This window comes from Streptomyces sp. NPDC006487 (assembly GCF_042870555.1).
GTDB lineage: Bacteria > Actinomycetota > Actinomycetes > Streptomycetales > Streptomycetaceae > Streptomyces.
Window position 1 is genome coordinate 115344 of the sequence record NZ_JBIAHN010000016.1, and the last position, 55743, is coordinate 171086.

Annotated in this window: 53 protein-coding genes (2 of these 53 running past the window's edge); 8 read left to right on the forward strand and 45 right to left on the reverse strand. The window is 72.6% G+C overall.

Features of this window, described 5'->3' with window-relative positions; translation table 11 throughout:
• The 4 genes from ACFYM0_RS27580 to eboE all read right to left on the reverse strand — a co-directional run.
• Positions 1-170, reverse strand: partial view of an FAD/NAD(P)-binding protein gene (locus ACFYM0_RS27580; protein WP_388506010.1) — the 5' portion only. The gene continues 1858 nt to the left of window position 1, outside the view; 170 of the gene's 2028 nt are visible here — the first part of the coding sequence; it begins with the start codon at positions 168-170; its stop codon lies beyond the left edge, outside the window.
• Positions 171-495: 325 nt separating this feature from the next.
• Positions 496-1968: an FAD-dependent monooxygenase gene (locus ACFYM0_RS27585; RefSeq protein ID WP_388506012.1), complete on the reverse strand. Its 1473-nt coding sequence runs from the start codon at positions 1966-1968 to the stop codon at positions 496-498.
• 65 nt (positions 1969-2033) lie between these two features.
• Positions 2034-3512, reverse strand: coding sequence for an FAD-dependent monooxygenase (locus ACFYM0_RS27590; RefSeq protein WP_388506014.1), 1479 nt, complete (start codon positions 3510-3512; stop codon positions 2034-2036).
• 123 nt (positions 3513-3635) lie between these two features.
• Positions 3636-4814, reverse strand: a complete 1179-nt coding sequence (eboE, locus tag ACFYM0_RS27595; RefSeq protein ID WP_388506016.1) for a metabolite traffic protein EboE — start codon at positions 4812-4814, stop codon at positions 3636-3638.
• 470 nt (positions 4815-5284) lie between these two features.
• On the opposite strand from eboE, the gene ACFYM0_RS27600 reads away from it, so the two are divergent.
• Positions 5285-6370, forward strand: a complete 1086-nt coding sequence (locus ACFYM0_RS27600) for a methyltransferase (RefSeq protein ID WP_388506018.1) — start codon at positions 5285-5287, stop codon at positions 6368-6370.
• A gap of 205 nt (positions 6371-6575) precedes the next feature.
• Here ACFYM0_RS27600 and ACFYM0_RS27605 read toward each other — a convergent pair whose 3' ends face one another.
• The 10 genes from ACFYM0_RS27605 to ACFYM0_RS27650 form a co-directional block, all read right to left on the reverse strand.
• Complete coding sequence (locus ACFYM0_RS27605; protein ID WP_388506020.1) at positions 6576-8096, reverse strand: FAD-dependent monooxygenase; 1521 nt, start codon at positions 8094-8096, stop codon at positions 6576-6578.
• Positions 8097-8217: 121 nt separating this feature from the next.
• Complete coding sequence (locus tag ACFYM0_RS27610) at positions 8218-9750, reverse strand: FAD-dependent oxidoreductase (RefSeq protein WP_388506022.1); 1533 nt, start codon at positions 9748-9750, stop codon at positions 8218-8220.
• Between the two features lie 2 nt (positions 9751-9752).
• Positions 9753-10697 carry an aromatase/cyclase gene (locus ACFYM0_RS27615; protein WP_388506024.1) on the reverse strand — a complete coding sequence of 315 codons (945 nt, stop codon included), beginning with the start codon at positions 10695-10697 and terminating at the stop codon, positions 9753-9755.
• Between the two features lie 50 nt (positions 10698-10747).
• Entirely contained in the window at positions 10748-11536 is a 789-nt protein-coding gene (gene fabG / locus ACFYM0_RS27620) for a 3-oxoacyl-ACP reductase FabG (RefSeq protein ID WP_388506026.1), read from the reverse strand.
• A 12-nt stretch (positions 11537-11548) separates the two neighbouring features.
• On the reverse strand, positions 11549-11818 hold the full coding sequence (locus tag ACFYM0_RS27625) for an acyl carrier protein (RefSeq protein WP_326783021.1): 270 nt from the start codon (positions 11816-11818) through the stop codon (positions 11549-11551).
• 62 nt (positions 11819-11880) lie between these two features.
• Positions 11881-13092, reverse strand: coding sequence for a ketosynthase chain-length factor (locus ACFYM0_RS27630; protein WP_388506029.1), 1212 nt, complete (start codon positions 13090-13092; stop codon positions 11881-11883).
• Complete coding sequence (locus ACFYM0_RS27635) at positions 13089-14360, reverse strand: beta-ketoacyl-[acyl-carrier-protein] synthase family protein (protein WP_388506031.1); 1272 nt, start codon at positions 14358-14360, stop codon at positions 13089-13091. The genes ACFYM0_RS27630 and ACFYM0_RS27635 overlap by 4 nt, the downstream gene beginning before the upstream one ends.
• Positions 14357-14686, reverse strand: a complete 330-nt coding sequence (locus tag ACFYM0_RS27640) for a TcmI family type II polyketide cyclase (protein ID WP_327257938.1) — start codon at positions 14684-14686, stop codon at positions 14357-14359. Before ACFYM0_RS27640 ends, ACFYM0_RS27635 begins: the two co-directional genes overlap by 4 nt.
• A gap of 254 nt (positions 14687-14940) precedes the next feature.
• The gene (locus tag ACFYM0_RS27645; protein ID WP_388506033.1) at positions 14941-15639 is read right to left on the reverse strand and encodes an antibiotic biosynthesis monooxygenase family protein; all 699 of its coding nucleotides are present in this window, start codon (positions 15637-15639) and stop codon (positions 14941-14943) included.
• Positions 15640-15689: 50 nt separating this feature from the next.
• Positions 15690-17162, reverse strand: coding sequence for an FAD-dependent monooxygenase (locus ACFYM0_RS27650; protein ID WP_388506035.1), 1473 nt, complete (start codon positions 17160-17162; stop codon positions 15690-15692).
• Positions 17163-17328: 166 nt separating this feature from the next.
• On the opposite strand from ACFYM0_RS27650, the gene ACFYM0_RS27655 reads away from it, so the two are divergent.
• Positions 17329-17799 (forward strand): nuclear transport factor 2 family protein, encoded by a 471-nt coding sequence (locus ACFYM0_RS27655; RefSeq protein WP_388506037.1) that lies wholly within the window; start codon positions 17329-17331, stop codon positions 17797-17799.
• A gap of 91 nt (positions 17800-17890) precedes the next feature.
• Here ACFYM0_RS27655 and ACFYM0_RS27660 read toward each other — a convergent pair whose 3' ends face one another.
• The 6 genes from ACFYM0_RS27660 to ACFYM0_RS27685 form a co-directional block, all read right to left on the reverse strand.
• Positions 17891-18310, reverse strand: a complete 420-nt coding sequence (locus tag ACFYM0_RS27660) for a pyridoxamine 5'-phosphate oxidase family protein (protein ID WP_388506039.1) — start codon at positions 18308-18310, stop codon at positions 17891-17893.
• A 298-nt stretch (positions 18311-18608) separates the two neighbouring features.
• Positions 18609-18767 (reverse strand): hypothetical protein, encoded by a 159-nt coding sequence (locus tag ACFYM0_RS27665; protein ID WP_388506041.1) that lies wholly within the window; start codon positions 18765-18767, stop codon positions 18609-18611.
• 34 nt (positions 18768-18801) lie between these two features.
• Positions 18802-20289, reverse strand: a complete 1488-nt coding sequence (locus ACFYM0_RS27670) for a condensation domain-containing protein (RefSeq protein ID WP_388506043.1) — start codon at positions 20287-20289, stop codon at positions 18802-18804.
• Between the two features lie 192 nt (positions 20290-20481).
• Complete coding sequence (locus ACFYM0_RS27675) at positions 20482-21303, reverse strand: 4'-phosphopantetheinyl transferase family protein (protein WP_388506045.1); 822 nt, start codon at positions 21301-21303, stop codon at positions 20482-20484.
• Between the two features lie 207 nt (positions 21304-21510).
• Complete coding sequence (locus ACFYM0_RS27680) at positions 21511-23298, reverse strand: acyl-CoA dehydrogenase (protein ID WP_388506047.1); 1788 nt, start codon at positions 23296-23298, stop codon at positions 21511-21513.
• Positions 23295-24251 (reverse strand): aromatase/cyclase, encoded by a 957-nt coding sequence (locus ACFYM0_RS27685; protein WP_388506049.1) that lies wholly within the window; start codon positions 24249-24251, stop codon positions 23295-23297. Before ACFYM0_RS27685 ends, ACFYM0_RS27680 begins: the two co-directional genes overlap by 4 nt.
• Positions 24252-24847: 596 nt before the next feature.
• On the opposite strand from ACFYM0_RS27685, the gene ACFYM0_RS27690 reads away from it, so the two are divergent.
• Positions 24848-25087, forward strand: a complete 240-nt coding sequence (locus ACFYM0_RS27690) for a DUF6059 family protein (protein ID WP_388506051.1) — start codon at positions 24848-24850, stop codon at positions 25085-25087.
• A gap of 122 nt (positions 25088-25209) precedes the next feature.
• Here the strand turns inward: ACFYM0_RS27690 and ACFYM0_RS27695 are convergent, their stop codons facing one another.
• From ACFYM0_RS27695 to ACFYM0_RS27710, 4 genes are all read right to left on the reverse strand, one after another.
• Positions 25210-26466, reverse strand: a complete 1257-nt coding sequence (locus ACFYM0_RS27695; RefSeq protein WP_388506053.1) for a ketosynthase chain-length factor — start codon at positions 26464-26466, stop codon at positions 25210-25212.
• Positions 26463-27737, reverse strand: coding sequence for a beta-ketoacyl-[acyl-carrier-protein] synthase family protein (locus ACFYM0_RS27700; protein ID WP_388506055.1), 1275 nt, complete (start codon positions 27735-27737; stop codon positions 26463-26465). The genes ACFYM0_RS27695 and ACFYM0_RS27700 overlap by 4 nt, the downstream gene beginning before the upstream one ends.
• Positions 27734-28534: a thioesterase II family protein gene (locus tag ACFYM0_RS27705; protein WP_388506057.1), complete on the reverse strand. Its 801-nt coding sequence runs from the start codon at positions 28532-28534 to the stop codon at positions 27734-27736. The genes ACFYM0_RS27700 and ACFYM0_RS27705 overlap by 4 nt, the downstream gene beginning before the upstream one ends.
• A gap of 95 nt (positions 28535-28629) precedes the next feature.
• Positions 28630-29451 carry an AfsR/SARP family transcriptional regulator gene (locus ACFYM0_RS27710; RefSeq protein WP_327257925.1) on the reverse strand — a complete coding sequence of 274 codons (822 nt, stop codon included), beginning with the start codon at positions 29449-29451 and terminating at the stop codon, positions 28630-28632.
• A 320-nt stretch (positions 29452-29771) separates the two neighbouring features.
• Here ACFYM0_RS27710 and ACFYM0_RS27715 point away from each other — a divergent pair, with 320 nt between their 5' ends.
• Both ACFYM0_RS27715 and ACFYM0_RS27720 read left to right on the forward strand, forming a co-directional pair.
• On the forward strand, positions 29772-29969 hold the full coding sequence (locus tag ACFYM0_RS27715; RefSeq protein ID WP_388506059.1) for a hypothetical protein: 198 nt from the start codon (positions 29772-29774) through the stop codon (positions 29967-29969).
• Between the two features lie 242 nt (positions 29970-30211).
• Complete coding sequence (locus ACFYM0_RS27720) at positions 30212-31093, forward strand: BTAD domain-containing putative transcriptional regulator (protein WP_388506060.1); 882 nt, start codon at positions 30212-30214, stop codon at positions 31091-31093.
• A 114-nt stretch (positions 31094-31207) separates the two neighbouring features.
• Here the strand turns inward: ACFYM0_RS27720 and ACFYM0_RS27725 are convergent, their stop codons facing one another.
• The 9 genes from ACFYM0_RS27725 to ACFYM0_RS27765 all read right to left on the reverse strand — a co-directional run bounded on the left by ACFYM0_RS27725 (position 31208) and on the right by ACFYM0_RS27765 (position 41089).
• Complete coding sequence (locus ACFYM0_RS27725; protein WP_388506062.1) at positions 31208-32062, reverse strand: BTAD domain-containing putative transcriptional regulator; 855 nt, start codon at positions 32060-32062, stop codon at positions 31208-31210.
• Between the two features lie 470 nt (positions 32063-32532).
• A complete protein-coding gene (locus tag ACFYM0_RS27730) occupies positions 32533-33153 on the reverse strand; it encodes a ScbR family autoregulator-binding transcription factor (RefSeq protein WP_388506063.1) in 621 nt (206 codons plus the stop codon).
• 11 nt (positions 33154-33164) lie between these two features.
• A complete protein-coding gene (locus tag ACFYM0_RS27735) occupies positions 33165-34757 on the reverse strand; it encodes an acyl-CoA carboxylase subunit beta (protein WP_388506064.1) in 1593 nt (530 codons plus the stop codon).
• A 125-nt stretch (positions 34758-34882) separates the two neighbouring features.
• Entirely contained in the window at positions 34883-35086 is a 204-nt protein-coding gene (locus tag ACFYM0_RS27740) for an acyl-CoA carboxylase subunit epsilon (RefSeq protein ID WP_388506065.1), read from the reverse strand.
• Between the two features lie 552 nt (positions 35087-35638).
• Positions 35639-36427 (reverse strand): MBL fold metallo-hydrolase, encoded by a 789-nt coding sequence (locus ACFYM0_RS27745; RefSeq protein ID WP_388506066.1) that lies wholly within the window; start codon positions 36425-36427, stop codon positions 35639-35641.
• A gap of 207 nt (positions 36428-36634) precedes the next feature.
• On the reverse strand, positions 36635-37027 hold the full coding sequence (locus ACFYM0_RS27750; protein ID WP_388506067.1) for a DUF6009 family protein: 393 nt from the start codon (positions 37025-37027) through the stop codon (positions 36635-36637).
• Positions 37024-38586 (reverse strand): phage/plasmid primase, P4 family, encoded by a 1563-nt coding sequence (locus ACFYM0_RS27755; protein ID WP_388506068.1) that lies wholly within the window; start codon positions 38584-38586, stop codon positions 37024-37026. The genes ACFYM0_RS27750 and ACFYM0_RS27755 overlap by 4 nt, the downstream gene beginning before the upstream one ends.
• On the reverse strand, positions 38583-39686 hold the full coding sequence (locus ACFYM0_RS27760) for a bifunctional DNA primase/polymerase (RefSeq protein WP_388506070.1): 1104 nt from the start codon (positions 39684-39686) through the stop codon (positions 38583-38585). The genes ACFYM0_RS27755 and ACFYM0_RS27760 overlap by 4 nt, the downstream gene beginning before the upstream one ends.
• A gap of 728 nt (positions 39687-40414) precedes the next feature.
• On the reverse strand, positions 40415-41089 hold the full coding sequence (locus ACFYM0_RS27765; RefSeq protein ID WP_388506072.1) for a ScbR family autoregulator-binding transcription factor: 675 nt from the start codon (positions 41087-41089) through the stop codon (positions 40415-40417).
• 267 nt (positions 41090-41356) lie between these two features.
• Here ACFYM0_RS27765 and ACFYM0_RS27770 point away from each other — a divergent pair, with 267 nt between their 5' ends.
• Together ACFYM0_RS27770 and ACFYM0_RS27775 are read left to right on the forward strand one after the other, a co-directional pair.
• A complete protein-coding gene (locus ACFYM0_RS27770; RefSeq protein ID WP_388506074.1) occupies positions 41357-43282 on the forward strand; it encodes an acyl-CoA dehydrogenase in 1926 nt (641 codons plus the stop codon).
• A gap of 99 nt (positions 43283-43381) precedes the next feature.
• Positions 43382-44053 (forward strand): GNAT family N-acetyltransferase, encoded by a 672-nt coding sequence (locus ACFYM0_RS27775; RefSeq protein ID WP_388506076.1) that lies wholly within the window; start codon positions 43382-43384, stop codon positions 44051-44053.
• Positions 44054-44055: 2 nt separating this feature from the next.
• Here the strand turns inward: ACFYM0_RS27775 and ACFYM0_RS27780 are convergent, their stop codons facing one another.
• Together ACFYM0_RS27780 and ACFYM0_RS27785 are read right to left on the reverse strand one after the other, a co-directional pair.
• A complete protein-coding gene (locus ACFYM0_RS27780; RefSeq protein ID WP_388506078.1) occupies positions 44056-44859 on the reverse strand; it encodes an aminoglycoside N(3)-acetyltransferase in 804 nt (267 codons plus the stop codon).
• A gap of 73 nt (positions 44860-44932) precedes the next feature.
• A complete protein-coding gene (locus ACFYM0_RS27785) occupies positions 44933-45799 on the reverse strand; it encodes a hypothetical protein (protein ID WP_388506080.1) in 867 nt (288 codons plus the stop codon).
• Positions 45800-45899: 100 nt separating this feature from the next.
• On the opposite strand from ACFYM0_RS27785, the gene ACFYM0_RS27790 reads away from it, so the two are divergent.
• Complete coding sequence (locus ACFYM0_RS27790; protein WP_388506081.1) at positions 45900-47849, forward strand: trypsin-like serine protease; 1950 nt, start codon at positions 45900-45902, stop codon at positions 47847-47849.
• Positions 47850-47929: 80 nt separating this feature from the next.
• Here ACFYM0_RS27790 and ACFYM0_RS27795 read toward each other — a convergent pair whose 3' ends face one another.
• From ACFYM0_RS27795 to mpaC, 10 genes are all read right to left on the reverse strand, one after another.
• On the reverse strand, positions 47930-48178 hold the full coding sequence (locus ACFYM0_RS27795) for a hypothetical protein (protein ID WP_388506083.1): 249 nt from the start codon (positions 48176-48178) through the stop codon (positions 47930-47932).
• 31 nt (positions 48179-48209) lie between these two features.
• On the reverse strand, positions 48210-50690 hold the full coding sequence (gene lanKC, locus ACFYM0_RS27800; protein WP_388506084.1) for a class III lanthionine synthetase LanKC: 2481 nt from the start codon (positions 50688-50690) through the stop codon (positions 48210-48212).
• Positions 50691-50722: 32 nt separating this feature from the next.
• Positions 50723-52366 carry a daptide biosynthesis intramembrane metalloprotease gene (mpaP, locus tag ACFYM0_RS27805; RefSeq protein ID WP_388506086.1) on the reverse strand — a complete coding sequence of 548 codons (1644 nt, stop codon included), beginning with the start codon at positions 52364-52366 and terminating at the stop codon, positions 50723-50725.
• A 93-nt stretch (positions 52367-52459) separates the two neighbouring features.
• Positions 52460-53200 carry an ABC transporter permease gene (locus ACFYM0_RS27810; protein WP_388506087.1) on the reverse strand — a complete coding sequence of 247 codons (741 nt, stop codon included), beginning with the start codon at positions 53198-53200 and terminating at the stop codon, positions 52460-52462.
• Entirely contained in the window at positions 53193-53987 is a 795-nt protein-coding gene (locus ACFYM0_RS27815) for an ABC transporter ATP-binding protein (RefSeq protein ID WP_388506089.1), read from the reverse strand. The genes ACFYM0_RS27810 and ACFYM0_RS27815 overlap by 8 nt, the downstream gene beginning before the upstream one ends.
• A gap of 184 nt (positions 53988-54171) precedes the next feature.
• On the reverse strand, positions 54172-54321 hold the full coding sequence (locus ACFYM0_RS27820; protein WP_327257905.1) for a daptide-type RiPP: 150 nt from the start codon (positions 54319-54321) through the stop codon (positions 54172-54174).
• Between the two features lie 55 nt (positions 54322-54376).
• Positions 54377-54526 (reverse strand): daptide-type RiPP, encoded by a 150-nt coding sequence (locus ACFYM0_RS27825; protein WP_250744242.1) that lies wholly within the window; start codon positions 54524-54526, stop codon positions 54377-54379.
• 59 nt (positions 54527-54585) lie between these two features.
• On the reverse strand, positions 54586-54732 hold the full coding sequence (locus ACFYM0_RS27830) for a daptide-type RiPP (RefSeq protein ID WP_243336478.1): 147 nt from the start codon (positions 54730-54732) through the stop codon (positions 54586-54588).
• A gap of 67 nt (positions 54733-54799) precedes the next feature.
• Positions 54800-54949, reverse strand: coding sequence for a daptide-type RiPP (locus ACFYM0_RS27835; RefSeq protein WP_250744243.1), 150 nt, complete (start codon positions 54947-54949; stop codon positions 54800-54802).
• An 82-nt stretch (positions 54950-55031) separates the two neighbouring features.
• Positions 55032-55743 carry the 3' portion of a daptide-type RiPP biosynthesis dehydogenase gene (gene mpaC / locus ACFYM0_RS27840; RefSeq protein ID WP_388506092.1) on the reverse strand. It continues 494 nt past the right edge of the window, so the window shows 712 of its 1206 coding nt (coding positions 495-1206); the start codon falls outside the window, past its right edge; its stop codon occupies positions 55032-55034.

A 55743-nucleotide genomic window follows, 5' to 3' on the forward strand; every position in this document is an offset into this window, starting at 1 on the left:
TGGGAGGACCGCCAGACCCGGCCGGAGCCGGGCGGGTCTGGTTCCACGATGTGCACGGTCAGCTGGTCCCAGCGCGGGGACTTCCGCTCCTGTGCACAGAGTCGTTCCAGTACGGACAGCCCGCGGGGTCCGGCGCCGACAAGGCACACTTCCATACGTCCGCTACTCACGAAGCACTCCGCTCAGGAGACGGGGGACGGCTGGACCGCGGCGCCGCAGCGTCGGCCCCGCCGGTGTGCCGGCCCGGCCTGCTCCCCGGGGGTCAGGGTGGTGTCCGCCAACCGTCGGTCCCGCCGCTCAACCAGGGCTCGGATACGAGTGGAAGACCGGTCCTGGACCGGTTTCGGACGCCTTCCGGGCCGGTCAAAAAGACGTCTGCGGGCGCCGTGACGCGCGAGAGCACCCCCCGCGCGGGGCGGGGGGTGCTCTCGGGCCGTGCCGGACCCGGCGGACGCCGGGACCCCGCGCGCCGCGGACGCGGCGGCGGGGAACTCCTCAGGCGGCGCCGAACCAGCGCTCCAGTGCCTCCTGGAGGTCCGCCTCGTCCGGGGCGGCCCAGGCGATGTAGCCGTCGGGACGGACCAGCAGCGCGTGCGGGGCGTCCGAGGCGTACCCCTCGCCCTCGGCCCAGTCGCCGGTGACCGTGTCCACCCGGTCGCCCCAGCGCGCCGCGGTGGCGCGCAGCGCGTCGGAACCGGCCGCCGCGGGGGTCACGAAGAGCACGCCGCGGGCCGGCTTGAGCAAGTCCCGGACGGTGGCGGGGCTGCCGTCGGTGAGCTTGAGCGGGGTGTCGGGGCGCAGCCGCAGACCGAGCCGCGGGTGGCTGCCGGAGCCCATGTCGTAGCGCACGTCGAGGCCGGAGACCTGGCCGGCCAGGTGGCGGGCCACCGCGACGTCCTGGACGAGTTCCTGCATGACCGCGCGCAGCGGCTCCATCTCCTCGCCGGAGAGGTAGAGCTTGGTCTGGGCGCGGGTGTTGCGCATCAGCAGCTCCCCGACCGGGTGCCGCTCGGACTGGAAGGTGTCGAGCAGGCCTTCGGGAGCCCAGCCCTTGAGGGTGGCCGCGAGCTTCCAGCCGAGGTTGACCGCGTCCTGCACGCCCACGCTCATGCCCTGCGCGCCGGCCGGCATGTGGATGTGGGTGGCGTCGCCGGCCAGGAGGATCCGGCCCTTGCGGTACTGGGCGGCCTGGCGGGTGGTGTCGGTGAAGGAGCTGACCCAGCGGACCTCGGCGTCGTGCAGGTGCTCGCCGGTCATCTCCTGCCAGGCGTCGGCGATGGTCTCGAAGGTGAGGCCGCTCTTGTCCTCCGGCGGGCGCAGCGACTCGTTGTGGATGACGATCCGGTGGACGCCGTTCTCCAGGTTGAAGGCCATGACCATGCCGCCGGGCACGCGCTCGCCGATGGGGCGCTGGCGTACGTCCGCCCCGACGATGTCGGCCATGTACATCCCGCGGGTGGGCTCCCAGCCGGGGAATTCGATGCCGGCGAGCCGGCGGACGATGCTGCGCGCCCCGTCGCAGCCGACCAGGTAGTCGGCGGTCTCCTCGCCGCGGCCGTCAGGGCCCTCGTACTCGACGACGACGCCGTCCCCGGTCTCGCGGAAGCCGATCACCTCGTGCCGGCGGCGCACCTCGACGCCCAGCTCCTTCAGCCAGCCCTCGAGGATCTCCTCGGTGCGGAACTGCGGGATGCCGCGGACGCTGAAGTGGTTGTCGTCCAGCTTGGAGAAGTCGATGTGGACCCCGCCGAAGTGGCCCTGGGCCCATTCGACGTCGCCGAAGCGCTCCAGCAGGCCGCGCTGGTCGAAGACCTCTGCCGCGCGGCGGGTGAAGCCCACGCCGCGGGACTCGCCGCTGGGCGCGGGGAGCTTGTCGAAGACGACGACGTCCACGCCGCCCAGTTTCAGTTCACCGGCGAGCGTCAGCCCGACCGGCCCGGCGCCGACGATGATCGCGCCCTTTGCCATGTCCTACTCCTCAAACGTCAAAGCTGCCGCGCATGGGGCAGCGCCAGGTGTCGTACGACGGGCCGTCAGACGGCTGCGGGCGCCCCGAACCAGCGGGTGAGGGCGGCTTCGAGGTCGCCGCCCGCCGGTGCCACCCAGGCGATGTAGCCGTCGGGGCGGACCAGCACGGCCTGCGGGGCGTCGTGGTGGTCGGCCTCCTGGTCGGCCCAGGCGCCGGTGACGACGTCCACGCGGTCGGCCCAGCGGGCGGCGAGCTCGGCCGGGCCCGCGTCCCCGTCCGTGACGATGAGCACGCCGCGGCCTGCGTGCAGGAGTTCGGCGACCTTCGTGCGGCTGCCGTCGGCGCGCTCGACGGCCCGGTGCGGGGCCAGGCGCAGCCCCAGGAAGGGGTGTCCCTCGGCGCCCACGTCGTACTTGATGTGCAGGCCGGAGACGCGGCCCGCGAGCCGCCGGGCGGCCTCGGGCAGGGTGACGAGTTCGCGCACGACGGTGCGCAGCGGCTCCATCTCCTCGCCGGCGAGGTACAGCAGCGACATGGAGTGCACGTCGCGCATCAGCTCCTCGCCGATCGGGTGGCGCTCGGCGTGGTAGGTGTCGAGCAGGGACTCGGGGGCCCGGTCCCCGAGCACGGCGGCGAGCTTCCACCCGAGGTTGACGGCGTCCTGGAGACCGACGCTGACGCCCTGGGCGCCGAGCGGGGCGTGGTCGTGGGCGGAGTCGCCGGCGAGGAAGACACGGCCCTTGCGGTACTCGGCGGCCAGGCCGGTGGCATTGGTCAGGGCGCACATCCAGGAGGCGGAGGCGCCGTGGATGTCCTCTCCGGTCAGGCGCTGCCAGGCCTCGGCGAGCTCGGAGAACTCCAGCTCGCCCTCGCCGTGGTGCGGGCGGACGCCGGCCTCGTGGATGACGATGCGGTCGACACCCGGCTCCAGGGTGACGGACAGCACCATGCCGCCGCCCTCGATGCGCTCGCCGATGGGCCGCATGCGCACGTCCGCGCCGACGACGTCGGCCAGGTACATGCCGCGGGTGGCCTCGTCGCCGGGGAAGTCGATGCCGGCCAGGGTGCGCACGGTGGACTTGCCGCCGTCGCAGCCGACGACGTACGTGCCGGTGGCCTCGGTGTACCCGTCGGGGCCCTGGAAGCCGAGGAGCACGCCGTCCTCGGTCTCGGTCAGCGTGGTCAGCTCGTAGCCGCGTCGCACCTCGACGCCCAGGTCGGCGACCCAGCTGCCGAGCGCGTCCTCGGTGACGGACTGGGCCAGGCCCATGACGCCGAAGTGGCTCTCGTCCAGGAGGGAGAAGTCGATGCGGATACCGCCGTAGTGGCCCTGCTTGCCCCAGCGGATGTCGCCGAGCCGGTCGAGCAGCCCGCGCTGGTCGAGGACCTCCGCGGTACGGCTGGTGAATCCGAGGCCGCGCGACTCGCCGCTGGGGGCGGGCAGCTTGTCGTAGACGACGACGTCCGCGCCGCCGAGCCGCAGCTCACCCGCGAGCATCAGACCGACCGGCCCAGCGCCCACGATGATCGCGCTCTTTGCCATTTTCGATTCCTCCATACAGACGGTTGATCAACAGAAAAGACCAGGGGGGTCGCAGGGCGGTGCAGCGGGACCGCAGGATCGCTCAAGCGATCCTTGAGGTCGGTTCCTCACCCCGCGCGAGGCTCACGGCAGCTCTTTCAGGCCGTGCTCCGTCAGCAGGTCCCGGGCGAAGGAGAGTTCGGCGGCGATGTTGTCGACGAGCTGCTCCGCGGTGCGCGGGCGCAGGGCGGGCGGCAGCGCCTGCCAGGCGTAGGTCTCCACTTCCAGGTGCCCGGTCAGCGCCCGTTCGCCGCCGACCAGGTGGGCCAGCGCCTCGTTCAGGACGGGCAGGGTGGCGGTCAGGGGCGCGGCGGGGGTCGCGTGCAGCGGTACGTGGAAGAGGGCGCGCCAGGGCCCGGTCTCGGGCAGGGCCCCGCCGGCCAGGGCGGGGCCGAGGTCGTCGGTGCCGCGCAGCCCGTCGGCGGCGGGGCTGCGGGTCTGGTGCAGGAACCGGGACTCCCCGTGGGCCCCGACGGCCGCGAGGGCCGCGCGGACCACGGGGCGGTCGGGGTGCTCGGCGTGCAGGGCGGCCGACAGCTGGCTCTTGACCACCGGGATGCCGGCCGCGGCCAGCGCTGCGAACGCGGGCCCCGGTTCCTCGAAGGAGGTGGCCAGGTGGCAGGTGTCGACGCAGATGCCGATCCGGTCGTGGCCGATGGCCCGCAGGGGCTCGATGGCCTCGGCAGTGGTCTCGAGGGCGCAGCCGGGTTCGGGTTCCAGGGCGATGCGGATCGAGCGGCCGGTGGCGTCGGCGAGGTCGTCCAGGCGGCCGCCGAGGTCGGCGAGTGCCGTCCGGGCGCGGGCGGCGCGCTCGTCGTCGTAGACGGTGCGCCAGGTCAGAGGGAGGGTGGAGATCGTTCCCTCGGCAGCGTCCTCGGGCAGCAGGGCCGCGAGTATCCGGGCGAGGGCGAGGGTGTGCTCGTACCGCTGGGCCTGGGCCCAGTCCGGGCGGTAGACCCGGTACTTGACCCGTTGGCCGCCGAAGCCCTGGTACGGGAATCCGTTGAGGGTCACGACCTCCAGGCCGCGCCGGTCGAGGTCGCCGCGCAGGGCGGCGAGCGCGCGGGGGGTGGCGTCGAGGTCGCGGACGGTGTCCGCGGCCAGCCACAGCCCGATGCCGAGCCGCTCCAGGCCCAGTCGGCGGCGTACCGGCTCGCCGTACGCACGCAGTCGGCCGAGGAGCCCGTCGAGGGTGTCGGCCGGGTGCACGTTGGCCGAGTACGAGAGGTGGACGGTGGTGCCGTCCCGGTGGAGGAAGCGCACGGGCCTACACCTCGGTGGTGGCTACGGCCCGCTCGGGCGCGGCGCCGGCCGGGGCGTCCTTGAGCCACACGCCGGTCCGGTCTCCGGCAAGGGGGGGCGCGGTACGAACGGACACGGACGGCCTCCAGGGGCGTCGGAGTGCGCAAGGCGATGCCGGGCCAAGGATGCCGAGTACTTCGTCCCGGACGAACCGGTCTGCGGCCGGCGTCGAGTGCGCGCCGAGCGGGGGCCGAGCCGTTCTGGGCCTGCCGTCCGGCGGCCCTGCCGCGGGACCGGCGCGGGACCGGCGCATTCGGGGGCCGGCGCGAGGAGCGAGCGGAACCCGAGGGGCGCGCGAAGCCTTCCGCCCCGCTCCAGATGCGTCCGAGCCGCGTTCCAGGGCGGGTCCATCGCCCCTCCCTACGGTGGCGGGACGGGTCCCTTCCGGCGGTTGGGACAGATTTCTCGCTCTTCTGCCATGGAGGAAACTCATGCCCGCTGTGCCGCCCCCCGAAGTCGTCCGCGCCGCGGAGAAGACCCGGGCGGACCTGCAGAAGCAGGTCCGGGAGCTGGCCCCGCCCCCGTTCGCCCTCCTCGAACTGGCCATGGGCTCCATGGTGACCCAGGCCCTGTACGCCGCCGCCGAACTGCGCGTGGCCGAGGCCCTGCAGGGCGGTCCGCGACCGATCGAGGAGCTGGCCGCCGAGGTCGGTGCGCACGCCGAGGCACTGGGCCGGGTGCTGCGCCTGCTCGCCTCCCAGGGCGTGTTCACGCGCCAGGACGACGGCCTCTGGGCGCTGACCCCGATGGCCGACGCGCTGCGCGCCGACCACCCCATGACGATGCGCGACATCTGCGTGCTGATGGGCCACCCGACGCACTGGGACGACTGGAACGGTTTCCTGGACGCGGTGCGGACCGGCGAGCCGAGCCTGCCGAAGCGGCGCGGAATGGGCGCCTTCGAGTACCTCATGCAGAACCCGGAGTACGGTGCGGTGTTCATCGGCGGCATGGGCAACATGTCCGGCACCGAGACCGTACCGGTCGTGGCCGCGTACGACTTCTCGCAGTTCGGCACGGTCCTGGACTTCTGTGGGGCCAACGGCGCACTGCTGGCCGGCATCCTGGCCAGCGCGCCCGACACCAAGGGCATCCTCTCGGACCCGCGCGTCGCCGGTAACGGCGCCGCGGAGTTCCTGGAGGCACAGGGCGTCGCGGACCGCGTGACCCTGGCCGACGGTGACCTGTTCGCCCCGATGCCGTCGGGCGCGGACGCGTACGTCCTCAAGCACATCGTGCACGACTGGCCGGAGGAGCAGGCCCTGCAGATCCTCCGGAACGTGCGCGCCGCGATCAAGCCGGGCGGCAAGCTGCTGCTGGTGGAGATGGTGGTCCCGGAGGAGGGCGACGCGCCGCACTCCGGCAAGCTCGTCGACCTGTGGCTGCTGCTGCTCGTGGGTGGCAAGGAGCGCACCCGGTCGCAGTACGCGGAGCTGGTGGCGCAGGCCGGCTTCAAGCTGGAGCGGGTCGTGGAGACCGCCGCCGCCGTCTCGATCGTGGAGGCCGTCGCGATCTGACGCACCACCCCCTGAACAGCCCCGGTTCCGTGTTCTCCCCCGTCGCGGAGCCGGGGCTTTCCGCGTGCCCGCCCCGTACGCCGCCCGGTCCGCGGTCCGCGGTCCCTGGTCCGCAGGGAAGGACGGGCCCGGCCGCGCACGCGGGAGAGCCCCTGCCCCGCCGCTCGGCCGGCGGGGCAGGGGCTCGGGTACTGCTCCGGGACGGTCAGGCGGAAGCGGCTCCCAGCCACCGCTCCAGCGCGGCCTCGAGCCCTTGCGCGGGCTCGCCGGCCCAGGCCACGTACCCGTCGGGACGGACCAGGAGGGCGGGGACGCCGGCCAGTGCGTCCCGGCCGTCAACGGGCTTGGCGGACACGGTGTGCACGTCGAGGCGGCCCTGCCAGCCGGCTGCCGTACGGCGCGTCCCGGCATCGTCGGCGAAGTCGAGCAGCACGGCCCGGCCCGCGTGCAGCAGCCGCGCGGTGCGCTGCTCGCCCTCGGCGCCGACCAGCAGCCGCGGCGGCATCCGGCGGCCGACCAGCGGGTGGGCGTCCTCGCCCGCGCCGAGGTCGTAGCGGATGTCGAGGTGGCTGACCGCTCCGGCCAGGTGCCGCTTCACGTCGTCGTACCCGACCAGTTCGCCGAACAGCTCGCGCAGCGGGTCCGACTCCGCGCCGCCGAGGAAGACGATGCCCTGGGCGCGGGTGTTGGCCAGCAGGCGGCGGCCGACCGGCCACCGCTCGGCGTGGTAGGTGTCGAGCAGCGCCGCGGGGGCGTCGCCGCGGACTACGGCGGCCAGCTTCCAGCCGAGGTTGGCCGCGTCCTGCACGCCGGTGCTCAGGCCCTGACCGCCGGCCGGCAGGTGGATGTGCGCCGCGTCGCCGGCCACGAACACCCGGCCGCTGCGGTACTCGGAGGCCTGGCGCGTGGCGTTGGTGAAGGAGGACACCCAGTCGGCGCCGCCGTGCGAGATGTCCTCGCCGGTGATGCTCTGCCAGGCTTCCGCGACCTCCTCGAAGGTGACGGTCCGTTCGCGGTCGTGCGCCGGCCTGCCGTCGGGGCAGACGATGATCCGGTCCACGCCCTCGGCGAGCGGGGCCGCCATCACCATGCCGTTGTTCAGGCGCTCGCCGAGGAACCGCGGCCGCAGGGAACAGCCGGTGACGTCGGCGAGGTACATGCCCTGGGTGGCGTCGGTGCCCGGGAACTCGATGCCGGCCGCCTTGCGGACGCGGCTGGAGCCGCCGTCGGCGCCCACCAGGTACGCGGCGCGCAGCCGCTGCTCGTCACCCTCGGGCGTACGGACGGTGATCTCGACGTGGTCCCCGTCGAGGAAGCCGTCGGCGAGCGAGACGAACTCCCAGCCGCGCCGGATGTCGGCGCCGAGTTCGGCGGCCCAGCCCTCCAGCACGGCCTCGGTCTGCCCCTGCGGGATGCCGCGGGCTCCGAAGTGGGCGTCCTCGAGGACGGTGAAGTCGAACTGCGCCCCGCCGAAGTGCCCCACGGGGCTGGTGGCGAGGGTCTCGCCCTGCCCGAACCGGGGCAGCAGCCCGCGCTCGTCGAACAGCTCCATGGCACGGGCGGTGAAGCCCAGGCCTCGGGACTGCCCGGTCGGCTCCGCCAGCTTCTCGATCACGACGACGCGGGCTCCGCCCAGGCGCAGGTCGCCTGCGAGCATCAGTCCGGTCGGGCCGGCGCCGACGACGATGACGTCGGTGTCCGCCGCTGTCCCTTCGGTGCCTTGCATGGGGTGTCCTTCCTAGCAGTGGGAATCACTGGAGACTGGGTGGTGAGTGGGTGTGCGGCGGGGTGCGGACTTGCTCGTGGGACGCACGCGTGGGGAGTACGCGTGGGGGAAGTGCGGACGCTCAGGGGGCCGGTGGGCGGGCCGGGCCGAACCAGCGGTCGAGCGCCTCGGCGAGCCCGGCGCCGTCGCCGGACCTGCCCACCCACGCCACGTGGCCGTCGGGCCGTACCAGAACGGCCCCCGGCTCACCGGGGAGCGAGCCGGGCTCCGGGTCGCCGGCGACCGTGGTGACCCGGTCGGCCCAGCCTGCGGGCACCCGTACGCCGGTGCCGCCCAGGTCGAGCAGCAGACCGCCGCGGGCGCGCAGTAGCTCGGCCGTGCTGCCGTGGTCGCGCCCGCCGGACCGCACGACGGTGTGCGGCAGCCGGGCGCCGAGCAGCGGGTGCGCGGGGCCGGGCACCGGGTACCGCACGTCGAGTGCGCTGATCATCCCGGCCAGGTGGGCCCGTACGTCTTCCAGGCCGGTCAGCTCGACCACCAGCGTGCGCAGCGGCTCCACCTCGGGGCCGCCGAGCAGCAGCAGTGCCTGGGCCTGGATGTTGGCCAGGACCCGGCGGCCGACCTCGTGCCGCTCCTCGTGGTAGGTGTCGAGAAGGGCTTCGGATGCCTGCCCGCGCACGGTGAGCGCGAGCTTCCAGCCGAGGTTGAAGGCGTCCTGGAGACCGAGGTTGAGGGCTTGGCCGCCGACCGGCATCTGCCGGTGGGCGGCGTCCCCCGCGAACAGGACGCGGCCGTGACGGTAGGAGGCGAGCTGCCGGGAGGCGTCGCCGAAGGAGTTCACCCACAGCGGGGTACCGCCGCTGATGTCCTCTCCGGTGACCCGCTTCCAGACGGTGGCGACCTCCTCGAAGGAGGCGTCCGCGGTCCGCGGGCCGGCCGCCCCGCCGAACTCGTGGACCATGACGCGGGTGACGCCCTTGTCGTTGCGCCAGGCTATGGCCAGCCCCCGCTCCAGGCGCTGGAAACGCCGGTTGGGGATGTCGATGCCGTCGACGTCGGCCCGCAGCAGTTCCCGGCCGGCGTCGTGGCCGGGGAAGTCCACCCCGGTCAGCCGCCGTACGGTGCTGTCCTCGCCGTCGCAGGCGACCAGGTAGCGGGCGCGCAGCCGCAGGACTCCGTCCCGGCCGACGGCCTCGGCCTCGACGTACTCGCCGACCTCGCCGGCGGCGACCAGTTCGTGGCCGCACCGGATGTCGACGCCGCGCGAGATCGCCCACTCCTCCAGGACCGCCTCGGTCTTGGTCTGCGGCACCTTCCACTGGCCCGGGTGGGTGCTGGGCAGCGTGAGGTCGAGCGGGAGGCCGCCGAAGTGGCCGTTCGGCTCGTTGGGCGGCGTGCCGACGTCGGGCAGCAGGTCCCGCGCGTCGAGGATCTCCATGGTGCGGGCGTGCAGGGTGGAGGCCCGGGACTCGGTGGAGGGGGCCTTGCGCTGCTCGACCACGACCACGTCCACGCCGCCGCGGGCCAGTTCCGCGGCGAGCATCAGCCCGACGGGTCCGGCCCCGACGACGAGCACCTCGGTGTCGAGCCGGTCCGGGCGGCCCGCGCCGCCCGGTGCCGGCTCGCCGGCGCCCGTTCCAAAGTCGGGCGCCATGCTCAGGAGGCCTTCGACTCGGCGTGCGCCTTCGCGTGCGCCAGGGTGGCGGAGCTGTTGGTGGACAGCGCCGTGTGCACGTACGCGCGGGCGTCGGCGACGGTGGCCTGGTCGCCGAGGATGCGCGCGATGTTCTCCGTGTTGATGGTGACGGTGTGCTGCGAGGATGCGGACGTGCCCTCGTCGCTCTCGATGAACGTCCACTCGCCGGTGTGCAGGGTCATCAGCGCCGGCAGGGTGACCTGCTTGTAGGCGATCTTGTCGTGGGGGAAGACCACCCGGTACGACTTGGTGGTGTGCACCGAGCCGTCCTTGGCGCGGGTGTCCATCTCCAGCTCCTGCAGGCCCGGGGTGTCCTCCTCGAGGCGCACCACGGCCACGTGCGGGAGCCGCTCGGCCCACAAGTGGGCCTCGTTGATGAAGTCGAACACGTCCTTGGCGGAGCCCGCGATCTGGACGGTGTCGGTGAACGAGAAGGTCAGCTCCTCGGTCTCCGCGGCGTGCGCCGCCTCGACGTTGACCTTGAGCGCGGCCAGCTCGGAGGTGCTGTTCTTGTCCACCGCCTGCTGGATCCACAGCAGGTCGTGCGCGTCGTCGTTGACGGCGCTGTAGTCGTGCAGCAGCCGGACGCGGGACTGCGCCTCGCCGAGCGGCTCGATGATCCAGGTGCCGCCCATGTGCTTGACGGGCTCCGCCGGGACCTCCTGGCGGAAGGTGATGCGCAGGCCCTCCGGGTCCAGGGTGCGGCGCGAGGTCCAGTTCTTCGGCTGGCCGTTGGCGGTCGCCCAGATCCGGATCTTCTCCTCGGCGCCCTCGGCCTCGACCCGGTCCACGTGGATGGTGGGCGGGAAGATGCGCGGCCAGTTGGTCACGTCCGCGAGCAACTGGTACACGGCGGCGGCCGGGGCGCCGACGGTGATCTCGTGCTCGACCTCACGCGTGGTCATGGCGGGTTCTCCTCAGGTGGTGTTCGGTGGGTGCGTGGGGGCGGGCCCTGCTAGAAGTTGCCCAGGCCGCCGCAGACGTTGAGCGCCTGCGAGGTGATGGAGGCGGCGGTGTCCGAGGCCAGGTAGCCGACCAGGCCGGCGACCTCCTCCGGGCTGGAGTAGCGGCCGAGCGGGATCTTCGACTGGAACTTCTCGAGGATGGCGTCCTCGGAGGTGTCGTAGGCGGCCGCGTAGCCCTGGCGGACCTTCTGGGCCATCGGGGTCTCGACGTACCCGGGGCAGACCGCGTTGACGGTGATGCCGGTGGGGGCCAGCTCGTTGCCCAGCGCCTTGGTGAAGCCGACGACGCCGTGCTTGGAAGCGGAGTACGGGGCGCCGAGGACGACGCCCTGCTTGCCCGCGGTGGAGGCGATGTTGATGATCCGGCCACGGTCCTTGTGCCGCATGCCGCCGGTGGTGAGGACGGCGCGGGTGACGCGGAAGACGCTGTTGAGGTTCGTCTCGATGACGTCCTGCCACAGCTCGTCGGCGATGTCGGCGGTCGGTCCGCCGCCGGACCGGCCGGCGTTGTTGACCACGACGTCGATGGTGCCGAAGCGGTCGACGGCGGCCTGGACGAAGGCGTCCACCGAGGCGGTGTCGCGGACGTCGAGGACCGCGCCGTCCACGTCCAGGCCCTCGGCCTGGAGCTCCTTGACGGTGGCGGCGATGTTGTCGGCGTTGCGGGCGCCGATGAACACCTTGTGGTTCTGCGAGGCGAGCAGACGCGCCGAGGCGAGGCCGATGCCGCTGGTCGCGCCGGTGACTACGGCGACCTTGGGGGTGGCGTTCTGGGTCATGTCCGGATCCCTTCAGGCGGCCGTGGCCGGAGCGAGCTGCATGTTGACGACGTCTATGAAGGTCCGCGGCGTGTGCGCGTCGTTGACGGCCTCCTCGTCGAGGGAGATGCCGCACTCGCGCTCGATGAGGCTGCCCGCCTCCAGCAGAGCGAGGGACTCGTAGCCGAGCACGTCGAACTCGGTGTCGAGGATGTCGCCGTCCAGGTCGACGCCCTCGGCCACGCCCGCGGCCTCCTTCAGGATGCGCTTGAGGTCGTCGAGGGTGAACGCCTTGGTGGCCATGGTGGAAGTCCCTTTCATCGAGGTGCTGCGTGGGTGGTGGCGTACGTGCGGACGGTGCCGCCCTACTCGGCGGCGCGCACGACCATGGCGGAGTTGAACCCGCCGCTGCCGCGGGCCAGGACCAGCGCGGTGCGCACCGGTGCCGGGCGCGGCTGGCCCAGGACCAGGTCGAGCTGGTAGTCCGGGCACGGGTCGACGTGCACGGTGGGCGGGATGACCCCGTCGCGGATGGCGAAGAACGCGGCGGCCAGGTCCAGCGGGGCCGCGCCCGAGTACAGGCGTCCGGTCATCGTCTTGGGCACGGTCACCGGGACGGCCCGGACTCCGAAGACGGCGCTGATCGCCTCGGCCTCGATGCGGTCCAGCGTGGGGTCGCCGGCGCCGTCGGCGAAGACGACGTCGATGTCGCCCGCGTCGGCGCCCGCGTCGGCGAGGGCGAGCTGGATGGCCTTGCGCAGGCCCGGCTCGCGGCCGCTGCCGGGCCTGGGGTCCATCGTCGAGCCGTGGCCGGCGATCTCGCCGTAGATGCGGGCTCCGCGGGCGCGCGCCGCGTCGCCGTCCTCGGTGATGAGGATCGCGCCGCCCTCGCCGGGCACGAAGCCGCGGGCGTCGCGGTCGAAGGGCAGGTAGGCGCGGGCGGGCTCGTCGCTGGTGGACAGCTTGCCGGTGGACAGCTGGGCCACCCAGCCCCACGGGCAGATGGAGGCGTCGACGGCTCCGGTGACGATCAGCGCGGTGCCCTTGCGGATCTGGCGGCGGGCGTGGGCGACGGCGTCGAGGCCGCCGGCTCCCTCGCTGACGACGACGCCGGCCGGGCCCTTCATGCCGTTGCGGATCGAGATCTGGCCGCTGTTGACGGCGTAGAACCAGGCGAAGGACTGGTACGCCGAGACGTACTGGCTGCCCCGGCCCCAGAGGTTCTGCAGCTCGCCCTGGCCGAACTCGAAGCCGCCCGCGGCCGAGGCCGTGATGACGCCCATGTCGAACTCGGACATCGCTTCGGGGTCGACCCCCGCGTCCTGCAGGGCCCAGTCCGTGGCCACCAGCGCGAGCCGGGTGACCCGGTCGGTCTGCGGCAGGATGCGCGAGGGCAGGTGGTCCTCGGCGACGAAGCCGGGGACCTCACCCGCCAGGCGGGCGGGGTAACTCGACGGGTCGAAGCGGGTGATCCGGCCGATGCCGTTCTTTCCGCCCAGAGTCGCCGACCAGTAGTCCTCGGCGCCCAGCCCGTTGGGCGAGGCGATGCCGAGGCCGGTGACCACCACCGACGTCATACGAGGCTCCTATCGGGGCTGGCCAGCACCATGGCGCTCTGGAAGCCGCCGAATCCGCTGCCGACCGTGAGGACCGCGTCGACCAGCTGGTCGCGCGCGGTAACCGGGACGTAGTCGAGGTCGCACTCGGGGTCGGGCGTCGTCAGGTTGGCCGTGGGGGGTACGACGTCGTACTCCATGGCCAGGGCGGACGCGGCGATCTCGATGGAGCCGATGGCGCCGAGCGAGTGCCCGACCATCGACTTGATGGAGCTGACCGGCGTGCGGTAGGCGTGGTCGCCGAGGCTGCGCTTGAAGGCCGCCGTCTCGTGCCGGTCGTTCTGCTTGGTGCCCGAGCCGTGCGCGTTGATGTAGTCGATCGCCTCGGGGTTCATGCGGGCCTCGCCGAGGGCGATGTTGATGGCCTCGGACATCTCCAGGCCATCGGGGCGCAGGCCCGTCATGTGGTACGCGTTGGAGCGCGTGGCGTAGCCGGCGATCTCGGCGTAGATGTGCGCGCCGCGCTTCTTGGCGCTCTCCAGCTCCTCCAGCACGAAGAACGCGGTGCCCTCGCCCAGCACGAACCCGTTGCGGGTGCCGTCGAAGGGGCGCGAGGCGCGCTGCGGGTCGTCGTGGCGGGGCGTGGTGGCCTTGATGGCGTCGAAGCAGGCCATGGTGATCGGGGAGATCGGGGCGTCCGAGGAGCCGGCGATCACCACGTCCGCCGAGCCCTCGCGGACCAGCTCGACGGCGTAGCCGACCGAGTCGAGGCCGGAGGTGCAGCCGGTGGAGACCACGGTGGAGGGGCCCTCGGCGCCCACGGCCCAGGCGACCTCGGAGGCGAAGGAGCTCGGCACCATGTGGTTGTAGAGGTGCGGGACCGCGTAGGTGTGGTCGACCAGGTCGAGCCGGCCGCCGTCGCTGACGACCCGGTACTCCTCGTCGAGACCCATCGTGGCACCGACCGCGGAGCCCACGGTGACGCCGATGCGGTGCGGGTCCAGCCCGCCCAGCTCGATGCCGCTGTCGGCGACCGCGCCGCGCGCGGCGACCACCGCGAACTGCGCGGCCCGGTCCAGGCGGCGCACCTCCTGCGGGTTCAGCCCGTGGGCGTACGGGTCGAAGTCGATCTCGGCGGCCACCCGGGAGCGGAAGGGCGCGGGATCGAAGAAGGTGATCCCCCGGGTGGCGGTGCGGCCTTCGCTCAGCAGGTTCCAGAACTTCTCCTTGCCGACACCACCGGGGGCGATCACCTCGATTCCGGTGATGACGACGCGTCGGCGGGTCACGCGGACGCCTCCCAGTTGTAGAAGCGTGCGGCCATCGCGTCGGCCGGCGAGCGCCAGGTCTTGGGGTCGTAGGCCTCGATGAAGGGCTTGAGGTCCTCGCTGATCCCGACGAAGCGCGGGTCGCTCTTCGCCTGCTCGATCAGCTCGCCTCCGTTGTCCTCGTCGAAGTCCTGGAGGTGGAAGTACAGGCCCCGGTACGAGAACAACTGGCGGCGCCGCGTTCCCATGCGCTGGGGCATGTCCGTCGCGTCGAATTCGGAGAACAGTTTTGCCACATCGGCGGACGAGGCTGCTGCCATCCGGGCGACAATCAACGTGCTGTGCATACGGTTTGGCTCCTCAGCGTGTGCGCGGGAGAGCGCGGTGCGGGCGCGGCCTGCATGGCCTGAATTCGCTACCGACTCGACGGTCCCGCCTGGCGATAGCGCGCCGCACGGGGGATTCTCGAATTCCGCCGGAGCGGGTGCGCCGCGCGCCTTCTCATGGATGGGGGCACGTACACGGGACGCCCGGCTCCCCGAGCGGGGTGCCGGGCGTCCGGGGCATTACGGTCCCGTCGTGCCGTGGGGAGCGCGACGGTTCACTCGCCGGCGGAGCGGGAGTGCACCACGGTGTACGTGTTGATGTACGGCTCGCCGGCGGAGACGGCGGAGACCCGGCTCTGGGCCTTCTCGCGCGCGGCGGACTGCTGCTCGGAGGCCTGGTCGCGGTAGGCCTCGTAGGCCTCCTTGCTGTCCCACTGCGCGTAGGAGACGACGAACTTGCCGTCGAGGCCGCGGGCGCGCAGGCCCTTGAGGACCACGTGCGAGCGGAAGCCGGGGATCTCGGCAAGGAACTCCTGGCCCTTGCCGAGGGCGTCGATGGCCTCGTCCTGGCCGTCGTCGGTCACGGAGAAGACGCCGAGGACGGTGTAGTCGTCGCGGTGCGGGCCGATCTCGACCTTGCCGCCGAGGGCGTCCGAGGTCACCGTGTAGGCGACCTCGTTCTGGAGCAGCTTGATCGAGGTGGTGATCTCGCCGAAGACGGGGAGGGTGCGGTGCTTGAACTCCTCGCCCTCGTAGCGTCGCTCCAGGTCCTCGCCGCTGCGCCACTGGATGAAGTTGCAGGTGCCCAGGCTGTCGACACCCGCGTGCACGGTGCTGTTCATCCAGCCCTCGTACGTCGCCGCGTCGACGATCTTCGTCATCTCCTCGACCAGGCGGTCCTGATGCTCAGGCGCGTCGGTGGTGAAGAGGTTGAGGACCGTCAGGTGCTTGTCCTCGAGGGAGATGAAGGCCATTTTTGTTCGCTTCCTGTGGAGAATACGGACGGAGCGGGACGGAACGGCGCTCAGTTGGCGGGGCCGAACCAGCGCGTGAGGGCGTCGGTGAAGCCTTCGGGGCCGGCGCCGGCGGGCGCGAGCCAGGCGACGTAGCCGTCGGGGCGGACGAGGATCGCGTCCACCGGGGCGTCGCATTCGGGCTGGTCGGCGCGGACCACCTCGACGCGGTCGGCCCAGCCGGCGGCCGCCTCGCGCAGGCCGTGGTCGCCGCCGATTTCGAGGAGCACGGGGCGTCCGGCGTTCAGCAGCGCGAAGACGGAGGTCTTCTCGCCGTCGACGACGAGGTCCCGGTCGGGCAGGCGCCGGCCGAGCAGCGGGTGGTCGCCCGCGCCGACGTCGTGGCGGATGTCGAGGCCGGTGACCATGCCGACGAGGTGGCGGCGGACCGATTCGTGGTTGTTGACCAGCTCGGCGAAGACCTCGCGCATCGGGGTGATGTCCTCGCCGCCGAGGTAGAGGATCCGCTGGGCGAGCGTGTTGGTCAGGATCCGGGCACCGACCGGGTGCCGCTCGGCGTGGTAGGTGTCGAGCAGGCCCTCGGGCGCCCGGCCCTGGATGTCCAGGGCGAGCTTCCAGCCGAGGTTCACCGCGTCCTGGACGCCGGCGCTCATGCCCTGCGCGCCGATGGGCAGGTGGATGTGCGCGGCGTCACCGGCCAGGAAGACCCGGCCGCGACGGTACTCGGCGGCCTGGCGGCTGTTGTCGGTGGTGGAGCTGACCCACAGCGGCGTGGCCCCGCTGATGTCCTCGCCCGTCAGGCGCTGCCAGGATGCGACCACTTCGTCGAAGGTGATCGCCCCGGGGCCCTTGCGCAGCGGCTCGGCGCTGTCGAAGTAGATGACGCGGCTGCGGTCCGGGCCCATGGGGATGACCATCACCATGCCGCCGGGGACGCGCTCGCCGCTGAAGCGCGGGCGCAGCTGTACGCCGGCCACGTCCGCGAAGCGCAGCTCGAGGGTCGGCTCGGTGCCGGGGAAGTCGATGCCGGCGAGCTTGCGCACGATGCTGCGCGCGCCGTCGCAGCCCACCACGTGGCGGGCGCGCAGGGTGAGGTCGCCGTCCGCGCCGAGCGCGGTGACCGTCACGCCCTCGTCGTCCTGGACCAGGCCGGTGACCTCGACGCCGCGGCGGATCTCGGCACCCAGTTCGCGCGCCCAGCCGCCGAGGACTCCCTCGGTACGGGCCTGCGGGATGCCGCGGGCGCCGTACGAGCCGCCTTCGATCACCTGGTAGTCGAGCGGGACGCCGCCGAAGTGGCCGAACGGAATGACGCCGACCTCGCCGAACCGGGTGATCAGGCCACGCTGGGCGAATTCTTCGATGGTCCGCGCAGAAAAGCCGAGCGCCCGGGATTCCTTGATCGGCTCGGCCAGTTTGTCAAGGACTATCACCGAGACTCCATTGAGCCTCAGCTCGCCTGCGAGCATGAGTCCGGTCGGACCGGCTCCCACAACAATGGCATCTACATCAAAGGTGCTCATCCCGCCTCTTCCCACTGGTGTTCGGCCAGTATCGAGAGGGCTCGGGCGGGGCGTAAAGAGCGATTGATACAGACCTTCGACAATCAATGACAGAAGAGCGTCGGCAATGTCAGATCTTTGTCAGGCGGCATTGCCCGGACGGGCCGGGGCAGGCGCATTCTCAAGGATGACCTCCACCGAAATCCTCGAAGAATCCGGCACCGCAAGCCTTCTTGTGGCGGGCCTTTTGAACCGCTATCTGGTCTCCCTCGACGACGAAGAGCTCGACGACGCCTGGGCGGCGGAGCTGTTCACCCCGGACGCGGTGGTGGCCTTCCCGCCGATGAGCCGGCACGAGGGCACCGCGGGCATGGCCGAGTTCCACCGCAAGGCCCTGTCGGCCTTCGCCGCCACCCAGCACCTGGGCTCCCCGGCCGTGGTCGTCCTGGACGGGGACCGGGCCACCCTGCGCGCCAACCTGCTCTCCACGCACGTGCACCACCCGCGCCACGTCCCGCCGCAGGGCGGGCTCGCGCCGCTGTTCGCCACCGGCACCTTCATCGACGGCGAGGCCCTGCGCACCCCCGCCGGGTGGCGGCTGACCCTGCTGTCCTTCCGCCTGCTGTGGGCGGACGGCACTCCCCCGCCGGCCGCGTAGGCGCGCGGGGTACGGGTGAGCGCGCGGCGCGGCCGGGAAGGCCGCCGCCGCGCGCTCGGGTGCCGGGGCCGCGGTGGCGCCCGGGCATCGCTCAGGTGTTGAGGGTCAGCACCCGGTCGACCTCGATCTCGATGACCACCCGGCCGGGCGGGTTCGGCGGCGCCGACCAGTACCGCTTGGCGTACCGCTTGACTCCCTCGGCCACCCGTCCGGGCTCGCGCACCACCGTGCCGGCGCCTTCCAGCGTGACCCAGGTGAAGCCCTGCACCTGGCAGATCGCCACCCGGCCGCCGGGCTCGGTCAGCAGGTTGCGCGCCTTGCGCGAGGAGGCGACGGTCAGGACCCGGACCAGGCCTGCCGTCCCGTCCCAGGTGAACCGTACGGGCGCCGTGTGCAGCGTCCCGTCGGGCCTGACGGTGGTGAGCACGCCCACGTGCTCGGGGTCGTTGAGGAACGCCTCGACCGAGGGCGAGACCTGCGGTGCGCCGGCGCGCTGCTTCGACAGCGACATCGGGTGACTCCTTCTTTCTCTGGGGCGTGAGCGGAGGGCGGGCCGGCGGCCGGGGCCGGAGCGGCGCTATCCGCCGGGTCGGGTTCCGCTCGCGACCGGCCGGCTTCGGCCATGGGTCACCAGGGGGGCCGGGCCGGCGGGGCGGCCGGCGGCCGGATCCGCACCGCGTACGGCGAGCCAGACCACACGGCGCAGCCGCGCGACGCGCGTGGCCAGGTGAGCGGAGAGGTGGGTGGAGTGCGGAGTGGATACAGGTCCGGCAAGCCGGTCGACCGGTGGGGTTCCGTACGGCACGGTGTCAGTCGATACCGCGGACGATGGTGAACTCCTCGTGGAACTCCGCGTCGTCCTCGTCCGCTCCGGCCAGCCGCAGCGGCGGCGCTGCCCCCACCGGGCCCAGGCCGAAGAAGTACATCTCGACCTCGCGGAAATCTTGCCTGATGTCGTAGGTGAACATGGGCGGCTCCTTCACGGTGAGTCGCCCCACGGTGTCAAGACCCGCTGGCGATCCGCTCGACGCCGGGTCGATCGCCGATCGAGTGAAGGCGGAGCCGGGCCGCCCGCTGGGCGGGCGAGCCGCGCCGCTGGGCGATCCGCGGCGGTTCGTCCCCCTCGAGGACGGCGAGCACCTGGGCGAGCGTCGTCTCGGCGCTGGTGTCGGGCAGTTCGCGCAGCAGCCGCGCGCAGTGGCCCACCAGACGTCCCGCATCGGCTCCGGACATCCGGGACCGGTCGTGTGCGGCGGTCAGCGTCAGCGAGCCGTCGGAGCCGCGGTGTGTGAGCAGGGCGACGGGGAAGGCGGTGTGCGCGCCGCTCGCGTACAGCGGCTCGATCCGCACGCCGTGCTCGGCCAGCCCGGCGCGCAGTTCGCGCGGCGGGCGCGGCACGCTCCCGACGGCCACCAGGCTCGCCAGCAGCGGCCCGCCGCCCGCGGCCCGGCCGGTCCACTCGTGGATCTGCCCGGCGGAGACCCACTCGTAGGCCGCCATGTCCAGGGCGCGGTCGCGCAGGTCCGTCAGCAGCCGGCCCAGCCGGTGCGCCGGATCGACCTGGACGGACATCGGCAGGCAGTTGCGCATCGGCGCGGGCAGCCGCTCGACGGCCTCCAGGGCGATGCCCCGCCCCGAAACGGTGACGCCGAATCCGACCTGCGCGGGGCCGCTGCGGCCCGCGCCGCGGTACAGCAGCATCGCCCAGACCGCCTGCAGCGCACTGGAATCGGGCACCGCCAGGGCCGCGGCCCAGCGGTGGAGCCGCTCGGCCTCCTGGGCCGACAGGCGCGCCTCGGCGCGGCCGCAGCCGCTCTCCAGGGTGTCCGGGCCTGGCACGGCGGGCAGCACGGCGGGCGCGCCCTCGGGTACCGTCCGGGTCCAGAAGTCCCGTGCGGGGCCCGGGTCCTGGTGCTCCAGCCAGCCCGCCCAGTCGCGGATGTCGGGCCGCCGCTCCCCGCCGGGCAGCGCGCCGCCGGCCAGGTAGGCCCGGTAGAACTCGTCCAGGAGGACGAACACGCTCCAGTCGTCGAGCAGGGCGTGGTGGAAGGTGAGCAGCACGCGCGTGGCGGGCGCGGCGGACGCCGGGTCGTCGACCAGGGTGACCCGCAGCGGTCCGGGGCCGCGCAGGTCGAAGCCGCGCAGCCGGTCGCGTTCCACCAGCTCGTCCCAGTCGACGCCGCCGGCCCGGTGGCGTACGACTTCGGCGGCGGCCCTGTCGTGCAGGACCACGCGCGGCCACGGCTCCCAGTCGACGGCGGCGCGCAGCACCGTCTCCCGGTCGGTGACGGACTGCCAGGCCGCGGTGAACCGCTCGGTGTCCAGCGGTCCGCACCAGCGCCAGGACAGCTGCTCGACGTGACGGCCGGTGCCGCGGTGCTCCAGCGAATCCAGCAGCAGGTCGTGCTGCCACCAGGTCAGCGGCAGGGCGGAGTCCGTCTGGCGGCCGCCTCGTCCCCGGTCCTTGCGCGGGCGGCTCTGCCTGGCCATGCGGTCGCCCTCCTCCGGTCCAGATCATCCCGTACGGGGCCCGGAACGCCGGAGGACCCGGGGAGCGGGCGCCCGAAGGCGCGGTACTCCCGGGCCCACCCTGGAGCAACCCGCTGCCGGGGACCTGGCAGGGCGCTGACGCGCCTCGAAGTCCGCCTCAGAACGCCTCAAGACCCGGACCCGGGCCCCGGGTCAGCTCGCGCTCTGGTTCATGGCCGACAGGAACCCCTGGTCGAGCATCGTCCCCACCGAGGTGTCGTTCGCGGTGGACAGCCCCGCGTCGTGGCAGGCCGTGCTCAGCAGGTAGCGGCCCATCACCGGGTGCGTGGCGAAGCCCCACTCCCCGCGGGTCGCCGCGCTGCCGTCCGGGGCGTGCAGCCGTGCGCCGCTCGCGCCGGACTCCTGGAAGCCGAACTCCTTGAAGCCCAGCCGCAGTCCCTGCCCGAGCGCCTTGCTGTACGCCTCCTTGAGGGTCCACAGCTTCAGCGCGTACGGGACCCGCTCCGCCTCCGGCAGTCCGGCGATCTCCGTCATCTCGGCCGGGGTCAGGATCTGCGCCTCCAGCAGTTCCAGCCGTACGTTGCGGTTGGCCGGCTCGACGTCCACGCCGATCCGGCCCGTGCGGCTGAGCCCGACGGCCATCAGGTCGCCGGTGTGGGACAGGCTCAGCTCGATCTGGTCGAAGCCGCGCAGATAGGGGCGCCCGCCCAGCCGGTAGGCGAGGTCGAGGTACTCCGGCGGGATGCCGAGCGCCGCCGCCGCCGTGTACTTGATGAGCAGCCGGGCGGCCGCGAAGCGGTAGCGCACGGTGGCGTCGGTGGTACGCCGGTAGCGGTCCCAGTCCGGCCCGAGCAGTTCGCGCAGCCGGGGTGTGGTCAGCACGCTGGGCAGCCATTCGCTCCAGGTCGTGTGGACCACCGCGTTGCCGAGCCCGGTCAGGTTCTCCTTCACCCCGTGCCACGGACCGTGCGGCCGCGGCACACGAAGGGGGGCGGCGCATCTCACCTGGTCCATCGTCGTCTCCTGCGTGTAGTGCCGTCCGTCCCGGTCCCGCGGGGCGGACGGCGATCTGGCCGGGGCGTTCGTCCACCGCCCCGACACCTCTGCGGTGCCGTGACCGGAAGGCGGGCGGGCCGCGGCCCGTCGTCCCGTTCCCGCCGTCGCCCGACGGTCCGCGGGGCAGGCGGGAACGTGACGAGGGGCCCTGGGTCACCGCACGCCTCAGCCCGCCAGCTCTGTCCCGTACAGGTCGAGGCTCCGCCCCTCCCGGCACCGCCCCAGCACCTCACCGAGCACCGAGCCCACCACGCCGTCGGGGAGGTCCGGCACCACCGCGCCCAGCCTCCGTGCGATCCGGCTCAGCGCGAGCACGGCCCAGGCGGGCTCCTCCAGGAACGATCCGGTCCCGGCCTGCCCCTCCCACATGCCGAGCACGGCCGCCGCCGCGAGCACCAGTGCGTAGCGGTCGGCCAGCGCGCAGGCCTGCGCGTCGAATCCGGTGCCGCCGACCGGCGCGCTCAACGCGGCGCACCGTGCCCTGAGCACCCGCAGCTCCGCCACGAACGTCTGCGCGAGCCCCGCCAGCACCGCGTGCGGCGACCCGTCGGCGTACCCGGAGCGCCCCTTCGCCAGCCGGCTCGCCGCGCCGACCAGGGTCGCCGTCAGCAGGTCGTCCGTACCGGAGTGCGCGAGGCGCCGGTGGTCGAACGGGGGCAACGGAGCCCCCGGTTGGAACAGTCCCGCCGGCGGCTCCGGTGTCTGGAACCACGCCGTGCGCGCCAGCGCCGGCAGCTGCGGCACGAGCACCGCCTGGCAGACGGCCGTCCCCGCGTGGCCGAGACCGGCCACCGGCAGGTCCCGTACGAGCTTCTGGAAGCCGCCGTACAGCGGCCCGCGGTCGTACCCGCGGGCGCCGAGCACGGTCGCCAGCTCCTCCAGGTCCTCACGCAGCAGGTCGGGCATCGTGTACTTGACCGCGGCGGCCAGCAGGTACGCGTCCTCCGGCAGCAGGCTCATCGCCCGCAGCCCGGTGACGGCCATGCTGTCGCAGGCCAGCAGGTCCGCGAAGACCCCGGCGAGCACCTTCTGCCAGCGTCGGGCGGGCAGTCCGTCGGGCCGGTTCTCCACGGCCGCGCGCACGGCCTGGCGCAGCACGCTGTCCACGCCGGCCAGCACCACGCCCGGAATCAGGCAGTGGCTGATCTGGAAGCTGCGCAGCGCCAGGGACACCCCTTCGCCGACCTCGCCGACCAGTGCCTCGGGCTCCGCGGCCACATCGGCGAACTCGAGTCCGGAGAAGTGCGCGCCGCGCATGCCCGGCATCTCGACCCGGCCCAGCCTGCGCACCTCGCCGGAGGCGGGCGGCTCGGGGCCGAGCAGCAGCACGGAGTGGCTGCGCGGTCCGTCCTCGCGCGCGGTGCGCGCGTACATGACGAAGGCCTCGGCGCGGTGGGCGTTGATGACCACGTCCTTGTGCCCGTTGAGCACCCAGCCGCCGTCCGGGCGGGGCTCCGCCGCGACCTCGTTGCGCAGGATCGCGTTGGCGTGCGCCACCTCGCGGTGCACGATCGTGACCCGGCCGCCGTCGAGGAGGTGCGCGGCCAGCGCCCGGCGCTGCGCTTCGTCCCCCGCCGTCCACACCGCGCAGGCGGCGAAGAGCGAGGTGATGCCGAACCCGTAGCCGAGCGCGAGGTCGCGGCGGAACAACGGGCGCAGTACCCGCGTGAGTTCCTCCAGGTCGGTGAGCCGGCCGCCGAGGTCGTACGGGACGAACTCGGCGCCCAGGCCCGCCTCGGCGAGGAGCGCCTCGGTGGCCGCAGGCAGCTCGCGGGCCTCGTCGGCGCGCAGCAGCGCCAGGTATCCGTGCGGGTTGTCCGGGTCGAGGGGGTCCCCGAGGGCCGCCTCCAGCCGGGCGGCGCGCTCGGGCGCGGCGGGCGCCGCCTCACTTCTGTCCCGTACGGGGGCGTGGGTTTCCCGTACGGGGGCCGTGGTGTCCTGGACCGCGGTCACAGGACTCGAACCGAGTCGATGGCGTACTGCGCGGCGTGGCGCAGTACGGACAGGCCAGCCTGGCCCATCGCCTCGCGCAGGTGCCGGCCGGCGGCCACCGCGTCGGTGCCCTCGCCCAGCACGCTCTCGATGTTCTCCTCGCACAGCAGCACGTTGTGCCGGGCCGTCAGGATCACCCCGGACTCGTCGGGCTCGACCGACCACTCGCCGGTGTGCGCGGTCAGCAGGGGCGAGGTCAGGGTCTGCTTGTAGCAGATGCGCTGGGCGCCCGGGAAACAGATGCGGACCGATTCGGTGCTGTGGGAGCTGCCGTTGAGGGACAGGCTGCCCATGGACATCACCTGTACGCCCGGCTCGTTCTCGACCAGCTGGAGCCGGTTGACGTGCGGGAGTTCGGCGGGCCAGTCCCCCGCCCGGTACAGGAAGTCGAACACCAGCTCGCTGGGGGCGTTGACCCGTACGGTGTCCTCGAAGGACCACACCAGGTCGTCCAGGCGCGTCCAGCGCTCGGCGAGTTCGGCCAGCCGGTCCAGCTGGGCGCGGCTGTTCTCGAGGGTGACCCGCTCGACCCAGGCCACGTCCGCCGGGACGTCGCCTGCGACGGTGAAGGAGTGCTCCAGGGTCACCTTGGCGGCGTGCTCACCCAGCGGGACCACCGTCCACACGCCGCTCATGGACTGCGTGGGCGCGGCGGGCAGGTCGTGGGTGAACTCCACGCGCAGCCGCTCCACGTCCAGGTGCCGGCTGGTCACCCAGGACTTGACGGTCCCGCCCGCGGTGACCCACATCTGCAGCCGTTCCCGCGTCCCGTCGAAGTCGAGCTGCTCGACGTGGACACAGGGCTGGAAGAATAACGGCCACCGGGTGGCGTCCGCGATCAGCCCGTACATCACTCCGGCCGGGGCCGCCGCGATCACTTCGTGGACCGTGCGGTGCACACGCGCATCCGACATCTTCCACACCCTCCTCATTGGTACGCCGGCCGGCTCCGACCGGCGGCGTCCGGGCTGCGGCGCCGCCGTACCCGCGGGGCTTCGACCCCGCCCGGCACGGTGCCACCACTGCGCCAGTGACCCTCGCACCGGCCCGTCCGCCTGCCGCTGGGCGCCGCCGACAGACGTTGTCGTGCGGCCCTGGGCAGACGGCCGTGCCCACGACACTGTCCGGAACCGCTCGCAGACCGCACGGGCTTGGCTGGAGCGCGGCTCCAGCCACCCGCTGCGTCCGCCTCGATCCGAAGGCCCGGCCTCCCCTTTTGGATCTGCGCCCGCTTCGCGCGGGGGTCCGGCCCCCTCCGCTCGAGCCGCCCTCGAGTCCGCCACCGAGACCCTCCGGGCGCAAGCCCGGGCGGGGGCCTCCCCCACGGACGACGCCTCCGGCGTCAAGGGGCATCCTGTGGACCTCCGCCGCACCGCGCCGGGACATGCAGCCGGGATCCACCGGTGCTCCGGCCGTCCGCGTCGGCTTCTCGACCATGGGGGCGGATCGTGACCGCACACCCCCCGCACCCACCGGCCGGTGGCCGATGGCCGAACGTCCTGGAGGCGATATGCGCGCCCTGCCCCCTTACACGTTCGTGCGCGCCGTGTGGGACGGACTGATCGTCCTCGGGCTGCTGGGCACCGTGGGACGGAGCGGCAGGGACGGCTGCCCGGTCCCCGGCCCGGTGTGGGACGCGCCCCCGCCGGGACATCCGGACCGGATGCGGCCCGATCTGCCGCTGACCCCGCTGGAGCGCCGGCTGCGGCGCGAGCTGAGCCGGTCCGCCCGTGCGGACGGACCGGCGTAGGGCCCGCCGTCACACGGGCGCCGTCACACGGGCGTCATCACACTGCCGTCGCCGCCCGAAGGGCGGCGGCTCACCGGCGCGGGGTCCCGGCCACGGCCACAGCCACGCTTCCGCCGGCCGGCTCAGGCATCGACCGCCCGCAGCACCGCGGCGGAGTTGAATCCGCCCCTGCCGCGCGCCAGCACCAGTACGGTCCGCAGCCCGGGCAGCTCCCGCGCCGCGCCCGTCACCAGGTCCAGCGGGCAGTCCGCGGCGATCCGCCGCGTCCCGGTGGTCGGGGGCGCCACCTTGTCGCGCAGCGCGAGCGCCGCCGCCGCCAGGTCCAGCGAGGAGCCCCCGGCGCCCAGCCGGCCCGTCATCGACTTGGGCGCGGTCACCGGCACCCCGTACGGCCCGAACAGCACGGCCAGCGCCTCGGCCTCGGCCCGGTCGGCGGCCCGCTCCCCGGCCCCGTCGGCGAACACCACGTCCACCTGGTCGGGGCTCACCCGGGCGTCGGCCAGCGCGAGTTCGGCCGCTTCCTTGAGCCGCTCCTCCCCCGGCCCGCCGTCGAAGGTCGCCGCGTACCCGGCCACCACGGCGTACCCGGTGACGCCGCGCGCGGCGGCGGCCGCCGCGTCCTCCAGCACCAGCAGCGCGCCGCCCTCGCCCACGACGTGGCCGCAGGCCTCCGCGTCGAAGGGGCGGTAGGCCCGCGCCGGATCGGGGTCGGTGCTCAGCCGGCCGTCCGCCAGGTGCGCGGCCCAGCCCCAGGGGCACAGCACCGAGTCGACGCCTCCCGTCACCATGAGGCCGACGCCCTTGCGGATCTCGCGCCGGGCGCGGGCGAGCGTGTCGATCCCGCCCGCCTGCTCGGTCACCACGGTGGAGGCGGGGCCGCGCAGGACGTGCCGGATGGAGATCTCGGCGGTTCCCGCCGCGTGGAACCAGGCGAAGGACTGGTACGCGCTGACGTGCCGGGCGCCCTTGCCCCACAGCGCCTCCAGCCCTCGCTGGCCGAACTCGGTGCCGCCCGCGGAGCTGGCCGTCATCACGCCCGCCCGGTGGCCGGGCAGCGCGGCCGGGTCGGCGCCCGAGTCCTCCAGGGCCTCCTTGGCCGCGACCAGGCTCAGGCGGGTGACCCGGTCGGTGGAGGGGAGCAGGCGGCTGGGGATGTGATCCTCGTCGACGAAGCCGGGGATCTCGCCCGCGATCCGCACGGGGTAGCCGGAGGCGTCGAAGCGGGTGATCGGGCCGATGCCGCTGCGGCCCTCCAGCACGGCGCTCCACCAGGCCTCGGTACCCAGCCCGTTGGGCGCGGCCACGCCGATGCCGGTGACCAGCGCCCGGGGCGCGGGCAGGCTCCGCACGCCCCGGCCCGCGCCGTTGCCGCCGCTCATGCCGTCTCCCGCAGCCGGGGCCGGGTCAGCACGGTGGCGGCGTGAAAGCCGCCGAAGCCGCTGGCGACGCTGAGGACCGTACTGGTGCGCTGCTCGCGGGCGAACAGCGGTGTGTAGTCCAGGTCGCAGGTCGGGTCGGGCTCGTGCAGGTTGGCGGTCGGCGGGACCGTACTGTGCTCGATGGCCAGCACGCTGGCCGCCACGTCCAGGGCACCGGCGGCGCCGAGCGCGTGTCCGATCATCGATTTGATGGAGCTGACCGGGACGCGCCGGGCGTGGTCGCCCAGTCCCTGCTTGAACGCGTGCGTCTCGTGCCGGTCGTTCTGCAGGGTGCCGGCCCCGTGCGCGTTGATGTAGTCCACGTCGACCGGGTTCAGCCGCGCCTCGTCGAGTGCCGCCCGGATGGCGTCGGCCATTTCCTGGCCGCCCGGCCGCAGCCCCGTCATGTGGTGCGCGCTGCTGTACGAGGCGAAGCCGGACAGCTCCGCGTACGCGTGGGCGCCCCGGCGGCGCGCGTGCTCCAGCTCCTCCAGGATCACCACGGCCCCGCCCTCGCCGAGCACGAAGCCGTCGCGGGTGCGGTCGAAGGGGCGCGAGGCGGTGGCGGGGTCCTCGTTGCGGGGGCTGGTGAGGCGGATGCGGTCGAAGCAGGCCATGGCGATGGGGGAGATCGGCGCCTCCGCCCCGCCCGCGATCATCACGTCGGCGCTGCCCTCGCGGATCAGCTCGGCGGCGTGCCCGATCGCGTCCAGGCCCGAGGTGCAGCCGCTGGAGATCAGGCTGACCGGGCCCTGCGCGCCGCTGTCCCGGGCCACGGCGGCCGCCAGCGAGCTGGGCACGAAGTAGTCGTAGAGGCACTCGGCGGCCCGGGAGTGGTCGACGTTCCAGGTGTTTCCGAAGTCGCTCAGCAGCGCGTACTGGGTGGCGAGCCCGGTGGTGCAGCCTGCCGCGTTGCCCAGGCTGACCCCGGTGCGCAGCCGGTTCCCTGCGGCCAGTACGGCGTGCAGGCCGCTGTCGGCCACCGCCTCCCGGGCACTGACCAGCGCGAACTGGGCGGCCCGGTCCAGGCGTTCGGTGTCGGCGAGGGTGAAGCCGTGCGCGGCGGGGTCGAAGTCGACCTCGGCGGCGACCCGCGAGCGGTAGCTGGCGGCGTCGAAGAGGGTGACGCCCCGGGTGGCGGTGCGGCCCGAGGTCAGCAGAGCCCAGAAGTTGGCGGTGCCCACGGCTCCGGGGGCCACCACGCCGACCCCGGTGATGACCACGCGCTTCACCGCACACCCCCCGCGCTCGCGCTCGCGTTCGCGTTCGCCGCCGCCTCGTACTCGCGGCAGGCCTCGCCGACCAGGGCCGGCAGTACGTCCCCGCCGGCGAAGAAGTGGTCGCCGCCGACGGTGCGTACGGTGATCGGCCCGGTGGTCCACTGCCGCCACTCCTCGAGGGCGGCGGGCACGGCGAGCGGATCGTCACTGCCCGCGAAGACGAGCAGGGGCAGGTCCACGGATCCCCCGGTGACGGGGTCCAGGGCCGCCTGGCGCAGTGCTCGGGCCAGGCGCAGGTCGTCGCGCAGGACGGGCAGCACACTGCGGTGCCACAGCCCGCCGGGGTGGGCGGCGGCTCCCTTGGGCAGCGAGCCGAGGTCACCCAGGAGGGGCAGCAGCAGTTCGTCGGGGTGTTCCGCCGCGGCCACCAGGGCGGCGCTGGCGTGCGGCGGCAGGCAGGCGCCCACCGCGAGGAACAGCGGCGCCGGCACCCCGGCGTCCGCCAGCGCCCGGGTGAGCGTGTACGCCACCAGGGCGCCCAGACTGTGGCCGTACAGCGCGTACGGTCCGGACCGGGCCGCCTCCAGCAGCGGGGGCAGCAGGTCCGCCAGCAGATCTGCGCGCTCGGTGACGCGCGGCTCGCGCCGCCGGCCGTCACGGCCCGGCAGCACCAGCGCCGCGACGTCCACTCCCGGTCCGGCCGCGACGGGCCAGCGACGGTAGCTGGCCACCCCCGCGCCCGCGTGGGCAAGGCAGTGGAGCCGTACCCGCCGCCCCACCGCCCCCTCTACCGCCGTCAGCGAAGCCATCGGTCGCCCTCCTCCGGGAAGCTGTGCGGGGCACGTTCGTCGTTCGGCGCCGCCGCGGCCCGAGCGTCACCCGTGTGCCTTGAGTGGTACTCGATTCAGGCTGCGTACAGATCGAAGGTCGAGCTGCGCCGCGGCCCGCAGGCCACGTCCAGGCGCGGGTCGACGGCGAGCATCGCCTGGTGCAGCCGCTGGAGTTGCGGCGAGGGCTCCACGCCGAGCTCGTCGATCAGCCGCTGGCGCATCCGGCGGTAGACGTCGAGCGCGGAGGCCTGCCGGCCCGACCGGTAGAGCGCGACCATCGCCTGCGAGTGCAGCCCCTCGTGCTGGGGGTGGCGGGCGATCAGGTCGGTGAGCTCGGCGATGAGTTCGATGTGCCGGCCCAGCCTCAGGTCGGCGTCGATGCGGCGCTCGCGGGCCACCAGCCGGCTCTCCTCCAGCCGCATCACCTCGATGTCGAGGATCGGGCCGACGCGTACGTCCACCAGCGCGGGCCCCTCCCACAGGTCCAGTGCGGCGCGCAGGCACTTGGCCAGCCGGTCGTCCTCGCCGTCCTCGAACGCCTGCTGCCCCTCCGCCACCAGGCGCTCGTAGGTGCGCACGTCGACCGCCTCGGGCGGCACCTGGAGCAGGTAGCCGCCGTACCGGGTGGCGAGCACGTCCTTGGCCGAGCCGGGCGCGTCCGGGCCCATGGCGGTGCCCAGTCTGCGACGCAGCTGGAGGATGTAGGTCTGAAGCGTGGTCAGCGCGCTCTGCGGCAGGTGGGTGCCCCAGATCTCTTCCATCAGGGTGGGCACGGGCACCACCCTGCCGGGGTAGAGCGCGAGCAGCGCCAGGATCTGGCGCGGCTTGCCCGCAGTCGGGACGACCGATATACCGTTGACTTCGACATTCAACGGACCCAGGACCTTGATCTTCATGATTCCCCTCCGCGCCTTGCCGGCCGACGTCGGCAACAAGCCGGTGTTCGAGTTTTTCGATACTGTCGCCTTCTGGCCCTTCTTGTCTTTGCCGTCGACGGCGGACGAGGGGCACCATATCCTTCTCCGACCGTGTCCTATGCAGGAATTGAGCGCATCTTGAGCGCTCTTCCAATACAGCGGCCGCCGGCCCGGCGCACAGACGGTCGGCATAGCGCCGACAACACCTCGCCACCACCGACGACGCGTCGCGTAAAGGCCCATATCGCCCGACCGAGTTCTCTTTCGGCGCTCTAGGAGGCGCTGCTAGGTTTCCGGCCATGGCAACGGATTCGACGGAGCGCAGCGCCGACCCGCTCACCCGCGGGTTGCTGAACCGAATCGCCCTGGACCAGGCCGCGGGCCCGCCCGGACTGCAGGGCCTGCCCGATCCGACCGTCATGCTGCGGCTGTTGAGCGCCTGGCACCGGCGCGGGGTGCAGGTTGGCTTTCCGGACCTGAGCGGCGACCAGCCGTGAACCGGCGAGGCGCCTGAATCTCCCTCAAGGAATACTCCACGAATCCCCGTGTACGGCCGATAAATCCTCCACCGGTGCCGGGAAGCGCCTAGGATCTGATAAGGAAGGAAGGATCCGCGGCCATTTCCGAGTGAATGCCGAGTACGGATCTGCGGCCGCGTACGTGCCGGGTCTCCCCGTGCGAGGATGAGATGGAGTTTCGGATCCTGGGCCCCGTCCAGGTCTTGGGCGAGCGCGCCGATATGTTGATCACACCGGCCGGTGCCAAGCAGCGCGCCCTTTTGGGGACGCTCGTCGTGAAGGCCGGCCAGGTCGTTTCCGCGGACCGGCTCGTCGACGAATTGTGGGGCGAACATCCGCCCGCCAACGCCGCCAATGCCCTCCAGACCCATATCGCCCGGCTGCGCCGGCTGCTGCCCGTCCCCGCACCCGGTTCCGGTTCCGGCGGGAGCCACCACGAGTGGCTGGTGACCCGCCCGCTGGGCTACGTCCTGTGCCTGGGCCGGGCCGGCACCGACGCCCAGCGCTTCCACCGCCTCACGGCCCAGGGCCGTTCGCTGGCCGCCACCGACCCGGCCCGTTCGGCCGAGGTCCTGCGCGAGGCGCTGGCGCTGTGGCGCGGCCCCGCCCTGGAGGGCGCGGGCCGCGGCACCATCTGCTCGACCGAGGCCTCGCTGCTGGAGGAGAGCCGGCTGATCACCCTGGAGACGCTGTACGACGCCTGCCTGCGGGCCGGCGGGGCCGGGGAGGTCGCCGGCGAGCTGGCGGAGCTGACGGCCTCTCACCCGCTGCGCGAGCGGTTCTACGAGCTGCTCATGACCGCGCTGTTCCAGTGCGGGCGCCAGGCCGAGGCGCTGGGCGTCTACGACCGGGCGCGAAGCCGGCTCGTGCACGATCTCGGAGTGGAGCCGGGGCCGGTGCTGCGCGGACACATGGAGTCGATCCGCCACCGGCAGGACCCGGCGCCCCGGGAAACCGGAGAGACACACGAGGCGGCGGACATGCACCCGCTGCGTGCCGAGGTGGCCCGGCTGCGCCACCAGGTCGATGTCCTGACCCGGCAGCAGCGGGAACTGACCGACCGCCTCGAGCGGCTGGCCACGGACCGTGCGGCGAGCCGCTGACGGCCCCTGCGGCGCCCGTACACACCACTGAAGCCCTTCTCCCCGACCCTCGGACGAGGGCCCGGGAGAAGGGCTTCAGTGGTCGCGCCGCCGTCTTGCGCGGGGCCCGGACGGTCAGGTCGTCCGCGCCACGAGCCGCCCGCCGCCGGGACCCGCCGGAGCAGTCACCGGGAGCGGCGCCTTGGGCGGAGCCGCGCTCTCGGGGTGCGCCACCAGGATGGAGCGCTGCAGCCTGCTCAACGCGGCCGAGGGCTCGAGGCCCAGCTCGGAGACGAGCGTGGCGCGCAGCCGCTGGTAGACGTTGAGCGCCTCGCCGCGTCGGCCCGAGCGGTGCAGCGCCAGCATGAACTGACCGTGCAGGCTCTCGTGCAGGCGGTACTGCTTGACCAGGACGGTCAGCTCCGACAGCAGCTCGCGGTGGCGGCCCAGGCGCAGATCCGCCTCGATGCGCTGGTCGAGCGCGCACAGGCGCAGCTCCTCCAGACGCCTGACCTCCGTCTCGATGCGGCTTCCGGCCTGTACGTCGGTGAGCGCGGGACCGGTCCACAGCGAGAGCGCGTCCGCCAGCCGGCGTGCCGCACCCTGGTAGTCGTCGGCGTCCATCGCCCGGTAGCCGGCACCGGCCCTGCGCTCGAACTCCCGGTAGTCCACGCTTCCGCCACGGGTCTCCAGGCGGTAGCCGCCGGGGAGGGTGGCCAGGATGTCCTTCGGGGTGCAGCGTTCGTTCTCGCCGTACGCCAGTGCCACGCTGATGAGCTCACGCAGTTGCAGGACGTACGTCTGCAACGTGGTGCGCGCACTGCGCGGCGGGTTCTTCTCCCACAACTCCTCGATCAGGGTGGCCACGGAGACCACCTGATCGGCGTGGAGCGCGAGCAGGGACAGGACCTGTCGCGGCTTGGGTGCCGTCGGCGTGATCGACACCCCGTTCTCATGAACGGACAGCGCACCAAGCACTTCGATGTCCACGTTCTCCCCAAATGTAGCCTGGAGGCCGGTTCGCGGCCTGCGCGTTTTTTTTCCGCGTTTCCCGCTGCCGGGGTCCGGGTGCACAGACAACCGGACCCCTTCATAACAAAACAGCGCAGTCGGTTTGTCAATCCCAGACACCGAAACCGAGGGTCCGACTGTCTGTTTTCAGCCACTCTTTGGCTTCACGACCACCCCAGTCGCTCCGTCCGGACACCAATCGCCCCCTGCCCAAAGCGAGTCGGCGCACCGATCCACTCGAACACCGGGGAACGGGGGCCGCCGCGACATGACCGAAACCGCACCCGGCCGGCGCACACAAAAGGCCCCGGCCTCCTCGCGAAGACGCGAGGAGGCCGGGGCCGCCTTCCGTACCTGCCCCTAGCTGCTTTCACCTGCAGAAACGCAGTGCACGGGCAACCGGGTCCAAGATTTCACTATGCGAATGAAAACAGACCAACCGGTCTCTCCTAGTCGCCGAATGATCCTTCCGGTTCCAAGGCCGCGAGGCGGTCCCCCGCCGCCAGTGCCGGCAGCAGCAGCTCCCAGAACCGGGCGATCGTGTGCGGCGCGAGCCAGACCTGCTCCCGGGAGCCGAGCACCTCGAAGCCCGCGGTCGCGGCCACGACCGCGATCACGGCGTCCTCCGGCGCCACCCCCGGCCGCAGCTCCCCCGCCTTCTCGGCCTCTGCCACGGCCTCCTCGACCCAGCGCCGCCAGTGCTCACGCAGGCCGTCCGGTGCGACGCGGGCCGCGTCGCCGCACAGCCCGAACCCCGCCCGCAGCACCACGTCCCCGCGCAGCCCCAGGGCGAGCCCGTGGGTCACGTCGACCAGGTACTGGAGCCGGCCGGCCCCCTCCCGCGACGCCACCCCGGCGATGATCCGCAACCGGTCCAGCGCAGCGCTCTCCACGGCCTCGGCCAGGGCGGCCTTGCTGGCGAAGTGGAAGTGCAGTGCCCCGCTGCTCACCCCGGCCTGTGAGCTGATCATGGCGAGGGACGCCACCGTGAAGCCCTCGCGGTCGAAGATCTCGGCCGCGGACCTGATCAGGCTCTCCCGCGTACGCACCGCACGTTGCTGCTTGGCCATCGATCGCTCCGTTACTGCGGGGGATTTCCGTGTTTGCGGGAGGGCAGGTCCGCGTGTTTGCTGCGGAGCATCGCCAGCGAGTTGATGAGGACCTCGCGGGTCTGGGCCGGGTCTATGACGTCGTCGACGAGGCCGCGCTCGGCCGCGTAGTACGGGTGCATGAGCTCGGACTTGTACTCCTTGACCATCCGCTCGCGCATGGCCTCGGGGTCTTCGGCCTCGGCGATCTGTCTGCGGAAGATGACGTTGGCCGCGCCCTCGGCGCCCATCACCGCGATCTCGTTGGTGGGCCAGGCATAGGTGAGGTCGGCGCCGATGGACTGGGAGTCCATGACGATGTACGCGCCGCCGTAGGCCTTGCGCAGGATCAGCGAGATCCTCGGGACGGTGGCGTTGCAGTACGCGTACAGCAACTTGGCACCGTGGCGGATGATCCCGCCGTGCTCCTGGTCGACACCCGGCAGGAAGCCCGGCACGTCCAGCAGCGTGATGATCGGAATGTTGAACGCGTCGCACATCTGGACGAACCGCGCCGCCTTCTCGGAGGCCTCGATGTCGAGCACGCCGGCCAGCGACTGCGGCTGATTGGCCACCAGGGCGACCACCTGGCCGCCCAGCCGCCCCAGGGCACAGATGATGTTGCGCGCCCAGCGCTCGTGGACCTCCAGGTAATCGCCGTCGTCGACGAGCTCCTCGATCACCTTGGCCATGTCGTACGGGCGGTTGCCATCGGCCGGAACCAGGTCCAGCAGCACCTCGGTGCGCCGGGTCTGGGGATCCGTGCACGGCACGCACGGCGGGTACTCGCGGTTGTTCTGCGGAAGCATGGAGAGCAGGTAGCGGACCTCGGCGATGCAGGTCTCCTCGTCGTCGTACGCGAAGTGCGCCACGCCCGAGGTGCCGGCGTGCACGTCCGCGCCGCCGAGGCCGTTCTGGGTGATCTCCTCGCCCGTCACCGCGCGGACCACGTCCGGGCCGGTGATGAACATCTGCGAGGTCTCCCGGACCATGAACACGAAGTCCGTCAGAGCCGGGGAGTAGGCGGCGCCGCCCGCACACGGGCCCAGCATCACCGAGATCTGCGGGATGACACCCGAGGCCCTGGTGTTGCGCTGGAAGATGCCGCCGTAGCCGGCCAGCGCCGAGACGCCCTCCTGGATACGGGCACCGGCACCGTCGTTGAGGGAGACCAGCGGGGCACCGGCCGAGATGGCCATGTCCATGATCTTGTGGATCTTCGTCGCGTGGGCCTCGCCCAGCGCCCCGCCGAAGATCCGGAAATCGTGCGCGTACACGAAGACCGTACGGCCCTCGACCGTGCCCCACCCCGTGATCACACCATCGGTGTAAGGGCGCTTGTCCTCCAGGCCGAAACCGGTCGCCCGGTGCCGGCGCAACTGCTCGACCTCGCTGAACGAGCCCTCGTCGAGCAGCAGCGCGATCCGCTCACGAGCGGTCAGCTTGCCCTTGGCGTGCTGCGCCTCGGTCGCCCTTTCGCTCGGTCCGGCGAGCGCCTGCGCACGGACCGCATGCAGTTCGGCCACACGCCCGTAAGCGTCCGCCGTCTCCGCAGAGGCCCGAGGAATGTCATTCACAACGGTCACGACACGTCCCTCCCAGGGTGCGGCCCGATCGACGATCCCATCGTAACAAACCGCCGCAGCGGTTTCTGTAACGAGAGTATGGCGGGCACACGAGATCAGCCATGGATAGATGCCTATCGCTGGCGCTACCGCCAGTGATAAGGAGAGCGATAGGCGGCGCCGGAGCGCTCGCGGCGCCACAGGGGAGCGTCGGGCAACTCCTCGTCACCCACCTCGTCCCGCTGCGCCAGTACCGAGCACAACACGACGGTGAGCGCGGCCAGCTCTTCCTCGCTGGCCGACCCGCGCTCGATCCGCAGCGCGAGCTTCCCGGTGTCCGACTCGACCATTGCCCCTCCTCAGGTCTCGGGCCACCGTCGGACACCCGGCTCAAGGACCGCTCTCGCCTCGCTCGAGACGGGCTCAGGATCGGGTTCGGCGCGATCGGCGCAGCCGGGAAGGACCCGCTCCGCAAAGGCCCTGACCGCGGACCCGGCAGGTGCCTCGCCCGTGCGCGCCCCAGGTTCTCGTGCGACCATGAGGCCAATAACAGACCGCTTCGCTGGTTTTAGGGGAGCGGTCGGCCGTAAACGGAGCGCGGGGCCCGGACGGGGGACGGGCCCGGGCCGGGGTGGGCCGGCGGCACGTCGCGCGCCTGCTGCCCGATCCCCGAGTGTCCCTGGACGCCCGGCTGCACCGGCCGGAGTCGTCGGTGCCTGCGGACGGGTGGGACGCCGCGCTCATGGCGGCCTTCGGGCGCGCGGCCGTCCCGTTCCGCGCAGCCGGCGCACCTACGGGAGGGCCGGGCCGCCCGGGAGGACACGGGCGCCCGGACCATGGGGGTGCCGCCGGGACCATGCGGGTGCGCGGGCCCGCCGGGCACGGCGTACGGGGCCGGGGGGTCAGAGCGCGAAGCTGCTGCCCGCCGCGGGAATCACCAGGCGCTCGGCCGTGCCCGCCTTCTCGAAGGCTGCGCTGACGGTCTCCTGACCCTCCGTGAAGTGCTGCCAGCCGTCCTGGTGGACCGCGAGCACCTTGCGGGCGCCCAGCAGCTCGGCCACCTCCACCGCCTGCTCGGAGGTCAGCGAGAGCAGCGTCGGGCCGAACGGGGCGAGCTGCGCCGCGCCCACGTGCAGGACCGCCAGGTCGACGCCGGCCCCGCCGAGGCGCTCCGCGAGGGCCCGCACCGGCTCCAGGGAGACGTTGTCGCCGCTGACGTACACCGTCGGCAGGCCGTCACCGCCGAGCAGGAAGCCGGTGACGGCGCCGAGCATCGGCTCGGTCCCGGCCGGGCCGTGCTGCGCCGGGACCGCGGTGACCACGAGCCGGCCCCCGTCCGGGCGCTCCAGTACGTGCTCGGCCCAGGGCGCCAGCCCCGTACCGCCGACGCGCTCGGCGGACTGCTCGGTGGTGAGGACCAGCGCGACCTCCCCGAGGAAGGCGCGCCCCGCCCCGTCGAGGTTGTCGGGGTGCTGGTCGTGCGACAGCAGGACGGCCGCCACCGGGCCCAGCTGGTCGGTGGTGAGCGCCGGACCGGCGACCTTGTGCAGGGCGACCGGGCCCAACTCGTACGAGGAACCGGCGGTGTCGAAGGTCGGGTCCGTCACGAACCGCAGCCCGCCCAGGTCGATGACCACGGTGGGGCCGCCCACCGTGGTGACGGCGAGCTGCGCGGCGGTGTTCTCCGTCATGGAACTGCTCCTTGAAAGATGGGACTCGAACGCTGAGGCAGGTGATCGACCATGTGGACGTGCGCCGCGACGTACGACTTCCGCATCCCCGTGCCCGCTCCCTGCTGATCCAATTGCGCCCCTGACGGGGGCCATTGAAACACTTCGGGTAGTCAGCCGAACGGATGATTCTCCCCGTGGAGGACGGGCAGAGCCGCAGGCCGGGACCTACGGGAGCGTCTCCCGCGCCGCGGACGACGACATCGGCCCGCCCTCGGACCGCTCGGTCTTGTGCCCCTTGCTGCCCGGCGCCAGCGTCTGCGCGTCCACGGCCTCCGCCGGCGCCCCCGTCGCGTACAGCCCGTCCGGGGCGGTGTCGCGGTCGTGCGGCAGCAGCCAGAACACCCGCCGGCGAAACGTCCCCGAGGAGCGGGACGGTTTGGCCCCCGGTCCCAGCAGCGCGTAACCGACCATCCGGCCGTCGCGGTGGTACGCGGGCCTGCCGCGCCGGGTCGGCAGCCGGTCCAGGCTCTGCCGGACGTAGTCGAGCCCGCTGATGTCCTCGAGCCAGACGAAGTCCACTTCGTGGACGATCTCGTCCTCGGCGATGAGAGCGCTCATGCTGTCTCCTCGTCCGCGAGCAGGCCGATGCCCGGGTAGTACTTGCGCTGGTTCGACAGGATCATTTCCTTGGGCGACGCCAGCCCCACCACCTCACGGACGCGCGCCGCGAAGGCCCGGGAAGAGATCGCGGGGGCGCCCTCATGCTGGCACCAGCCCCTGTAGGCCGCGTAGAGCAGCGCCTGCTCCGCCCGCAGGTCCGGCTCGAACCGGCAGGTCTCGCCGATGAAGCGCCCGGTGTGGTCCTCGGTCTCGGCGTACGCCGTGGTCGCGATGCGGACCCGCTCGGGGCCCGAGAGGTCCTTCTCGCCCCCGAGGTAGCGCCGGGCGCCCTCGATGAGCCAGTTGAGGATTCCCGGGCCCTCGTGGGTCACCAGGATGTCCGCCAGATTGTCGATCTTCCGCTCGTCGGAGACGACCCGCTCGAACGGGATCAGCCGCATGCGCCGCCAGAACGCGAAGCCGCCGGTGCCCACTTCGGGCCGGTGGTTTCCCAGCAGCCACAGCTTGTGCGTCGGCTCGAAGCTGAAGAAGTCCTGACGCATCCGGCGGGCCTTGATGCGGTCGCCGCCCGTCAGCAGCTTGACGCGGGCCTCGTCGAAACGGTCGCCCGGCTTGACCTCGCTGCACACGATGACCCGGCGCCCGTGCAGTTCGGCGAGGTCGGTCGGGTGGCCCTCGTACGGCCGCGCCATCAGGAACCCGGGGGGCGCCGCGTCGGCGTAGTCGCCGAGCAGCTTCATCAGCACGTCCAGCAGGACGGACTTGCCGTTCTTGCCGGAGCCGAAGAGGAACGGCATCACCTGAGCGCCGACGTCCCCGGTGACGGAGTAGCCGAGCAGCAGCTGCAGGAAGTCGATCATCTGCGCGCCCTCCGGCCCCTCGCCGAAGGTGTCGGTCAGGAAGCGGTTCCAGCGCGGCGTGGGCATCGGCTGCGGCGCGGCCGACGTGGAGCGGGAGTGGAAGTCCTTCGCGGGCTCGGCGGGGCGGATGTGACCGGTGCGCAGGTCGACGACGCCGGCCGGCGTGCACAGCGCGTACGGATCGGCGTCCAGCAGCGCCGCGTTGAGCACCATGCCCGGGGCGGACTTCGCCTGCGTGAGCATCGCGTTCATCCCGCTGGTGCTGAGCGCGCGGCGGCGGTGCTGCGCGAGCGAGAGCGGGGTGTAGACCCCCTGGGGGTCGGTGGTGGCGATGCTTTCCGCCAGGTCGCCCGCCGCCCACACGACGGTGTCGTCCTCGTCGATCTGCCAGCGGGTGCCGTCCCAGCGGAACCAGCCGATGCCGGGGACGTGCCGGTAGTCGTTGCGGTAGAGCTTGACGAAAAGTTTGGCGTTGCCCCGGTCGGTGAGCGTGTCGGGCAGCAGTCCTTGCGCCGTGGCCTCGCCGTCGGAGCGCGGGGCACCGCCGGCGCTCGCACCCTCCGCTTCCCCGGTCTTCGCCTGCTCCCCGGACTCCCGGGCGGCCGGGACGGGCTGCGCGAGGATCTGCGCGGCGACCGCCCGGACGTCGAAGGCGGACGCCGTGACGGACACCGTGCTCTCGTCGTCCACTCTCATACGCGGCCTCCGGGGGACAGCGGGCGCGACCGACCCGCGTGCAGACCACCACGGATGATGGCGCGACATCGGCCGTCCTGCCCGGGACGGGCGTGCTCGGCCGCCTCCCGCAGGGCCCGCGTGGCAGCGGCCTCGGTCACGTGCCCCGCCGCGACGAGTCCGCCCGCGGTGTACGCGGCCCGGTTCAACTTCTCGGAGAAGGCCGCTCCTTCGGGCACCGCCGCGCACGCGGCGACCTCGGCCAGGACGCCTGCCAGGACCCGCTCCGAGACACCACGGCCGCCGCCCGCCGCGATGACCGCCTGCCGGGCGCGCGGTGGTACGGGCCGGGGCCCCGCGGCGGCGCGAGCGGGAGCGGCGGGCAGGTGCCCGGTGCGCTCCAGCTCCCCGGCGAGCCAGGACGGCAGGGGGGCGGGTTCGCGGGCGGGTCCCACGGGCCGGTAGACGCCCGCGCGGGTCACGGTCCCGGGAGCGACGATGTACCCGCCGCAGGCGCGGACATCGACCTGCCAGGCGAGGGCACGGGCCCCGCCCGAGCCGGCGGAGCACTGCCAGCGGCGGCCCTCGTCGTCGTTCCGGTACCAGACGTGCAGGCCCCCGGACGGCGTGCGCACGCGCAGGGTCGAGGAGTCGTCCGCCGGGCTCGTGACGCCGCGCAGGGCGGCCAGTACGCCCAGGGTGTGGAATCCGTTGGCCAGTCCGGTCAGGTCGATCCCGGCGGAGATGGCGACGCCGGGCAGCAGACGGTCCCGGCCGGGCAGCTCCCGCTCGTGCGCGTCGATGTCGATGACGACCAGGCCCGCGGGCCCGCAGGCCACGCCGACCCCGTGGCCGGGGCGCGCGCCCCACCACTGCTCGATCAGGTCCAGGTCCAGCGTGGCCGCGTGGAACCCATGGCACCAACGGCCCGCCCGCAGACAGTCGCACGCTCCCCGGTCGTGTCCGGGCGCACGGCACGCGGTGCAGTTGCCCACGGGGGTCTTGCGCCCCGGGGCCAGAGGATGAACCGGCCAGCCCCTGCGCGCACACCACCGGGCGACCGCCGCGGCGCTCGTGAACTGCCCTGGGTCGCTGCGCGAAACCCGCAGCTCAGCTGCCATTACTTCCCCCGTCAGCGACTGAAGCGACTCACGCCCAAAATCACACTAGCGAAACTCTCGTGGGACGAGAGATCCATGACCCTGAACAGTTGTACGCATTCACGGGGCGCTCCAGCGACCGAGCGACCCACCGCACAGCGATCGAGGATCGTTCAGTCGCTGCTGGAGTCGCTCACAAAACACCAGGTCACAGACCCGCGCACAGCGAAACAGCGACCGAAGCGACTCAAGGTCCCCATATATGACGCACACACACGCACAGGCGCACGCGCCAATGTCTCCATATACCCGGACCGTGAGTCGCTTCAGTCGCTGTCCGGCTCACGAAACCGGTCCGACCTGGGGTTTTCCCCTTCCGCGCGCAGCGACTGAACGGTCGCTGAGTCGCTGCGCTTCAGCCGTCGCCCGCTCGAGCCCTCCTGCCCCCGGTCTTGAGCGGGTGACGAGCAGCGACTCAACGCCCGGGACCGCCCCTCACGGGGTTCCGCTTCCGGCTCCGCTTCCGACTCCGCTTCCGGGGACACCCACACCCGGGCCGGATCCGTTTCGCCTCACCCCTGGAAAAAACAGCGTAGCCGGTCTATTTTCTCTACCCCACGGTGACCGCGCGCGAAGGGGGCATCACTGTGAGGGAGTTGTGCACGGTGCGGACGCAGGCCGTTTTTGCGGTCGGGGGAGGCCCCCCGTGCCGGCGGCCCGTCTCCGGACCGCCGGTCATCCGACGACGATCAGGCCGCCTCGGCGTTCTCGTCGCGCAACCTGATGGCCGCCTCGCACACGCGCTCCGCGCGTTCCGGGGCGAAGTCGAGGCGCACCAGCACTCCGGGCATGGCGATCGCGGTCATCAGCGTCCGCATCAGGTCGGTCACCCGCTCCACCATGTCCGCGTGCCCTGTCATGATCTTCGAGAGCACCTGGACGCCCGTGAAGCTGCCGGTGAACATCTTGGCGGTGCTCTCGATGTCGACGTGCGGAAGGAGTTCCCCGCACTCCTTCGCGCGGGTGAGCAACTCCGCCGTGTGGTCGATCCACCCCTGCATGGGGATGCGGCGGTCCAGGCCGTCGATCGGGGAACCCTGGTCCACCGTCAGCCGGATGCTGCCCCGGACCATCGGATCGCCCTTGCTCAGCAGGTAGGCGAGGACCAGCGCCTCGTCCAGGTTCCGCTGCAGGAACAGTTCCGTTTCGGGTACCGGCGGCAGGGCTCCCACCTGGCCGGCCAGCACGGCCTGGGCGAGCTCTTCCTTCGCGGTGAAGTGGAAGTAGAGCGCCCCCTTGGTCACCCCGGATCTGTTGAGCACCTCGGAGATCGTCGCGGCCTCATAGCCGACCTCGTCGAACAGCTGTGCCGCTGCGACCAGGATCTTCTGACGTGTACGAATGGCTCGCTCTTGCCGCGCCATACACCCTCCGCTGCCATCCGAGCCAGAACAAACCGCGAGGTTCGCACTCTCCCGTGCTTACATGACGTGACCGGCTTGTCACCGTCCGAGATCATCCCTGTTCAGTCTAATTCTGACCAGGTACCCCTGACTATAGCGTCAACATTTCGCAAGAACAAAACCAGGTCACCGGTTTTTACCCGAACCCCCTTGTAAACAAAACCGGTTAGTTCGTATCTTTGGCCCCTGCCGCAACCTGCACTTCGGTTCCTGATGGGGGATGTTCCGATGTCCGCACTGACGCTTGGGTACGCGGAAACCTTTCGAAGCAGCACGGGCGGTGGGGGTGACCACCCCACCACCCCGATCAGCCTTCTGCCTGTTCAGCCTGTTCAGCCGAGCTCGACCAAGCCCGGCCCCAGGTCTGCCACTCGGGAACTGACCCACCTGCTCTTCGACCGCGACGACCGTGAGCGGGTCCACGGGGGCTGGCGAAGACTCCTCGCCGGCTCGCTCTTCCCGTACCTTCCGGACCTCACTCCGGCTGAGCGGACGGCCGTTTCCTACGACCGTCTGCGCCTGGTCAACAGCACGGTCGGCGACCCGACGGCGCTGGCGCACGACGCCCGTCTGCTGGCCGGGCTCCACGAGTGGGCCGGGTTCGTGGACGGCGGCCTGTGCACCCTGGCGAGCATCCACTACAACCTCTTCATAGGGAGCCTGCTCGACCACGACCGCTACGGACGGGACCTGTCCGCCTTCACCTCGATGCAGCGCATCGGGACCTTCCTCTGTACCGAGATGGCACACGGCAACGATGTCGCCTCGCTGCAGACCGTGGCCGTCTTAGACCCGACGACCGGGGGTTTCGTCCTCAACACCCCCAATCCGGGTGCGTGCAAGTTCATGCCCAACACCAGCCTCATCGGCGGCCCGAAGACCGCGGTGGTGGCGGCGCGGCTCATGGTCGACGGCGAGGACCAGGGCATCTTCCTGTTCCTGACCCCGCTGAGCAACGAGGACGGGCACCTGCCGGGGGTCACCGTCCGCCAGCTGCCGCCCCGCACGGGAACGCCGGTCGACCACTGCCTCACCTCCTTCGACCACGTATGGCTGCCGCGCGAGGCCATGCTGGAGGCCGACCACGGTCGGCTGGACGAGGACGGCACGCTGACCAGTTCCCTGGGGAACCGGCGCAAGCGCTTCCTGCGCTCCGTCAACCGCGTCACCATGGGCAAGCTCTGTATGAGCGCCGGGACCCTGGGCATGGCCCGGGCCGCCCTGGCCATCGCGGTGCGCTACGCGCACCACCGGCACGTCAGCGGCCCGAAGACCGGACAGCGCATCCCGGTGGTCAGCCACCGCAGCCACCACGGCCGGCTGCTGCACTCCCTCGCGAACGCCTACGCCATGACCTTCCTGCACCGGGCGGTGATGGACCGCTTCGTCGCGCACGAGGAATCGGAGCGCGAGGAGGTGGAGCGCATGATCGCCATCGCCAAGGGCTGGATCACCTGGCAGGCGCGGGAGATCACCACCGAGTCCCGCGAACGGTGCGGCGCACAGGGCCTGTTCCCGGTGAACCGGATCTCGGACCTGCCCGGGAACATAGAGGGCGGGATCACGGCGGAGGGCGACAACCTGGTGATCTGGGTGAAGGCCGCCGCCGAGATGCTCTTCGAGAACCAGCCGGACCCCCTCGCCTCGGACACCCTGCCGGCCGGGGAGCGCGACCTCACGGACCTGCGCTTCCTGCGCGACCTGCTCGCCTCCGTCGTGGGGACCTGGCAGACGCGCGCCCGCACCGCGCTGCGCCAGGGACCCTCCGGGGACCCGATCGGCCGCTGGAACGAGTCCTCCGGCGCCGCGCTGGAGATGGTCTCCGCCCATGCGGGCCGGATGGCTGCCGACGCCTTCCTGGACGCGGCCGAGCAGGCGACCGATCCCGCGACCCGCAAGCTGCTCACGAACCTGTGCTGGCTGTTCCTGCTCCAGCAGCTGCGCCAGCACACCGGCGACCTGCTCGCCGAGCAGCGGCTGACGGTGCAGCACGTACTCGGGCTGCACCAGACCATCGACACCGTCCTCGCGGAGCTCGCCCCGCACATGATGACGCTCGTGGACGCCTTCGACCTGCCGGACGAGTTCCTCGCCGAGGTCCCCATCGCGAACGCGGACTACCTCGACCACTACCGCAGGACCGCCACCTCCTGACCCGGCCACCGCGAGTCGCGCCGCCGACTCGCTGCTCGCGGTGCACGGGTAGCGCAGAATTCGCGCGACACGGCAGGACGGCTCTGGAACGCTGCGGCCATGACCTTCGCACTCGACGCACCGGTCCTGGACGGCACGCTCGTACGGCTGGAGCCGCTGGAGCAACGCCACGCGGCAGACCTGGCCGTGGCCGCGGAAGAGGACCGCGGCTCCTACGGGCACACGTGGGTGCCCACCGCGGACCGGGTCGGGGCGTACATCGATGCCCAGCTCGCCCGTCGCACCGCGGGGAAGCTGGCCCCGTACGCACAGGTGGAGCGGGCGTCGGGGCGAGCGGTCGGGGTCACCGCCTACTGGGACCCGCGGCCGTGGCCGACCGCGGAGGGACTGTATGCGATCGAGGTCGGTTTCACCTGGCTCGCGGCTTCGGCCCAGGGCTCGGGGCTGAACACCGAGGCCAAGTACCTCCTGTTCCGGTACGCGTTCGAAAACTGGGGCGTGGCTCGGCTCGACCTGAAGACGGACGCCCGCAACGCCCGTTCCCGCGCCGCGATCGAGGGGACCGGCGCACGCTTCGAGGGCGTGCTCCGCAACTGGTCCCGGTCGTGGGCACCGGGCGAAGACGGCCTGCTCCGCGACTCCGCGATCTATTCGGTCACCGCGGCGGAATGGCCCGACTGCCGCAAGCTGCTCGAGGAGCGGATCGCTCGCATCGCCGGACGCCGGCGGGCCGGGGCGTGCCCGCCCGCCCCGGCGCGGCCCCCGTCCTGACGTCAGGCCGCGGGCGCCTGCGGCCGGTTGCGGGGCAGCCAGTGCTCCGCGTAGGCAACGGCGTCGGCCAGGGCGAACAGCCGGACCTCCGCGCCGCCCACCTTCCCCCGTAGCACCGGGCGCTCCTCCTCGAAGGCCGCGCCCAGCTCCTCGAAGTCGTCCGAGGAGACCGAGGTGTCGCGCACCGTGATCCAGCGTCGGCCCTGCGGGGTCGTGACCGCGAAGGAGTTGTCGACCTGCGGCGTGGGAACCCGGTACTCGGCCAGGTGGAACGCCGTGCAGGACTCGAAGCCCGCGCCCAGCAGCAGGACCCGCGCCCCGGCTTCCTCCAGCCGGGCGAGCGGGCTGCGCTCGCCGAGCCGGCAATCCGGCGCGTGGCCGTCCGTGATCGTGGCAGCGCGCGGGCCCACCGCGGCGAACGAGGTCTGCGGATGGCCGCTGCGCAGGGCGCCCGGCCAGGTGCGGACGGCCTCGGGGACCGCACCGACGCCGCGGGTGGGCGTGGTGCGTGCGTCGAAGGGGGGCATCGAGGCACGGATCTCCGCCCACCACGCCTCGGGCACCGGCGGGTTCCCCCACTCCGCCGGATCGGAGTTGTCGCCGGAGTGCGTCGGCACGACCAGGGTCCCCGCGTCGCCGAGGGCATCGCGCAAGGCCGTGACCACTGTGGCGGCGCCGCCGCAGACCCAGCCGAGCGAGCTGAGGGAGGAGTGCACGAGGAGGGTTTCACCGGGGTGCAGACCGATCCCGCGCAGCTCGGCGGCGAGCGAACCGCGCGTACAGAGGGGCCCGGCCTGAAGGTTCATGGACACAAGGGGTCAGTGTCGGGGGCCCCGCTCCCCCGCACCACCGAATTCCCGGACGCCGGGCCCGCCCCGGTCATCGTGGGCTCCTCCGGCGTCGGGCCACGGCGAAGGCCGCCAAGCCGGCGGCGCCCAGGGCGACGGCCGTGCCCGCGAGCCAGGGTGCACGCCCCGGGGCCGGTTCGGCGGCCCGGTCCCGGCATGCGGGGCGGTTCGGGTCGGCGGGCCCCGCCACCCGGTAGCGGGCCCAGACCTCGTCCCTGCCTGCCCAGCGGACCTCGTACAGCCCCGGCCCTGCATCGCAGCGGATCATGGCTGCGGCCGTCACGACCGCCTTGGCCCCGCGCATGACGGCCTTGCCGGTGAACCCGGGCGAGGTGAGGGTGTCGCCGTACCCCGCCGACGCGTCGGAGGCCGTCGGCGTCACCTCGTCGCCGGGCCGGAAGGTCCGTACGTCCCAGGGCGACTGCGGCCAGGAGCGCCCGGCGGGCCAGTGCTCCTCCGGCTGTTCGGGGGGAAGGGCCGCGACCTTCCCGGGGCAGGCCTCGCGCTCGGCCGCGCCGATGTCCGCGACCTCGACGCTCACCCAGGGCTCGCCCCGGGTGCCCTCGGTGGGCCCGCCGGGGCCGGTCTGCCGGACCGGGTAGACCCCCGGAGCGGTGTCGCAGGCCACGGTGGCCACGGCGGTGATGACCGGATCGTTCATCCTCAGTGTTCCGGGTCCTACGAAGATCTCGGAGACCACCCGGTTCCCGTTCTTCCCCGGCAGGGAGGCGGGGAGCGTGAACGTGAGCCGCTCTCCGGGGTGCGCGGACAGCCGGGCCCCGGCCGGGAGCGGGGTGGGCTGATCCGCCGTCCGGACCGCGAACGCGGTTCCCGCCGACGGCATCAGGAGCAGCGCCAGCGCGGCGACCCCACCCGCGGCGATCTTCGTCCTGCCCATGTGGTCTCTTTTCTTGTCTATCGACGATCTTGTGGCCCGGCTGGTCCGACGCTTCGGATTTCGCCCTTCGCGCGGTCACCCCGTACAGAAAGTAAGTTCTTTGAGATCCAGATGGTTCACCGCCTTCGCTGTCGGCGTGATGGCGGCCGCGGTGGGTAGCGGTCCCGCGCTCGCCGCGACCGTCCCTCCGAGCACCACCGCCAAACCCGGCGCCACCGCCAAACCCGGTACCACCCCGAAGCCGAGCTCCACACCGAAGCCCGGTGCCACCGCGAAGCCGAGTGGCACCGCGAAGCCCCGCACCACCCCGCCCCCGCCGTCGTCCTCCGCCAGGGTCAGCACCGAAGAGGCGTTCTGGACGGCCGAGCGCATGGCCGCCGCCGTGCCCGTCGACGACGCCCGGGGCCGGGGTACGACCGGCGGACCGGCCGGCCTGCAGAACAGGACCCTGTCCGCCGCTCCGTCCGGCACCCCGACCGGCACCTACTTCGACGGCATGCCGATGGTGGGGACCTTCTTCTACCAGGAATCCGACGTCGGCAAAGCCGACACCTCCTGCACCGGCAGCGTGGTCCGCAGCGCCGGCAAGAACATGGTGCTCACGGCGGGCCACTGCGCGGACGACATGGCCGGCCCGAAGAACCACGCCATCTTCGTGCCGCAGTACCGCCACGGCAAAGGGCCCGGCGCCCAGCCGTTCGGGATCTTCCCGGTCAAGGCCAACGGCGTCTACATAGACCCCCGCTACGAGTCGAACAGCAAGGCCGCCATCTCCGACCTGGACCTCGCCTTCGCCCTGGTCGAGCCGAACACCCGGGGGAGCATCGAGAACGTCACGGGGGCGCTGACCTTCACGCCGGGGAGCGGCTACGAGCACAAGGTCACCGTCGTCGGATACCCGTCCGCCTCCAGCGTCAACAAGGACCACAAGGCCTTCCGCTGTGATGTGCCCACCACCCGGCTGGGCGGCTTCCGCCAGATGCAGATGCTGTGCAAGGGCTTCTACGGTGGCGTGTCCGGCGGCCCCTGGATCAAGGACTACGACGCGGCCAACCGCACCGGCAAGGTCGTCGGGAACACCGGCGGCTACTACGGCGGCGGCAACGACGCCAACGACTCCTGGGTGACGTACGCGCCGGTCTACGGCAAGGACGCGCAGGACCTGTACAACGACGCCAACGCCGGTCGCGATCCCGGCGGCATCACCCGGCCGCCCTACCAGGGTTCCGCGGACAGCCCCCTGCTGCCCGGTCTCGGAGACCTGTGGACCCATGCCAAGCAGATCGCCTCCGGCGACTTCACCGGCAGTGGCCGCAGCAGCCTGCTCGTCGTCTGGACCGACGGCGAGGTGACGCTCTTCCCGGGTGACGGGAAGGGCGGCTTCCTGCCCGAGCGGCAGCTCGCGGCACCGAACGCGGGCTGGAAGCCGGTCGCCACCATCACCGCCGGCGACTTCACCGGTTCGAACCAGTTCGACCTCATGGTCCGCTGGGACGACGGCCGGATGACCCTGCACGGCGACGTCGGCTCCAACGGCCTGGGATCCGTCACCGAGATGGCCCCCTCCGGATCCGTCTGGAAGTACGCCGCCCAGATCGCCGCCGGACGCTTCAACGCGACCACCTACGTCACCGACCTCATGGTCCGCTGGTCCGACGGGGAGCTCACCCTGTACACCAACGTCGGCGCCGGCACCCTCGGCCAGGAGTACAAGCTCAAGGACCCCGGCGACACCTGGAAGGGCGCGACCCTGCTCACCTCCGGGCAGTTCTCGGGCAACCAGAAGTGGGACCTCATGGTCCGCTGGTCCACCGGCGCTCTCAACAACTACGTCGGCACCACCACCGGCGGCCTGGGCACCGAGCAGCCCGTCCACGGGCCCAACAGCACCTGGACCCACAGCGTGATCATGACCACCGGTCAGTACACCGGTGACCCCCTCACCAACGACCTCGTCATCCGGTGGAGCGACGGCGAGACCACCATGTACAAGGACACCCGGACCAACAGTCTCGGCACCGAGCGCATGCTCGTCCCCCCGCGGGCCTGACCGGGCCCGGACGGGGATACGCACCCGCAGGCCGCTTGTGGGGGAAGAGCGGCCTGCGGGTGGTCGGGGGGGGCGGCGGGTCAGCCGCGGATCCACCCGGTGAAGGCCGGGGCCGACAGCGCGGTGTCCAGGGCTTCGAGGACGGCCGGGGCCGGGGTGTCGTCCGGGGCGGTCAGGGACAGGGTCGCGGAGCGGGTGGTCATGGAGAGGGGGACCACCGTCCACGACAGGGGCAGGCAGGACACGAGGCGTACGGCCGTGGTCTCGGGGGCCGCCGAAGAGGGGGCCTCCTCGGTCATGCTGATGCTGACCGTCAGGTGGGTGGGCATACGGGGCTCCGTAACGTGCCGGGGGTGGGATTCAGCGGGCGGCCGGGACGGGCGCCGCCGGGACCGGGGCGGGCAGGTAGGGCAGGACGGCCGTGCGCGGCGCGGTCAGCGCCGCCAGGACACCTGCGGAGCCGGTGGCCAGGTCCGTGGACAGGCGCAGCAGGTGGTCGCCGAGGAAGCCGGTGGCGTCCGGGTCGTTCTCGTGGGCCACCGCGAACGGTTCCAGGCCGGAGCGGAGTTCGGCCAGAGCCCCGGCGGTGGCCGCCGAACCGTCGTCCGTGCAGGTCAGCGCGGCGAGCGCGCCGGCCCGGCCGGTGAACAGGCCGCAGGCCGGGTGGAACTGGGACGTGAGGTCGGTCAGCAGCGCGTCGTGGACGGCCGTCAGGTACGGGTCCCGGTGCGCGGCGAGGTAGTGGTGGACGGCGATGGCCTGCCCGGCTCCGCCGTGGGCGAGCTGGACCCGGTGCCAGGGGGTGGGCAGCGGCTGCCGGGACAGTTCGAGGTCGTGTACGAGGGCCACGCGGGCGGCGTCGTCACGCCCGGCGGCGAGCAGGAAGAGGGCCTCGCCGCTGGCTCCGCGGAGCAGGCCGGGGCGTTCCTCCAGGGTGGGGCTGTTGACGAGGGCGGCGGCGAGTTCGCGGGCGGCCGCGTCCTCGCCGAGGTGCAGCAGGGCCAGGCCCAGGCCCGCGATGCCGCCGGAGAGGCTGCGGTCGGGGCTGCCGTCGCGCAGGGTGGCGGTGGGCAGCAGCCCGTGCGCCCGGTCGAGGAGGGCGGCGGCTTCGTCGGTGCGCCCGAAGTCGTGGAGGACGCAGGCGATGCCGGCCAGTCCGTCGTAGAGGCCCGGCCGCGGGGTGGTGACGGCGCGGGCGGCGTCCGCCAGCCAGTCGAGGTGGGCCTCGGGGACGGTGATCCCGGCGCCGCGCAGGGCCCACAGGACCCCGGCGGCTCCGTTGGCGATGTTGAGGCCGCCGTCGCCGTGCAGGAACTGGTCGGCGTCGCCGGGGAAGAGGCGGTCTTCGCGCTCGGGGGTGGCGCAGGTCAGGATGCCGGTGGCGATGCGCTCGGGGGTGGCCAGCGGGCCGCCGGCGGGCGCCGGGGCGTGTCCGAGGTCGGCGCGGACCTGGTCGGCGTACCCCTCGGGCACCGGGAAGAAGGCGGCGATCTGGGCGAGGAGGTCCTCGGAGCGGCGGCGGGTGAAGGACATCACCGGGGTCAGCGGCAGGAACAGGCTCAGCCGCAGGCAGCCCAGGGCGTAGCGGTCGACGGCGGTGCCGGTGGTGCCGGCGGGGGCGCAGAATCCGGGGGCTCCGATGGCCTGGCCGGTGTGGCCCTCGATGGGGAGGGTGGTCTCCAGGTCGATGAAGGCGACGGTGCCGTCGGGGCGGATCAGGACGTTGTTGGGGTGCAGGTCGCCGAAGACCAGGCCGCGTTCGTGCATGGCGGTGACGGCGGCCTCGATGCGGTCGAGGACGTCCAGGGCCCAGGCGGTGTACTCGGCCACGGGCATGGCGGTGTCGCGGGCGGTGACCGGGTGGAGCATCGGGTTGCGCTCGGCGGTCTCCTTGGTCAGGGCGTTGCCGTCGACGAACTCCCGTGTCAGGAACCAGTGTTTGGCGCCGCGGCGCCAGTCCAGGACCCGCGGGAACCAGGGCAGTCCGTCGAGGGCGGCCAGCGCGTCGTGCTCGCGGCGCAGCCGCTCCACGGCGTCGGCTCCGGCGTCGTCGAGGCCGGCGTGCGGGCGGCCCTCCTTGACCAGGACCTCGTGTCCGTCCCGGGTGTCGGTGGCGCGGTAGACGCCGCCGCCGTTGGAGAAGTGCAGGGCCTGGGTGATCTTGAAGGGAAAGTCGCCGAGGGAGCCGCCGCGGCTGCGTTCGGCCAGCGCCCGCACCACGCACGGCGGCAGCTCCAGCCAGGCCGGCGGGCGGAAGGAGGGGCCGCGCACGTCGGGGACGAGGTTGCCTTCGGGATCCTCGATGCAGGGCACGGGGGCGCCGTTCGGGCCGGGGCCCAGCTTCAGCTTGAAGCCTCCGTAGCGCAGGTACAGGGGGCCCGCGCCCCAGCGCAGGTCGCTGAGGACGGCCGGTCCGGGGCGGCCTTCGAGGAGGGCGTCGAGCTCGGTCAGTACGGTCTCCAGCTCCGCCTCGTCGCGGGGGTAGAGGGTGATGAACTTGCCGCTGCTGCCCCGGTCCCCGTACTTGCTGTTGCGCAGCATCAGCATCGAGGGGCTGGTGAGGAACTTGAAGAGCAGGGAGCGGGAGGTGCAGTACGCGCTCACGATGTCGAGGACCTCGGGGGCCGTCCGCTCGGTCGCCGAGACGTGGATCTTCCAGCCCTGGCCGGGGAGTTCGAGTCCCGGCGGGGTCAGGACGGTCCACTCCCCCATCGGCTCACGGGTCCACCCGGCGGGGGCCTCGGCGGTGGCCGCCGGGAAGGCGTCGGCGCCGGTGATCGCGGCCGGACGGTCGTAGAAGGGGGTGCCGGGCGGGCAGTGGGCAACGTGTCGCAGGGACATGGCGGGCCTCCGTGGGCGGCGTACGGGAGAAGTCAGGGGAGCAGCGGGCCGAGGTAGGAGACGGCGAACCACTTCCAGAGCGGGTGGTGGCCCGCCTGGACCTCGGCGACGCCGGTGCGGTCCGTGCCGTCCGGCGCGGGGGTGGCGGTGACGCGGTGCAGCGGGTACGCCTTCATCTCCAGCCAGGGGCGGTCACTGGCGACGGGGAGCATGGCGGTGACCGGGGCGAGGACGTCGTGGCCGGTGGGCTCGCCGAGGGTGGCGGTGCCCGTCTGCGGCCGGGAGAAGAGGCCGGAGCGGCGCAGGGTGACCGTGGTGCCCTCGGTGAGGTCGAAGCCGCCGCCGCCCCGGGGGACGAGGAGGCTGAGGCTGCCGTCCCGTTCGGTGGTGTAGCCGGCCGAGACGGTCGCGGGGATCTGTACGAGGGCGGCGGCCAGGGCCAGTCCGGCGGTGGCGAGCACTCCCGCCGCGGCGATGCGGGCGGGGCGGGCGCCTGCCTGGACGGCTTCGCGGACCAGGGTGACGGCGCCCTTGCCGAGGCGCCACAGCAGGTAGCCCAGCGCGCAGACCATCATGCAGGAGCCGGCGATGCCGAGGCGCTGCAGGATCCCGGACCAGAGGGTCAGGGCGCTGGAGACCAGGTACAGCGGGAAGAGCAGGCAGGCGATGCCGTACGGGACGGACCAGCCGCGGCCGGGCAGTTCGCGCTGGTAGCCGCGGCCCCCGAAGACGATCCGGGCGATGGCCCGGCGGGCGTCGGTCATGGCCTTCTCCCGCAGGTGGGAGATGTCCAGGTGGCTCATGAGGGCGAGGTAGCCGTCGAGCTTGACCAGCGGGAGGAGGTTCACCACGCAGACCATGTAGTTGACGAGGGCCACCAGCAGCAGGGTCTCGCGGGCCGGTCCGGCGGGGACGGCGAGGGCCGCGAGGGCGGCGGTCCCGGCGGCGACGGCCTGGATGGCGATGCCGGCGAGGGCGACCTGGACGCGCTGGCGGGCGCTGGGCAGCCGCCAGCCGTCGGAGACGTCGCAGAAGAACGCCGGCGACATGTAGAAGAGCATGAAGCCCATCCGGCTGGGTGTGCCGCCGTGATGGGTGAGGACCGCTCCGTGGGCCATCTCGTGGACGGCGGTGGTGGCGACCACGCCGAGCATCACGCAGGCGTACGCCCACAGGGGCATCGGGCGGGAGAGCGCCTCGCCGAGGGTGGCCCCGCTGGCGGCGAGGGCCAGGACGCCCAGGAGGACGACGGCCGCGGCCGCGCCGAGGACGGCGCGGTGGCCGAGCGGTCGGACCAGCGGGGCGAGGCGGCGCAGCATCCGCTCGGGCTTGACCAGGGTGAACTGGATGGTCAGCGGGCCCGCGAAGCGGACCCTGGCCGGCTTCTTGACGGGCCGTCCGTCTTCCAGGAGGTCGGAGTCGGCGAGGCTGCGGACCGCGCGGCCGATGTGGCCGGGGGTCCAGGGGGAGCCGAGTTCGGCGGCGAGCTGGTCGTGGTCACGGCTTCCGTCGAGGAGGCGGACCAGGCGGGCGAGGTCCTCGCCGGTACGGAAGTGCTTGTGCTCCCCGCGCTGGATCACCCAGGGGGCGTCTTCGGTGAGCGGTTCGCGCACGGCCACGTCGTCGGCGGTGCGGGGCCGCTCCAGATCGGGTGCGAAGGCGGTTTTGGCGGACATGGTGGAAGCACCTCTGCTCAGGGGGGCGGTGAGGACGTGTCCGGTGGGTCGGGGCCGGACGGACCGGTTCTGCCTGATCCGAAGGACACGCCCTTACGCGATGTCGCGGGTGCGGACCAGGTGGCGGCCGGCGACGAAGGCGGCGGCGAGCCAGGCGGCGATGACCGCGTACGCCCAGGGCAGCGACAGCAGGTCGGGCTTCACGTCCCGGTAGACGGAGCTCATCGCGATGGTCAGCAGGTACTTGGAGACCTCGGGGACCAGCCGCTGCAGCCCGGGGTCCACCAGGAGCGTGAGGCCGATCAGGGTGGCGACGGCGCCGGTCTGGTTGCGGACGATCCAGCCGATGAGCGCGCCCCAGGGGGCGGCCAGGGTGCAGCAGGCGAACACGCCGACCAGGATGAGGGCGGTCTCGCCGTCGGCTGCGGCCTCGAGGCCGAAGGGCAGCGGGCCGAGGTAGACGCTCACGGCGCCGAGCGCGGCGGCGATCAGGCCGAAGGCGGCTCCGGCGGCGGTGGCGACGGCGAGCTTCGCGCCGAAGAGGCGGGAGCGGGAGCCGGCCAGGAGCGCGGAGCGCACCATGGTGCCGGAGGCGTAGTCCCGGGTGACGTGGACGGCGCCGAAGACGGCCGCCAGCAGGAACATCATCATCCAGGAACGGGCCACGTCCTGGCCGACGGCCAGGGAGGTGGCCCCGTCGGCGATGGCCTTCTCGCCTCCGGAGACGTATCCGAAGGTGGTGATCAGGCACAGCCAGGCTCCCGCGAGCGGCAGGGCCCACCAGGCGCGGCCGGTCAGGGCCTTCCGGGTTTCGCCGGCGATGAGGTTACGCACGGGAGTAGTTCCTTTCCGGGGTGCGGGTGCCGGTGGCGCCGGCGGTGGGTACGGCCGTGGGAACGGCGGTGGCGGCCGGGTCGACCAGCTCGAAGAAGCGGTCCTCCAGGCGGGCCGCGCCGTGGCCGGTGAGGTCGTCGAGGGTGCCGGCGTAGCGCAGGGAGTGCTGCATGATCACGACGTCGTCGACGGTCTGCTCGAGCTCGGCGAGCTGGTGGCTGGAGACGATGACGGTGCGGCCGCCCAGGGCCAGGGTGCGCAGGGTCGCGCGCAGCCAGCGGATGCCGTCCGGGTCGAGGCCGTTGGCCGGCTCGTCGAGGATGAGGATCTCCGGGTCGGCGAGCAGGGCGGTGGCCAGGGCCAGGCGCTGGCGCATGCCGGTGGAGCAGCCCTTGACCGGGCGGTCGGCGGCGTAGTCGAGGCCGGTGTACTCCATGACCTGGTCGGCGCGGCCGGCGGGCAGGCCCAGCACGGTGCACCAGATGCGCAGTTCGCCGCGGACGGTGGCGCCGGTGACGCCGCCCATGCCGTCCATGCTGACTCCGATGCGGTGGGCCGCGTCGGGGAGTTCGGCGTACGGCTTGCCGAGGATGGTCGCGGTGCCGGCGGTCGGGGTGGCGAGGCCCAGCAGCATCCGCAGGGTGGTGGTCTTGCCGGCGCCGTTGCGGCCCAGCAGGCCGGTGACGCGGCCGGCACGGATGTCCACGGTCAGGGCGTCGACGGCGCGCAGGCCCTTGTACGTCTTGGTGAGACCGTTCAACGAGACGGCCGGGTCGCTGCTGCTCATCGCTGCCGCGTCCTTTCCGGGGTGGGTGGGTGGTGCGGTGGTTCTTCGGGTGCTGCGGGTGCTTCGGGTGGGGCCGAGGGCCGGGCCCCGGCCGGGAGATTCCCGGCCGGGCCCGGTCCGCATCGATCCGGAGTGCGGCTCCACGTCCGTACGTTGCCGCGTACGGGCTGCTGCCGCGGCCGGATCAGGTGGCGATGGTCACCGTGGAGATCGCGATGCCGATGGACACGCCCTCCCAGAAGCCGGGGGCCTCGAGGACCTCGAGCTCCTGCAGGCCCAGCTCCAGGCCGTCCTGCGCGACGACCGCGGTGTTGTCGAACTTCTGCTCGCTCATTGCGTTCTCCTTCGTGTGTCGAGTGGTGGTGTGGTGCGTGGGTGGTGAGGGTGGATCAGGTGGCGATGGTGACCGTGGAGATGGCGATGCCGATGGACACGCCCTCCCAGAAGCCGGGGGCCTCGAGGACCTCGAGCTCCTGCAGGCCCAGCTCCAGGCCGTCCTGCGCGACGACCGCCGCGTTGTCGAGGATCTGCTCGCTCATGGCTGTTCTCCTTCGTGTGTCGAGTGGTGGTGGTGTTGCTGCGCGGTACTGAGGGTGGATCAGGTGGCGACGATGGAGACGATGGAGATGCCGACGACGACACCGCCGGTGGTCCACCAGCCCGGGGCCTCCATGACCTCGAGCTCCTGCAGGCCGAGCTCCAGGTGGTTCACGTCGGCCGCGGGGGCCTCGAACTTCTCGTTCATGACTGGCTCCTTCTCTGTGAGTGGGTGTGCGACGGGGGTGAAGCGGGTGGAGCTGATCCGGGTCGGATCAGGTCATGACCACCGAGACGAGGGAGATGCCGACGACGACGCCACCGGTCGTCCACCAGCCCGGGGCCTCCATGACCTCGAGCTCCTGCAGACCGAGCTCCAGGTGGTTCACATCGGCGGCGGCAACGTTCTCGAACGTGTTGTCCATGACGGTTTCCTTTCGTGGGAAGCGAGGTGGTGCGGTCCCCGCGCCAAGCCGGCGCGGAAGTCTGTGGGTGCGGAGCGGGAGTTCAGGCCGCTTCGCTGAGCAGGGCGTTGACGTCGGCCGCGCGCAGTCCGCCGAGCATCGGGAGGCCGGCGCCCCAGGCCCGTACGGTCCTGCGGGCCACCGCGTCGAGCAGCTGCGGGGTGACGGCGATGTCGCGGGCGATGCCCCAGCGGTTCATCAGGGCGCTGATGCCTGCCACCGGCTCGGCGGGCAGCGGGTCGCCGCTGCTGTCGGCCGAGCGGAGCAGTTCCCAGATCCCCCGCAGGCGGGCGGCGGAGCCGAGCCGGGTGTCGCCGGCGAGGACGGCCCGCCACAGGGCCGGCAGGATGGCCGCGACGGCGGTCATCTTGCGGATGCCCAGGGCGCTGGAGAGTTCGTTGGCGATCATCCAGCCCTCGGTGCTGAACAGGTCCCTGCCGTAGCAGAGCCAGGTGGACTGGGTCAGTCCGCTCAGCCGGGCCAGGTCGGTGCGGAGCGTGGCGTCGGGGGCCTGTCCGTCGGCCAGTTGCCGGGCCAGTGCTCCGCCGAGGCGGACCAGCTGGGTGGCGGCGGTCTGGGCGAGGGCGTCCTCGACGGCTCGGTCGGTCAGGTTGCCGACGTAGGGGCCGACGGTGCGGAAGACCGCCTCGAGGGCTCCTTCGATCAACAGCTCGCCGGGCAGGGTCTCGGTGGCGGCCGGGTCCAGCAGGGCCGCGTCGGGGGCGAGGGCGTCGCCCATGACGAGCCGTTTGCCG

Coding starts and splice junctions, on each gene's coding strand:
- ACFYM0_RS27755 (WP_388506068.1), bottom strand. CDS start 38,586: ATGAGAGTGGACGACGAGAGCACGGTGTCCGTCACGGCGTCCGCCTTC.
- ACFYM0_RS27765 (WP_388506072.1), bottom strand. CDS start 41,089: ATGGCGCGGCAAGAGCGAGCCATTCGTACACGTCAGAAGATCCTGGTC.
- ACFYM0_RS27655 (WP_388506037.1), top strand. CDS start 17,329: ATGACCTCCACCGAAATCCTCGAAGAATCCGGCACCGCAAGCCTTCTT.
- ACFYM0_RS27825 (WP_250744242.1), bottom strand. CDS start 54,526: ATGAGCGAGCAGATCCTCGACAACGCGGCGGTCGTCGCGCAGGACGGC.
- ACFYM0_RS27785 (WP_388506080.1), bottom strand. CDS start 45,799: ATGGGCAGGACGAAGATCGCCGCGGGTGGGGTCGCCGCGCTGGCGCTG.
- ACFYM0_RS27590 (WP_388506014.1), bottom strand. CDS start 3,512: ATGGCAAAGAGCGCGATCATCGTGGGCGCTGGGCCGGTCGGTCTGATG.
- ACFYM0_RS27660 (WP_388506039.1), bottom strand. CDS start 18,310: ATGTCGCTGTCGAAGCAGCGCGCCGGCGCACCGCAGGTCTCGCCCTCG.
- ACFYM0_RS27710 (WP_327257925.1), bottom strand. CDS start 29,451: ATGAAGATCAAGGTCCTGGGTCCGTTGAATGTCGAAGTCAACGGTATA.
- ACFYM0_RS27820 (WP_327257905.1), bottom strand. CDS start 54,321: ATGAGCGAGCAGAAGTTCGACAACACCGCGGTCGTCGCGCAGGACGGC.
- ACFYM0_RS27745 (WP_388506066.1), bottom strand. CDS start 36,427: ATGACGGAGAACACCGCCGCGCAGCTCGCCGTCACCACGGTGGGCGGC.
- ACFYM0_RS27625 (WP_326783021.1), bottom strand. CDS start 11,818: ATGGCCACCAAGGCGTTCACCCTCGACGACCTCAAGCGCATCCTGAAG.
- ACFYM0_RS27740 (WP_388506065.1), bottom strand. CDS start 35,086: ATGGTCGAGTCGGACACCGGGAAGCTCGCGCTGCGGATCGAGCGCGGG.
- ACFYM0_RS27665 (WP_388506041.1), bottom strand. CDS start 18,767: ATGTTCACCTACGACATCAGGCAAGATTTCCGCGAGGTCGAGATGTAC.
- ACFYM0_RS27835 (WP_250744243.1), bottom strand. CDS start 54,949: ATGGACAACACGTTCGAGAACGTTGCCGCCGCCGATGTGAACCACCTG.
- ACFYM0_RS27645 (WP_388506033.1), bottom strand. CDS start 15,639: ATGGCCTTCATCTCCCTCGAGGACAAGCACCTGACGGTCCTCAACCTC.
- ACFYM0_RS27795 (WP_388506083.1), bottom strand. CDS start 48,178: ATGCCCACCCACCTGACGGTCAGCATCAGCATGACCGAGGAGGCCCCC.
- ACFYM0_RS27780 (WP_388506078.1), bottom strand. CDS start 44,859: ATGAACCTTCAGGCCGGGCCCCTCTGTACGCGCGGTTCGCTCGCCGCC.
- ACFYM0_RS27750 (WP_388506067.1), bottom strand. CDS start 37,027: ATGAGCGCTCTCATCGCCGAGGACGAGATCGTCCACGAAGTGGACTTC.
- ACFYM0_RS27670 (WP_388506043.1), bottom strand. CDS start 20,289: ATGGCCAGGCAGAGCCGCCCGCGCAAGGACCGGGGACGAGGCGGCCGC.
- ACFYM0_RS27770 (WP_388506074.1), top strand. CDS start 41,357: ATGTCCGCACTGACGCTTGGGTACGCGGAAACCTTTCGAAGCAGCACG.
- ACFYM0_RS27600 (WP_388506018.1), top strand. CDS start 5,285: ATGCCCGCTGTGCCGCCCCCCGAAGTCGTCCGCGCCGCGGAGAAGACC.
- fabG (WP_388506026.1), bottom strand. CDS start 11,536: ATGACCCAGAACGCCACCCCCAAGGTCGCCGTAGTCACCGGCGCGACC.
- ACFYM0_RS27585 (WP_388506012.1), bottom strand. CDS start 1,968: ATGGCAAAGGGCGCGATCATCGTCGGCGCCGGGCCGGTCGGGCTGACG.
- mpaP (WP_388506086.1), bottom strand. CDS start 52,366: ATGTCCGCCAAAACCGCCTTCGCACCCGATCTGGAGCGGCCCCGCACC.
- ACFYM0_RS27685 (WP_388506049.1), bottom strand. CDS start 24,251: ATGTCGGATGCGCGTGTGCACCGCACGGTCCACGAAGTGATCGCGGCG.
- ACFYM0_RS27650 (WP_388506035.1), bottom strand. CDS start 17,162: ATGAGCACCTTTGATGTAGATGCCATTGTTGTGGGAGCCGGTCCGACC.
- lanKC (WP_388506084.1), bottom strand. CDS start 50,690: ATGTCCCTGCGACACGTTGCCCACTGCCCGCCCGGCACCCCCTTCTAC.
- ACFYM0_RS27720 (WP_388506060.1), top strand. CDS start 30,212: ATGTTGATCACACCGGCCGGTGCCAAGCAGCGCGCCCTTTTGGGGACG.
- ACFYM0_RS27730 (WP_388506063.1), bottom strand. CDS start 33,153: ATGGCCAAGCAGCAACGTGCGGTGCGTACGCGGGAGAGCCTGATCAGG.
- ACFYM0_RS27775 (WP_388506076.1), top strand. CDS start 43,382: ATGACCTTCGCACTCGACGCACCGGTCCTGGACGGCACGCTCGTACGG.
- ACFYM0_RS27675 (WP_388506045.1), bottom strand. CDS start 21,303: ATGGACCAGGTGAGATGCGCCGCCCCCCTTCGTGTGCCGCGGCCGCAC.
- ACFYM0_RS27760 (WP_388506070.1), bottom strand. CDS start 39,686: ATGGCAGCTGAGCTGCGGGTTTCGCGCAGCGACCCAGGGCAGTTCACG.
- ACFYM0_RS27690 (WP_388506051.1), top strand. CDS start 24,848: ATGCGCGCCCTGCCCCCTTACACGTTCGTGCGCGCCGTGTGGGACGGA.
- ACFYM0_RS27640 (WP_327257938.1), bottom strand. CDS start 14,686: ATGCACAGCACGTTGATTGTCGCCCGGATGGCAGCAGCCTCGTCCGCC.
- ACFYM0_RS27705 (WP_388506057.1), bottom strand. CDS start 28,534: ATGGCTTCGCTGACGGCGGTAGAGGGGGCGGTGGGGCGGCGGGTACGG.
- ACFYM0_RS27815 (WP_388506089.1), bottom strand. CDS start 53,987: ATGAGCAGCAGCGACCCGGCCGTCTCGTTGAACGGTCTCACCAAGACG.
- ACFYM0_RS27610 (WP_388506022.1), bottom strand. CDS start 9,750: ATGGCGCCCGACTTTGGAACGGGCGCCGGCGAGCCGGCACCGGGCGGC.
- ACFYM0_RS27630 (WP_388506029.1), bottom strand. CDS start 13,092: ATGACGTCGGTGGTGGTCACCGGCCTCGGCATCGCCTCGCCCAACGGG.
- ACFYM0_RS27615 (WP_388506024.1), bottom strand. CDS start 10,697: ATGACCACGCGTGAGGTCGAGCACGAGATCACCGTCGGCGCCCCGGCC.
- ACFYM0_RS27695 (WP_388506053.1), bottom strand. CDS start 26,466: ATGAGCGGCGGCAACGGCGCGGGCCGGGGCGTGCGGAGCCTGCCCGCG.
- ACFYM0_RS27830 (WP_243336478.1), bottom strand. CDS start 54,732: ATGAACGAGAAGTTCGAGGCCCCCGCGGCCGACGTGAACCACCTGGAG.
- ACFYM0_RS27715 (WP_388506059.1), top strand. CDS start 29,772: ATGGCAACGGATTCGACGGAGCGCAGCGCCGACCCGCTCACCCGCGGG.
- ACFYM0_RS27605 (WP_388506020.1), bottom strand. CDS start 8,096: ATGCAAGGCACCGAAGGGACAGCGGCGGACACCGACGTCATCGTCGTC.